The organism is Pseudomonas taeanensis MS-3 (assembly GCF_000498575.2).
Lineage (GTDB): Bacteria > Pseudomonadota > Gammaproteobacteria > Pseudomonadales > Pseudomonadaceae > Aquipseudomonas > Aquipseudomonas taeanensis.
This window is the reverse complement of the sequence record NZ_AWSQ01000007.1, coordinates 1-57671: the sequence shown is the minus strand read 5'-3', so window position 1 is coordinate 57671 and position 57671 is coordinate 1. Positions and strand designations below refer to the sequence as shown.

42 protein-coding genes and 4 pseudogenes (1 of these 46 running past the window's edge) are annotated in these 57671 nt (G+C 55.4%); 16 read left to right on the top strand and 30 right to left on the bottom strand.

From position 1 onward, the window contains the following. The 7 genes in view from dpdF to dpdD are tightly spaced (at most 13 nt apart) and all read left to right on the top strand, a layout consistent with a single transcriptional unit that may run on beyond the window. On the top strand, window positions 1-1729 hold the 3' portion of the coding sequence (dpdF, locus tag TMS3_RS19665) for a protein DpdF (RefSeq protein WP_152985532.1). The gene continues 776 nt to the left of window position 1, outside the view; only the last 1729 of its 2505 coding nucleotides appear in the window; its start codon lies beyond the left edge, outside the window; it ends in the stop codon at window positions 1727-1729. Continuing rightward, window positions 1729-2631 (top strand): protein DpdG, encoded by a 903-nt coding sequence (gene dpdG / locus TMS3_RS25130; protein ID WP_152985531.1) that lies wholly within the window; start codon window positions 1729-1731, stop codon window positions 2629-2631. The genes dpdF and dpdG overlap by 1 nt, the downstream gene beginning before the upstream one ends. Further along, window positions 2628-5708 carry a protein DpdH gene (dpdH, locus tag TMS3_RS19660; protein ID WP_268788225.1) on the top strand — a complete coding sequence of 1027 codons (3081 nt, stop codon included), beginning with the start codon at window positions 2628-2630 and terminating at the stop codon, window positions 5706-5708. Before dpdG ends, dpdH begins: the two co-directional genes overlap by 4 nt. After that, window positions 5695-6447 (top strand): hypothetical protein, encoded by a 753-nt coding sequence (locus tag TMS3_RS19655; RefSeq protein ID WP_025167007.1) that lies wholly within the window; start codon window positions 5695-5697, stop codon window positions 6445-6447. The genes dpdH and TMS3_RS19655 overlap by 14 nt, the downstream gene beginning before the upstream one ends. Next, complete coding sequence (gene dpdJ, locus TMS3_RS19650; RefSeq protein ID WP_029866501.1) at window positions 6447-10907, top strand: protein DpdJ; 4461 nt, start codon at window positions 6447-6449, stop codon at window positions 10905-10907. The genes TMS3_RS19655 and dpdJ overlap by 1 nt, the downstream gene beginning before the upstream one ends. A 13-nt stretch (window positions 10908-10920) precedes the next feature. Then, window positions 10921-11448 (top strand): phospholipase D-like domain-containing protein DpdK, encoded by a 528-nt coding sequence (gene dpdK / locus TMS3_RS24760; protein WP_083491800.1) that lies wholly within the window; start codon window positions 10921-10923, stop codon window positions 11446-11448. Further along, window positions 11445-13622, top strand: coding sequence for a protein DpdD (gene dpdD, locus TMS3_RS19645; RefSeq protein WP_025167005.1), 2178 nt, complete (start codon window positions 11445-11447; stop codon window positions 13620-13622). The genes dpdK and dpdD overlap by 4 nt, the downstream gene beginning before the upstream one ends. Window positions 13623-13670: 48 nt before the next feature. Here dpdD and queE read toward each other — a convergent pair whose 3' ends face one another. The 6 genes from queE to TMS3_RS19615 form a co-directional block, all read right to left on the bottom strand. Further along, on the bottom strand, window positions 13671-14306 hold the full coding sequence (gene queE / locus TMS3_RS19640) for a 7-carboxy-7-deazaguanine synthase (RefSeq protein WP_025167004.1): 636 nt from the start codon (window positions 14304-14306) through the stop codon (window positions 13671-13673). A gap of 63 nt (window positions 14307-14369) precedes the next feature. Further along, window positions 14370-15071, bottom strand: a complete 702-nt coding sequence (queC, locus tag TMS3_RS19635; RefSeq protein WP_029866500.1) for a 7-cyano-7-deazaguanine synthase QueC — start codon at window positions 15069-15071, stop codon at window positions 14370-14372. 30 nt (window positions 15072-15101) lie between these two features. Then, window positions 15102-16157: a DGQHR domain-containing protein DpdB gene (dbpB, locus tag TMS3_RS19630; protein ID WP_029866499.1), complete on the bottom strand. Its 1056-nt coding sequence runs from the start codon at window positions 16155-16157 to the stop codon at window positions 15102-15104. Further along, window positions 16154-17452, bottom strand: coding sequence for a tRNA-guanine transglycosylase DpdA (dpdA, locus tag TMS3_RS19625; protein WP_025167001.1), 1299 nt, complete (start codon window positions 17450-17452; stop codon window positions 16154-16156). The genes dbpB (TMS3_RS19630) and dpdA overlap by 4 nt, the downstream gene beginning before the upstream one ends. Next, complete coding sequence (gene dbpB, locus TMS3_RS19620) at window positions 17449-18570, bottom strand: DGQHR domain-containing protein DpdB (protein ID WP_025167000.1); 1122 nt, start codon at window positions 18568-18570, stop codon at window positions 17449-17451. The genes dpdA and dbpB (TMS3_RS19620) overlap by 4 nt, the downstream gene beginning before the upstream one ends. Then, window positions 18567-19502, bottom strand: coding sequence for a hypothetical protein (locus TMS3_RS19615; protein WP_025166999.1), 936 nt, complete (start codon window positions 19500-19502; stop codon window positions 18567-18569). The genes dbpB (TMS3_RS19620) and TMS3_RS19615 overlap by 4 nt, the downstream gene beginning before the upstream one ends. Window positions 19503-19684: 182 nt before the next feature. Between TMS3_RS19615 and dbpB (TMS3_RS19610) the strand changes: the two genes are divergently transcribed. From dbpB (TMS3_RS19610) to TMS3_RS19600, 4 genes are all read left to right on the top strand, one after another. Next, window positions 19685-20740, top strand: coding sequence for a DGQHR domain-containing protein DpdB (gene dbpB, locus TMS3_RS19610; protein WP_025166998.1), 1056 nt, complete (start codon window positions 19685-19687; stop codon window positions 20738-20740). A 33-nt stretch (window positions 20741-20773) separates the two neighbouring features. Continuing rightward, window positions 20774-21226: a hypothetical protein gene (locus tag TMS3_RS19605; protein WP_025166997.1), complete on the top strand. Its 453-nt coding sequence runs from the start codon at window positions 20774-20776 to the stop codon at window positions 21224-21226. 33 nt (window positions 21227-21259) lie between these two features. Then, window positions 21260-21622, top strand: coding sequence for a 6-carboxytetrahydropterin synthase QueD (queD, locus tag TMS3_RS24755; protein WP_083491798.1), 363 nt, complete (start codon window positions 21260-21262; stop codon window positions 21620-21622). Window positions 21623-22168: 546 nt separating this feature from the next. After that, window positions 22169-22978 (top strand): NYN domain-containing protein, encoded by an 810-nt coding sequence (locus tag TMS3_RS19600; protein WP_025166996.1) that lies wholly within the window; start codon window positions 22169-22171, stop codon window positions 22976-22978. A 52-nt stretch (window positions 22979-23030) separates the two neighbouring features. Here the strand turns inward: TMS3_RS19600 and radC are convergent, their stop codons facing one another. The 18 genes from radC to TMS3_RS19520 form a co-directional block, all read right to left on the bottom strand. After that, window positions 23031-23537, bottom strand: coding sequence for a RadC family protein (gene radC / locus TMS3_RS19595; RefSeq protein ID WP_025166995.1), 507 nt, complete (start codon window positions 23535-23537; stop codon window positions 23031-23033). Window positions 23538-24116: 579 nt separating this feature from the next. Continuing rightward, on the bottom strand, window positions 24117-27452 hold the full coding sequence (locus tag TMS3_RS19590; protein WP_025166994.1) for a DNA-binding protein: 3336 nt from the start codon (window positions 27450-27452) through the stop codon (window positions 24117-24119). Then, entirely contained in the window at window positions 27445-30006 is a 2562-nt protein-coding gene (locus TMS3_RS19585; protein ID WP_025166993.1) for a chromosome partitioning protein ParA, read from the bottom strand. Before TMS3_RS19585 ends, TMS3_RS19590 begins: the two co-directional genes overlap by 8 nt. 3 nt (window positions 30007-30009) lie before the next feature. Beyond that, window positions 30010-31950 (bottom strand): helix-turn-helix domain-containing protein, encoded by a 1941-nt coding sequence (locus TMS3_RS19580; RefSeq protein WP_029866498.1) that lies wholly within the window; start codon window positions 31948-31950, stop codon window positions 30010-30012. Continuing rightward, window positions 31944-35393, bottom strand: coding sequence for a DEAD/DEAH box helicase (locus TMS3_RS19575; RefSeq protein WP_025166991.1), 3450 nt, complete (start codon window positions 35391-35393; stop codon window positions 31944-31946). The genes TMS3_RS19580 and TMS3_RS19575 overlap by 7 nt, the downstream gene beginning before the upstream one ends. Continuing rightward, window positions 35390-36724: a protein kinase domain-containing protein gene (locus TMS3_RS19570; RefSeq protein ID WP_025166990.1), complete on the bottom strand. Its 1335-nt coding sequence runs from the start codon at window positions 36722-36724 to the stop codon at window positions 35390-35392. The genes TMS3_RS19575 and TMS3_RS19570 overlap by 4 nt, the downstream gene beginning before the upstream one ends. Beyond that, window positions 36717-37448: a PP2C family serine/threonine-protein phosphatase gene (locus TMS3_RS19565; protein ID WP_235576669.1), complete on the bottom strand. Its 732-nt coding sequence runs from the start codon at window positions 37446-37448 to the stop codon at window positions 36717-36719. Before TMS3_RS19565 ends, TMS3_RS19570 begins: the two co-directional genes overlap by 8 nt. After that, complete coding sequence (locus TMS3_RS19560; RefSeq protein WP_025166988.1) at window positions 37424-37891, bottom strand: hypothetical protein; 468 nt, start codon at window positions 37889-37891, stop codon at window positions 37424-37426. Before TMS3_RS19560 ends, TMS3_RS19565 begins: the two co-directional genes overlap by 25 nt. Continuing rightward, window positions 37888-39672 carry a Card1-like endonuclease domain-containing protein gene (locus TMS3_RS19555; RefSeq protein ID WP_025166987.1) on the bottom strand — a complete coding sequence of 595 codons (1785 nt, stop codon included), beginning with the start codon at window positions 39670-39672 and terminating at the stop codon, window positions 37888-37890. Before TMS3_RS19555 ends, TMS3_RS19560 begins: the two co-directional genes overlap by 4 nt. Further along, a complete protein-coding gene (locus tag TMS3_RS19550; RefSeq protein ID WP_025166986.1) occupies window positions 39669-42434 on the bottom strand; it encodes an FtsK/SpoIIIE domain-containing protein in 2766 nt (921 codons plus the stop codon). Before TMS3_RS19550 ends, TMS3_RS19555 begins: the two co-directional genes overlap by 4 nt. After that, window positions 42431-42667, bottom strand: a complete 237-nt coding sequence (locus TMS3_RS19545; protein ID WP_025166985.1) for a hypothetical protein — start codon at window positions 42665-42667, stop codon at window positions 42431-42433. Before TMS3_RS19545 ends, TMS3_RS19550 begins: the two co-directional genes overlap by 4 nt. Further along, window positions 42654-42989 (bottom strand): hypothetical protein, encoded by a 336-nt coding sequence (locus TMS3_RS19540; RefSeq protein WP_025166984.1) that lies wholly within the window; start codon window positions 42987-42989, stop codon window positions 42654-42656. Before TMS3_RS19540 ends, TMS3_RS19545 begins: the two co-directional genes overlap by 14 nt. Continuing rightward, window positions 42986-44296, bottom strand: a complete 1311-nt coding sequence (locus tag TMS3_RS19535) for an HlyD family secretion protein (protein WP_025166983.1) — start codon at window positions 44294-44296, stop codon at window positions 42986-42988. The genes TMS3_RS19540 and TMS3_RS19535 overlap by 4 nt, the downstream gene beginning before the upstream one ends. Window positions 44297-44312: 16 nt before the next feature. Beyond that, window positions 44313-44582, bottom strand: a complete 270-nt coding sequence (locus TMS3_RS19530; protein WP_025166982.1) for a WXG100 family type VII secretion target — start codon at window positions 44580-44582, stop codon at window positions 44313-44315. Beyond that, window positions 44582-45307, bottom strand: a complete 726-nt coding sequence (locus TMS3_RS19525) for a vWA domain-containing protein (RefSeq protein ID WP_025166981.1) — start codon at window positions 45305-45307, stop codon at window positions 44582-44584. The genes TMS3_RS19530 and TMS3_RS19525 overlap by 1 nt, the downstream gene beginning before the upstream one ends. 631 nt (window positions 45308-45938) lie before the next feature. Continuing rightward, a complete protein-coding gene (locus tag TMS3_RS25495; RefSeq protein ID WP_200929728.1) occupies window positions 45939-46397 on the bottom strand; it encodes an ADP-ribosylglycohydrolase family protein in 459 nt (152 codons plus the stop codon). Then, the gene (locus TMS3_RS26075; protein WP_152985530.1) at window positions 46304-46699 is read right to left on the bottom strand and encodes an ADP-ribosylglycohydrolase family protein; all 396 of its coding nucleotides are present in this window, start codon (window positions 46697-46699) and stop codon (window positions 46304-46306) included. Before TMS3_RS26075 ends, TMS3_RS25495 begins: the two co-directional genes overlap by 94 nt. A 46-nt stretch (window positions 46700-46745) precedes the next feature. Further along, the gene (locus TMS3_RS19520) at window positions 46746-46994 is read right to left on the bottom strand and encodes a hypothetical protein (RefSeq protein ID WP_025166980.1); all 249 of its coding nucleotides are present in this window, start codon (window positions 46992-46994) and stop codon (window positions 46746-46748) included. Window positions 46995-47109: 115 nt separating this feature from the next. On the opposite strand from TMS3_RS19520, the gene TMS3_RS19515 reads away from it, so the two are divergent. Further along, entirely contained in the window at window positions 47110-47982 is an 873-nt protein-coding gene (locus TMS3_RS19515; RefSeq protein WP_025166979.1) for a helix-turn-helix transcriptional regulator, read from the top strand. 505 nt (window positions 47983-48487) lie between these two features. Here TMS3_RS19515 and TMS3_RS19510 read toward each other — a convergent pair. Continuing rightward, window positions 48488-48661, bottom strand: a pseudogene (locus TMS3_RS19510) (tyrosine-type recombinase/integrase); the annotation flags it as partial. Between the two features lie 66 nt (window positions 48662-48727). Between TMS3_RS19510 and TMS3_RS26070 the strand changes: the two are divergent. Both TMS3_RS26070 and TMS3_RS19505 read left to right on the top strand, forming a co-directional pair. Further along, window positions 48728-48913: pseudogene (locus tag TMS3_RS26070) on the top strand (HAMP domain-containing protein); the annotation flags it as partial. 15 nt (window positions 48914-48928) lie between these two features. Continuing rightward, window positions 48929-49643, top strand: a pseudogene (locus TMS3_RS19505) (methyl-accepting chemotaxis protein); the annotation flags it as partial. Between the two features lie 494 nt (window positions 49644-50137). Here the strand turns inward: TMS3_RS19505 and TMS3_RS25120 are convergent. From TMS3_RS25120 to TMS3_RS19485, 5 genes and pseudogenes are all read right to left on the bottom strand, one after another. Then, window positions 50138-50326 (bottom strand): annotated as a pseudogene (locus TMS3_RS25120) (helicase C-terminal domain-containing protein); the annotation flags it as partial. A gap of 1 nt (window position 50327) precedes the next feature. Further along, window positions 50328-51023, bottom strand: coding sequence for an RES family NAD+ phosphorylase (locus TMS3_RS19500; RefSeq protein ID WP_029866494.1), 696 nt, complete (start codon window positions 51021-51023; stop codon window positions 50328-50330). Further along, entirely contained in the window at window positions 51023-51427 is a 405-nt protein-coding gene (locus TMS3_RS19495; RefSeq protein WP_025166975.1) for an antitoxin Xre-like helix-turn-helix domain-containing protein, read from the bottom strand. Before TMS3_RS19495 ends, TMS3_RS19500 begins: the two co-directional genes overlap by 1 nt. Before the next feature lie 325 nt (window positions 51428-51752). Continuing rightward, window positions 51753-54047: an ATP-dependent DNA helicase gene (locus TMS3_RS19490; protein ID WP_025166974.1), complete on the bottom strand. Its 2295-nt coding sequence runs from the start codon at window positions 54045-54047 to the stop codon at window positions 51753-51755. Continuing rightward, a complete protein-coding gene (locus tag TMS3_RS19485; RefSeq protein WP_025166973.1) occupies window positions 54044-55684 on the bottom strand; it encodes a VRR-NUC domain-containing protein in 1641 nt (546 codons plus the stop codon). The genes TMS3_RS19490 and TMS3_RS19485 overlap by 4 nt, the downstream gene beginning before the upstream one ends. A 179-nt stretch (window positions 55685-55863) precedes the next feature. Between TMS3_RS19485 and TMS3_RS19480 the strand changes: the two genes are divergently transcribed. Both TMS3_RS19480 and umuC read left to right on the top strand, forming a co-directional pair. After that, on the top strand, window positions 55864-56301 hold the full coding sequence (locus tag TMS3_RS19480) for a LexA family protein (RefSeq protein ID WP_025166972.1): 438 nt from the start codon (window positions 55864-55866) through the stop codon (window positions 56299-56301). Continuing rightward, window positions 56288-57568 carry a translesion error-prone DNA polymerase V subunit UmuC gene (gene umuC / locus TMS3_RS19475; protein WP_025166971.1) on the top strand — a complete coding sequence of 427 codons (1281 nt, stop codon included), beginning with the start codon at window positions 56288-56290 and terminating at the stop codon, window positions 57566-57568. The genes TMS3_RS19480 and umuC overlap by 14 nt, the downstream gene beginning before the upstream one ends. Window positions 57569-57671 lie beyond the last annotated feature (103 nt).

Below are 57671 nucleotides of genomic sequence, written 5' to 3'. Positions count from 1 at the left end.
TATCGGAAAGTTGCGCCCGGCACTGTTCCGCTTGGCACACCAAGGACAATTGGAGGCGCTAATTGTTGACGAGGCGCATATTATTGACCAGTGGGGGGCTGAGTTTCGTCCGGAATTCCAATTGCTGGCACCGCTGTTTCGTTCGCTGAAGGAACATTCACCGACAGGCATACGAACAGTTTTGATGTCGGCAACATTTAGTGAGTCGTCCCTGCTGTTATTGAAAGATTCGTTTCTTCTCGAAGACGAACAGGCTATTGAGATTCACGGCAGTTTTTTACGCCCAGAACTGAATTTCAATCTACTGAAAACTGTTGGTCCTGAAGAACATACAGTCGCTGTTCTAGATGCAATTAGGCGTTTGCCTCGCCCATTAATTTTGTACACCACTAAGAAAAAAGAGGCCGAGTTTTGGAGGGGTTTACTGCTGAAGCAAGGGTTCGCAAGGCTTGGTTTGTTCCATGGGGGAACCCCTGCGAATCAACGTGACGACTTGATCCGTCAGTGGGTGAATGACGAACTAGATATCATGGTTGCGACTTCCGCATTCGGTGTCGGCATGGATAAGGCTGATGTGCGGTCGGTATTGCATGCATCAGTACCGGAAAGTTTGGATAGGTTTTATCAAGAGGCTGGTCGCGGGGGGCGTGATGGTAATGCCTGCTGGTCTTGGCTGATTTATTATCCTGAGCAATTGCATCTTGCGAAAGGCCTCTCACAAGAGAAGCTGATTTCTACAGGTTTAGGTTTGGAACGTTGGAATACGTTGTTGAAAACCCGAAAAATCTGCGGTGATTTCTTGACGGTTTCATATTCGGCTCTGCGTCGAGGCGTGCATCGGCATAGTGAGAGTAATGAAAGTTGGAATGTCCAAACCCTGCTGTTAATGCAGCGTGCGGGGTTGATCCAGTTGTTTTTTCCTCCACCCGAACCACCACAGTTCGAAGGCGAGTTAACCCCAGAAAACGTGCAACAACGGGACATGTATTTTGATGAATATTACGATCGGATTGGCGTTCAAATTCAAGTTGATACCCATCGCACAGTTGGAGCGTGGCAACTAGTAGAGCAAAGACGTAATCAGGAAAAGCTAGCAAGGGCCGCAGGTTTTGCACGTTTAACCGGATGGCTAAAGGAGCCAAAGCAGCGATTATGCGCGCTGTTAGGCGATTTTTATCGACCAAGTGGCGTCGTGCCGGAGCAAAGTTGTGGTGGTTGTCCAGGTTGCCGTGATCTTGGGCGCCCGGTTTTCAAGCCGACGCTAGGAATCTCTTTCGAGTTACGCGGGGTTTCACTGCCTCAAGTGCCTAATTGGATGCCCACCTCACAGTTGTTGCGTGTTCGCTACAGACCTGAGTCTTACCTCCGAGTGACGGTCAAGGCGATGCTGCATGAGTGGCGTATTTGGTTGCAAACGCTACTGCGCACCAGGCATGTTCAGGCCGTGCGGGCCAGTCGAGTCGTGCTAGACGAGATGTATCAAAACGAAGCACTAAAGACGTTGCCGTTCTGGTGCTCACTAGAGCCACAAGACCACGCTGGGCCTTGGTTGGAGTTGGCCTTGTTAATGCCCGGAGAAACGCATTTACCTGCGACTGAGTTTGATCCGCCTCCCCGAGTGATAGTCGCCCCCGCGGGTACGCCGGATCCGCTGATGCCAAACCGCACTTGGTGGGAAAGTCGTCCGGACAGTCGGGAATTAGAAAGTTTTGCGAAGGAGTTTGCGTAATGTCGATGGTAAATAATGCGCATCCAGGCAGTAGTTTGAGTTTATTGCACCTGATTGATCGCGTGCTGCTGCGAAAAGGTAAGTCTGTAGCGCGTACTGAGATTTTAGAATTATTAAGACCGGAGTTTTTACCAAAGTCAGATAATGCTGAATGGCGTTTTGAAAAAAATTTAGATTTTTGGATAAAAGAAGGGCTGTGGTCGGAAGATGAGAGTGGAGTGCTTACTATACCTGTAGATGCGACAGAAAAAAATCTGCCGGAAAGAGTATTGGCACTAATAGTTGTTAATACAAAACAAGCTACAGATCAATCGATTTTAGATGATAAGCGCGTAGAACCATTTTTTCGGGCTATGACCTGTCTATTGGCACAGCAAGCCTACACATTTATGGGCGGCGAGGTAGTAGAACCTGGCAAGAATGGTAATGCGCAAGAAGCAGTCAATAAGTGGTTGCCAGGTGATCGAGGTCTAAATCTATCTAACGAATTGACAATATTTTTACAGTATGGTGAGTTTCTTGGGTTCCTCGAACCCTTTAAAGAAGGCTATATCCTTGATCCAACTCGTGCAATTGAACCTTATTTAGATCTCGTATTTGGCGGTGAGGAAAAATTATCGCTAAAAACCTTTCTTGGAAAACTGTCCGAGAAAATCCCATTGCTAGACGGTGGGCGCTTCCGTAATTTGCTCGAGCCTTTAATGCAAGAGTTAGGCTGGCATCCTCATGGGGCTAATCAGATTAGTCCGGCGCTAAGTCACGCTCTAGTGCGATTAGAGAATGCTTTCCGATTGCGCTTTGATAAGGCATCTGATGACGGAAATAGCATGCAGTTACAATTGCCTAATGGCGTTATTCGTCATGTAGGTGAGGTTTTTTACATCCCCGAGGTAACAGTATGAGTTTGATTAATTACTGGCCTCGGTCTGAGTGTATTAGACAATGTATACGTACTGAGGCAGAGGAACTTGCAGAGCATGTTCTGCTAGCAGTACATGAACCCATGCAGTTGCTACGAGTAGGGTCTGGTGAAGATGAACTGTGCAATGAAGAGGACTTGCTCAAGCACTTTCTGTCGGTGGAGAGACCGATCCCCGTAATCGGAAAGTCCGGAGTAGGCAAATCTCACCTTATTCGCTGGTTGGATGCCCAACTAAAACTGCACCCTGATTATGCGAATTGGCACGTTGTGCGGATTCCGAAAAATGCCAGTTTACGTCAGGCACTTGAAATATTATTGACCGGGCTTGAAGGCGATGACTTTGATCAAGCACGTAAGCGGATTAATTCCGTAGGTGAGCAGTTAAAAACGGAGGAAGTCGCAGATCTGTTGTTGACCTTTATGTCGCAGCAGTTGCAAAGGTTGCGTCAGAGTGCATCTTTAGAGATGCAAGCACTTCGTGAGCGACCAGAGGATCGTGAGAAATTAACTTGTTTGCAGAAACAACGGTTACAAGATATTCAAACGTATACGCTTCCGGGGCGAGGCCTCTCTGAGTTAATTACTGACCCTAATTTTAAGAGAGATTTACTCGCCCCCAAACATTGCATATACGAGTCAGCCAGTCGCCTGACGCAGGGGGCGAATGATGAGGAGTTAAGTGACAACGATTACGAGATCAAGGCCAAGGATCTTGATTTCAGTTTTAACTTGGATGACTTATCACTCAGTGCGCGTCAGTGTGTTAGTCAAACTCGGCTGAATACTGAGTCTGACGCTAGAGAGAGTGCTGCACGAGTTTTGAACGAGGTGCTTGGAGAGTCCACCCGTACTGCTTTCCAACAACTATTTCAGTTCAATAGCGGCAGTTTTCAAGATTTATTTAAGAGTATCCGTCGCTCATTAAAACTACAAAATCGTACGTTGGTGGTTTTAGTCGAGGACATGGCTGCCATTTCCGCTATCGAAGATGTATTGATTGACAGTCTGCTGGAAGAGTCTATGCGCGATGGCGAGCAGGAATTGTGCATGTTGCGCTCAGCTATTGCTGTGACTAACGGTTACCAGGGCTATTTACGCCGCCAGGATACGATTAAAACCCGTGCTCAATATGAGTGGAACATTCTCGAACATGGCCTAGACCGCGCGCAAACTTTAGAGCGAATTACCGATTTCTGTGGCCGTTATTTAAACGCCGCTCGATATGGCAGTTCGGCCTTGAAAGCCTCTTGGTCAGACCGGCATGAAGGTGTCTGGCCACCTACTTGGTCTGACCCAGATGATGATGGTGAGGAGTTAAAAGCGTTCGGCGTTTCGCCTTCTGGCACACCTTTGTTCCCCTTTAACCGAAATGCCATTGCAGCTCTTGCTGATAAATTTTGTCGTAAGGGCGATGAGGAGCTAAAGTTTAATCCTCGTCAAATCTTAAATGAAGTTCTATTGCGTACACTGCGTGATTATCGACACTTATGCCAGACTCAGGAATTTCCGCCGGCTGAATTTTCCGGGGTTAAGGTTAGAGCAGGTCTGTTGAGTAGTTTACAGAAAATTGAATACGCTGAGCGATGCAAAACTGTCGCGGCAATCTGGGGGTATGACAGTACCTCCATTGAAGATTTACAAGGTAAGTTAGATAGGCGAGTTGCCAGTGTTTTTGGTTTAGACGGACTAAGCGCGATACTTAAGAACGGAGAGTTTTCTCCGGTGATGGGTGTGAGTACCGCTTCTTCTGCTCAAATAGGTGAAGTCAAACAAAATGCTAAACCACTTGTATTCCCGGTCAAGACTGATCCAAACCAAGAGAAGCTATACCTATTGGAAGCGTCGGTCACCCACTGGTTTCAGGGTAAGCAAAAGCTAGGGCAGAATGAAGCGCGAGATTTACGATCTGGTCTTTTGCGTATGTATGACTTGTATTCCCATTCCGATTGGGTCGGTGTGAGGGTAGTTCCGACTCTAAAAATTAAAGGTGATATAGATATTCCTCTTGCTATGGGCAATATTTTAGGTAGCAGGGTTAATTTCTTTTTTGAAAAGGATTTAAAGAACCCACAGAAAGTAGCATTTCTGCAGAGCGTAGCACTTGCAATATTGCGTTATGAGGTTTTTAATCCGAAATTTGTTCGTGCCGTTGATTGGAACTACCCCAATGGATTTGAGGACTATTTGCTCTATCAGAGTTTTGCATCGCGATGGGTCCCTTATGTGGTGCAAACGTTGGTAGATGAATCACGGGGAACTCTGCCAAGCTTGATCGGCGAACAACTGCAGTCCGCGATGTTGCTTGGGTTAATGGCGGATAGTGCTAATGATCGTCAGCGTTTGAATGAACTGCTTAGAACGTCTGATGAAATTAAATCTCTAGCGGTTGCTATAGACTCTCCTGAGTTAAAGCAGGCGCGCGCTCAAGCGCTAGCGGTTTGGGATGACCAGCGCGATGCCTGGTTGAAATTAGTTTCGTATAATGATCATGGGATGGATGGCGATCTATCGCTCAAAGCGTTTAAGGCGGCAAAGAGAATCCCTAGTGCCTCGTTAATAAAGTTATCTGAGGCAGTTTATAAGTTTTTAGAGCCATCTATAAAGTGCGTTGAGGTGTTAGATGGTTGCACTCGGTACGAAGATTTTTGTGCCTTGCTGGAAAAAATGTCTTCTTTAGTTCGAGACGTCAGTACTGATGGAGATTTTTATCCTGTAGAAATTCCTAACGGTAAAAAAATGCAGGCTTTGCTTGTTGATTTAAATGCTTCTGAATACTGGTTTGTAGTTAAGGGGCTTGTTGGGTTTCGTGATGAAATTGATGTTGTTAAACGCTTTCAGAGTATTAATAAAATCAACAGTACACACCTTGAAAAGGTGGTGACGGTTTTCGGGTATTGGCGTGTTTTTTATAACTACGTAATGCCTAAGATAGAGAGTCTGAATAAGCAGGGGAATATCGATATTCTCAAGCAGTCTCAAAATAGTATTACTACCTTGGTCAATGATTTGTTGAAAACAGTAATTGATTTGCAGGAGGCGAATAATGAGTCCGCTTGAGCATCAGATCCAATCACTCCGAAGCGAGCAACAGTTACGTCAGTCATCAGAGCAATCTCATGAGGCTATTAAGGACTGTAAATTCATTCATGCGCGTTTCCAAGATATTGCAAATAGTCTAAAAGCGAAGAAGCACGTCACGGAGGTGCTTAAAGCTTTGCCGCAAGACGCGCCTGAGGCGATGCAGTTGAGTGCCGAGACGCAGCAGCAATGCAACAAGGCAATAACAACTTTAAATGTTTTTGCCGCTGTTTGGCAGCAGAAGAAATCTGCTGCCCTGCAGGATGATGCACTTGATAATGCTCACGCAGTGCTTGAGGATTTGGACTCACAATTAGAGAAGAAAGTGTGGTCTTGCTGGAAAGCCTGGACTACGCAACTGGACAATTCTTGCAGAGTCGAACAGGTTTTACTTGATACTCAGCGTGGTATTCCAGGTGTTGATCAGTTTTATACGGAGTATGTAGCTCTGCGTGCCAAGTTAATGGCGGGCACTAAGATACTTCCGGAAAACGTCTGGGTAATACAAGACCTTGCGAAACTTGCCGAAAATATGCGGCAAGTGCACGAGCAGATGGTTTTCGATCTTCCTGTAGATGTTAGTAATTTTTTTAAATATCTTAACCAGTCCGGTAATAGAGCCCAGGCACCCTTGTCGATGCTGACATTAGAGACTTTGCAGTGGCTTATGGAAAATGAGCAACTTGGTCAGTACACCGTTAATCGGAAGCTTTACTGATGAGCATTACGCTGGGGCAGTTGCACGCTTGCTTGGATAAACTAGAAGAGCAGGAAACACACTTGCTGGCTTGGGGTGATACCGGCGGCTTCTTTAGTGTCGATGAGGTGCTCACTATCTTAGAAGGAGTGCTTCCCGATTATGATCCTTACGATGTACTGATGGAATTAACCGAGCATGCGATGCTTATCCAAGCGCCGCACCCTGAGGGTCTGACCAATGTGTATCGCACGCGCATGAGCGAGGCCGCGCACCTATACCGCAATCTGCGTCAATGGTTCTTAGGTCAGTCGCTTGATCGGACTCGGACTCTGGTATCGGATTTTCGTTTTGTTCGGCGTCCACGCAGTTATCCCAAGCGGGATCAGGATGTAGCCAAACTGCTGCGGCATTGGTTACAAATACCAAAGCTACGAAATCCTCAGTATCTGAAATCAGCAATCGATCTGTTACTTGATCCAGACAGCAACCTGCGCTTGGCTGGCTTTCAGACTCGCGCAACAGTGCGAATCCTGCAGGCTTGCAGTGAGCAGCGTGAAGGTACTAGCCAGGCTTCTGGCACCATTGTTTGTGCCGGAACCGGTAGCGGTAAAACGCTGTCGTTTTATCTGCCAGGCCTTGCATCACTGGTAGCGAATTTGTTGAGTAACGCCACGCCGCGAGTAAGAATCCTTGCAATTTATCCGCGTAACGAACTGCTCAAAGACCAGTTTATGGAAGCTTGGGGTCAGTGCCGTAAACTTGATGGCCTTATGCAAGCCGAAATCGGGCGGAAAATACGTATTGGCGCTTTGTATGGTGACACGCCATACACCTGGAGTGTTGCCGGGAAGGATTACAAAACTGGGCAAGCAAAACCAGAATTTGACCTGCTGCGCTGCTCAACAAGTAGTTGCTCTGGGCAGATGCAGTGGCATGCAGAGCATGAAGAAGTAAAGTGCAGTCGTTGTGGGCATAGAGTTTCGAGTGAGGAGGTCGCGCTGACCCGCAGTTGTCAGATAACCGTGCCTCCGGACATTTTATTTACCACCACCGAGATGCTCAACCGCAAGCTTGGTGACTTCAGTTGTAACCATCTATTTGGGGTGGGTTCGCCGGCAGGTCCAATGTTGGTTTTACTTGATGAGGTACACACATACGGCGGTAGCAGCGGAGCTCAGGTCGCTTATTTGCTCAGGCGCTGGATGACGCGTGCTCAATGCCGCCCCCACTTTGTTGGCCTATCTGCAACCCTGACAGATGCCGCGCGTTTCTTCGCCGAGTTGGTCGGAGCACGCCAAGAACATGTTGAACTGGTCGAACCACTGCCTGATGAAATGGTTGATGAGGGCGCGGAGTACCTAATGGTGCTCCGCGGCGACCCCGTTTCCCAGACGGCATTGCTCTCGACCACCATTCAGGCTTGCATGCTCACTAGGCGTATTTTGGATGCGCGCAAGAGCCGCTCACGCGGTACCTGGGGTAGTAAAACCTTTGTCTTTACTGACGACTTGGATGCAAATAACCGCCTGTATCATCAATTGGCAGATGCCGAGGGTTGGCGCACCAGCAGGTGGGGACTTAAGGCTCATCATCCCTCGCTTGCTAGCCTGCGTGGCCCACTGGATGGCCAGGATGGTGAGCAAGTTGCAGTTCATCCTCATGAGCGTATTCGTCTGGGGCAAGACTGGCGAGTAGGAGTAGACGTAGGTCATTATTTGCCGGATGAGGCAGATCGTGCCGTAATCGGACGTACCTCGAGTCAGGATGCCGGGGTAGATACTGACGCGGAGATTGTTGTCGCCACGGCCTCACTCGAGGTGGGCTTCAATGACCCGGCAGTAGGGGCAGTTCTGCAGCACAAGGCACCGCGGGATGTTGCATCCTATTTGCAGCGTAAGGGCCGTGCAGGTCGCTCGCGTACCATGCGCCCTTGGATGTTGGTAGTCCTCTCCGAGTTCGGTCGTGATCGAGTTGCATTTCAACGCTACGAAGAGTTGCTTAGCCCAGAAATTAAGCGGCAGGGTCTACCGCTGCACAACAGCCATATTCAGAAAATGCAGGCGGCTATGGCACTGCTTGATTGGCTAAGCGCGCAGTTAGGCAGTGGGGCCGTGTGGACGATTCTACGTAAGCCACAAGAAAAGTTTAATAAGAGTGGATGCAAAAAATTACTGACAATGGTCGAACAGTTGCTACAGTCAAGTAGCCAACAAGATCAGTTTAAAACCTATTTAAAAGATGCATTGCAAGTTGATGATAATGTGCTGCAACGTATTCTCTGGGCCTCGCCGCGTTCGGTAATGCTTGAAGTGCTGCCTAGCTTGCAGCGCAAACTGGTTACCGATTGGAGCGCTAATGGCAAGGCCTGGGAAGATATGCCTAAAGGTAGTTCGCCGCTCTCGGAGTTTATTCCTGAGGCGTTGTTTGCCGAACTCAGTTTACCGAGTGTGTTTATTGCGCTGCTGCGCGGGGTAGAGGGGCGTATCGAATGGACGGATTTACCCATTTTTCAAGCTTTGCGCGAGTTTGCTCCAGGGCGGATTTCTAAGCGATATGCCATCGACAGTAACCTTGATGCTGACTGGCTAATCCCCGCAAATTTTGTTCCTGAACCTGACGCCACCCAGCAGTCCGGGTTTGAGGTCTGTGAGGCTTTTGGCGAGCAGTTACGCGATGAAGGCTCAGTTGGTAGTAGCGTTGCTCAGCCTTTGACAGTACTGCGTCCCAGTGAGGTCTATACCCGCCGTCTTGAACCGAAGTTAAATCTAACTGAGAAAAGCAACGCGCGACTGGTATGGCAGGCCGAGTTTCGTATTCCGTCAGAGACGGAGGTGCATGAGCCTCCTGTTGGCAGTTGGGGGAGGCATCTGACCGATGTGACTTTCTGTTTGCATCAGCAAATGACTCCTTTGGAGGTGGTGCGTTTTAGCACTGCGGCGGATGCCACTTTACGGTTTACTAACGGTGCAAGTACACGGGCTAGATTTGACTGGCAGCGTAGTGGTGAACCTGTTGCTATCGGTGCTCGGCAGTGGGTCGATGGTGTGCGTTTGCGATTTCGGATTAGCGATCAAGTGATTGCCGGTATGTTGGAAAACCAACAGGTTTTACGTGGACTCCGCCCGATATTCTTTCGGCATCTTGTTGATCAACTAGATATTTTTTGTGGTGATCCGTTCAAGGCAAATTGGATTGCAGAGTGTTATTTAGCCGCGTTGGCCGGAGAGTTGCTTAATCTGGATCCTACAGAACCTGAACGATTAACCAGTGCGCTTACTAGTTTGCACACGGATGCCGGTATTGAGCGTTTGCGCATAACTCCACAGAGTTTGTTCCAACCCGATGAGCAGTTGGACTCTGTGCAAGAGCAAAAATTGCAAGCGGATTTGCGTGAGTTGCTAGCGCGAGATGATCTGCTCATCGGCCTACAGGAGTGCGCCCGTGCACTGTGGTCGGATGTAGATGTGCTATCTGAACTGCCCCTATGGAGTCGTACATTGCTAGCCAATACCCTGGCTGCCGCTGCCCAGAGAGCAATGTGCGTGCTGTTGCCAGATGTTGATGAGCGGGTGGTATTGGCCGATGCGTTATGGCTGGAGGACTGCCTAGAGGTCTGGTTGAGTGAGGCGGAGGCTGGAGGAAACGGGATTATAAGTCGCTTGGAGCAAGCATATTTCGAGGATCCGCTTCGTGTTCTTAATACTCTCGCGCGTAGCCTACAACCAGGTGACTATGAGCAGATCGATTTTGATCTGTACCAATTGCTGGAGCAGGTCGTCCCAGGGGGCCGCCTGGCCGATGCACTAGCCGCGGTGCGAGGGGCCGGTGATTTGCAGCAACGCCGTGATGCCAATGCAGAGTTGCACAGGGTGCTGCTCTGCGAGGGCTTTACCCTGAGCCACAGTTTCTTGAGTGTGTTGCATTCGAGGGCTTTAAGGCCTGGCAGCAATGACTCCACTGACGCAGATTTGCTTGATTTGCTTAGCAACTGGCGAGCGTTGGAGGCCGATAGCGGCATTGAGTGGGGCCTGAATATCGCAGCCCATGCGATGGCGGCGAAAGAACTGGGTAGGCAGGCATCCCCTGTTGAGGTGTTCCAAGGGCTTTGCCGAAATCAGGGATTGTTGTGGCCCCGTGGCAATTCCATCCGTCAGTCTGAATTAAGTTACTACAACCCATTCCAAAACGGTGTTGCTACTACCGAGCGCTTGCTTGGCAGTTTGCTGTTTGCCGAGCAACAACCGCATGTTCAATTTTCTCCTGATTATTTGGCAGAGTTGCACAAGGCGTTATGCCGAGCAGGGCGTGCAGACCTGTTACTGCCGCGTGCGCAGATCACCAAAGTCTCGCAACTGATCGCAGAGATTCAGTTGCAGCCTGTTGATCACTCGGGGCTTTGGTTGTATCCGCGCATCGGGGCTATGACTCGGTTGCAGGATGGTTTGGTATTGCGCGTCGAACTGGCCGAGGCCATTTAATAAGAGTTTTAGTATGAATGATCAGCGGCAAATTTTTTTACATGGCCCACTGGGGCGTAGGCAATTTCGTGAAGTACTAGGTGGGCTAATGGCAGGTCTATTGCTCCGCCCAGAGCCTATGTGGCTGGTGTCGCCCTGGCTGAGTGACTTTCCTGTTCTGGACAACTGTTCTGGACAGTGGGATGCACTTGAGCCTGGCTGGGGCAGTAGAGAGGTTAGCTTTAATGAAGTGCTGGCGAGGGCTGTTAACGGCGGGTGCCGGTTGCGGGTGGTGACTCGTGACGACGCGTACAGTCGTCGATTTGTCCAGCAGTTGAACGGTCGCTTAGTCGCCGGTCACGATTTTTGTTACCAGTTCAGTGAGCAGGTTCATACCAAAGGTCTACTTACCCACAGTTGTTTTTTGAAGGGTTCAATGAACTACACCTGGAGTGGAACAAATCGAAATGATGAGCATGTCATGCTGACCAGTAACCCTCAGATAATTTCTGAAGCGTTACTGGAGTTTGAAGATCATTACCGCTTTGAGGGGTGTTCATGAGCACCATGCCGGCATGGTTGCAGCCGTTTTTCGCGGTCGATAACCAGATCGATCCAGACAAAGTGTTTGCCGGAAAATATCCGCAGCCGTATCAGAGTTTGTTGGAGCCTTTGGTGCAAAGTGCCTGTACGGGGCAGTGGCCGTTACTGTTGCCGTACAGTCGCCCGCCGGAATTATGCTTCTACGCAGCAGCTGAGGATGGCCGTGCGCTGGAGGAGTTACGTCAAGTGCTGTCGGCGTTTTTAGGAACAGCGAGTACCTCTCCAGATTATGGTCTGATCAGCACTCCAAGTAACCAGGGACAGAGTGCATTGCTAGCCCGTGCCCCCGCAGGTTTGTTGCGTATTGACTTACTCGACGGGGTAGGCGAGCAGCAGAAGCATCGGATCTTTACAGTACTGGCTAATGTACTGAAGTTGTATCGTCAACGTCCCGCGCTTACGTCGTTGGCCAAACGGCCACTAGGTCGGGTGTTACGTGATTTCATGCTGGCCTACCGATTACATGATGGCGAAAATGCTTGGCGTTTTTACGGCGAGCTTAAGAACTCGGGAGGTTTCAGTCCACCTAATCTGCTGTCGTTGGAGTTGCAGGCTTTGGCTTCAGCAGATCGTTGGCAGGATATCGTTAACCATCCACGGTTGCCTAGTCTGCTAGGCGGCCGTATTCCGTTACGACTAGTTCGCCTATTGCTTCGAGCGCTGGGGCAGTTAGGGCTTAATCGGCTACTAATTATTGAGGAGATAAGTGAGGAGAGCAGGGAGAAGTTGGCCGATTTGTGCCACCCGCTAAGCCCGCTATTTATGACTGTTCCGTTGTTTGAGACTCGCGAAAGTTTTAAACGAGATTGGCAGTTGTGGGTTGCTGGTGCTGCTGCTTTAAGGAGTGTACAAATTCAGCAGCAGGTGCCCGAATTTATCGATTCGGACTGGTTGCGAAAACTACTGTATTGGGCAGGCTTAGCTCAGGTAACTCAACCTGAGATTGATATAGAACCGATTGTTGGTGTGTCGGAAGATCAGACGGAGGGACCCGGGGCAGTGCAAGCGTTACTGCAGCGTTCGCTGGATGTATCATTGGTTGAGTTGCAGCAATTGTGGCAGCAATTGCAGGCCATGCCTGCGTCTTGGTTTGAGCCACTACAATCATTGCCTGTGATGAATGCAATTCTACAAGATATGCAGAAACGCTTTTCTAGTGAACAGTTGGGCGGTTGGGATAGTTGGTTTCAGCGCTTGACTGATGCCGAATTACTTACTGACGGACTGGAGCGTGAGGCACTAGAGTACTGCGAAAATTGGACAGTTGAATCCTTTAACTCGAACAAATTTCTTAAATGCATTCAGACCGGATCTCCTACGGGGCAGACGATTCTTCGTAACACGCTACCGTTACTGCTGGATTGGCTGGAAGAGCGCGATGTGGTTTGCCAAGGTGTTGTCTGGCTCGAGTTGTTGGAGTTGCTAGCCCTTGACTCTATAGTCAATCCAGCATTGCTGTCGCTGGCAGCACAATTGACGCAGTTGATGTTGGAACAACCGTTCACAGTCGATGAGTATACGCGGTTGATCGACGCGATGCTGATGTTGTGGGAGGTCAATAAAGGGCCTGAAGCATATACCAGCATGCTGGAGTTGATGGATGTGCTGTTGGACGCGCCCTGCCCAGCAGAGCCATTGCGTCGTCAAGTCTGGCAGTCGCTACGGGATTTTGCGGCAAAGCATTGGAGGCAAATTAAAGATCCGGCAATACGTCAGTTGACCGTTGTGCTAATGCAAGAAATTCTTGAGTCCGGTGAGCAAGTTCCAGACTTTAGCAATATCAAAGACTCTGACTCAGAGATCAATTCAGCGATAGTATCATCCCCCGATTTACAAGGAAAGTTGTTGGCTATCTACACCCTTACAGAGGGTGCTGCGCGCCGCGCTCGGGATGTACTGGAAATGATTTTTACAGGGCTTAGGGTTGAGATCAACAGTGACCATACAGCTACGCCAGCCTTGTGTCATCTTGCTAAAACAGCTGATTATTTTGTGTTCTCTTCTCGTAGTTCAAAGCATCAGGCATTCTATCCGGTGACCAGTATAAGAAGGGATGTTATCTATCCGTATGGTAAAGGTGCTTCTAGCATTATTCGTGAGTTTACAGAGTGGTTAAAACGGACGGATATTTAGGTGTTGGCAAATTAGGGAGAATTGATATTATAGTCCGATGTGCTTGCTCTATGGAATCATCAGTGCTTTGTGCATTTGCAAGCCGAGTTTCCACTTTGGGTGAGCCTTGCAGTATTCGATAGTCAGTTTTGTGTTTCGATGGGCCTTTGGTCCATCCATAGGTTGGAGGTAGAAATGGTTGAAAGTAAGATGCTCAAATTTTTCTGGTAGGGCTTCAGTTTGTGGAAAGACTAATTTTAATTCGTCACCTTGAGTGATTTTTAATTCGGCCGTAGATTTAGGGCTGACGCAAACCCAGTCAATCCCGTTTGGCGGTATTATCGTGCCATTGGTTTCCACTGCCACGATAAAGCCATGCTCATGCAGTGCTTCTACTAAAGAATCATCTACTTGCAGCAACGGTTCTCCTCCGGTCAATACCACGTATTTATGGTCTTGATGGGAAATTGGCCATAACGAATCTATTGCGAGGGCAAGAATATTGGCGGTTGTAAATTTTCCTCCACCCATCCCGTCCATTCCCACAAAGTCGGTGTCGCAGAATGTACAGATGGCGCTAGCCCTGTCCTGCTCCCTACCTGACCAGAGGTTACATCCAGAGAATCGGCAGAATACCGCGGGTCGACCCGCTTGGTTGCCTTCCCCTTGAAGGGTGTAAAACATTTCTTTGATGCTGTAAGTCATCTGGTTTACTCATCTGATTCAAATGGGTGGCGAGTGCGCTGATCCGCCACCGCTGAACCACTATCAATCTCGTTCTTGAATGTACTGCTCATATCCAGTTTTGCGCAGTTCGCAAGCTGGGCACGTACCACACCCGTAGCCCCAGTCATGTTTCTGTTGTCGAGTCCCGAGGTAGCAGGTGTGGGACTCTTCTTGAATCAGGCTGACAAAATCCCGATTGCCAAGATCTTCAGCCAAGCGCCAGGTCTGAGCTTTGTTGAGCCACATTAAGGGTGTTTCAATGATTACTGGAGCATCCATCCCTAGGCTCAAGGCCACCTGGGTGGCTTTGAGGGTGTTATCCCGGCAGTCTGGGTAGCCTGAGTAGTCGGTTTCGCACATTCCCCCGACTATCACTGTGAGACCCCGTCGGTAGGCAATCGTGGCTGCGAACGTCAAAAACAGCAGATTCCTCCCGGGTACGAACGTATTGGGAAGTCCGTTCTTTTCAAATTCTATGGTTTTCTCAGCGGTCATCGCCGTATCGCTGATCTGGCCGAGTAATTTGAGGTCAAGCACGTGATCCTCACCGAGGCGCTGTGCCCAGTTCGGAAATCTATTCCGTATTTCTCTCAAAACGTTCAGCCGACATTCGAGTTCGATCCGATGCCGCTGGCCGTAATCAAAGCCAATGGTCTCTACGTGCTCATAGTGCTCAAGCGCCCAGGCTAGGCAGGTAGTTGAGTCTTGTCCGCCTGAGAATAAGACTAAGGCTTTGGTGTGCATGCTGGCTCTCCTGGGCATTTGCGTCTGGATTTATCGTTGCTTCAGCTCTTGCTTGAGTTTCTGGGTCAGATACTGAGTCAAGAGTGCGATATCGCTGGGAGTGTTCTGAATACCGTTCCAAGGGCGTCGGTCGATTTCCGAAATTCGCCATTCTCCGCTAGTCCATGCTGTGTGGGGTTTCAGCAGTCGTAGGCCTGCAGTAAAGCCCTCCTTGCTGGTCGTGCCTTGGTTGGCGTACAGCAATTCCATTACGAAGCTTAAGGAGACCAGACCCGCGCCATGCTTCAAGCGTGAACTTCTGGGGGCTAACCCTTCCCATTCCGATTTGAAAACAGTTCGCACTGCGTGGAAAAAATTGTTAATGAGCTCGATGCTGCGCCCTTCAAAGTCATCAAACTTCATGAAGCTACGAATTGCACCGTCATTGGCAGAGTTCATCACGAATTTCTGCATTGCGGTGTCGCTCAGTACACCATGAGGGTTGGTATGTTGCTTAATTTCGCCGAATAACGAAGAGTTCGGCAAGAAATTCAGCAGGTCAATAATGCGAGCAGCAAATTTACGACTGGTGAATCGCTCCGGTAGTCCGTCAACGGTTGGGAGCAATTCATAAATCAGCGATTTTGGCAGTGGTCGTGTATTGTTGACGAGCACAAATTGCTGCCGCAGTTCGTTGTAGTCTTTACAAATCAATGCAGATACGAATACCTGGAACCGAGGCTTCTCCATGGTCGCAAGGGCGCTGAGTCGTTGCTGTCCATCGACTACGAAGCCTGGTTTGGTTTTGCTAGCATCAATAACGATTTCTACAATACCTTCACCGAGGTCTTTGATCGTGACCCCATCCAGAAAGGCCAAGATAATTGCGTTAGGAAGCAGTGCATCGTCGCGCTGAAGATAGTCGCGTATATCTCTAATGTGCGATGCGACTTGATGGCGCTGAAAGCCTTTAAGATGCCCTTCTTCATCGCGGCCGACTCTCTCAATCTCAGAAAACTCTAAAATTTCATTTGGGGTGGCCGCAAACGAAAATACATCATGCCCGGAGGCCTGCTGGGCGCGCACACCCTTAAATCGATAGATCATTGTTTTGAAAGTTCCAGAGTTTTCTGAAGGTGGCGGTGGTACACGCCTAAATTGTGAAATCCGCGCCTTTTGTTTCGATTGCTGGCTCGAAAAATAATAGTTTCGATACCTGCTGACTGACAAATCGAACATTGGCATTTTTGCCAAGGTTTATCTCTCAGCGTGGGTGAGATTAGTCGGACATGCTTGGTGATTTCTTTTTCCATTTCTATTGATGATAATATCGATCCGGAAAGAGTCAGTCGGAGATAGTCTACTAGCACGGCTAAGGTAGAATCAAAGTCGAGAAGGTTTTTATCGTAGTTACGGATTGCTAGCAACGCCGCTTTTTCTTTGATTTGCAACTCTTCCGCGCTCAGAGTGCCTTTTTTTATTCCTTGCATCAGGCGTGGATTTTCAATTGCCTGTGGGATTCGAATGGCGGTGTAATAGTCCAGTTTGTTCGTGTTGTTGCCCATGTAATAATTACACTTCGCATCTTTAAATGCGCGTATAAGTGGTGAGGTTGAGTCAAAGCTGGTAATGCCATATCCAGTGAATTCATGGATGTTCTCAGCTTTGGCGAAACCCAGCAGATGGATATTTGTCTCGGGCTTGAGGATCGCTCTAAGTTCTTTCAGAACCTCATGGATTTGATCGACTTTTAAAGGTACTAGACCTCCGATCGCCAAGTAGCGATAACCCATGTCTTCGAGTTGTTTTGCAGCGTTCGCCATGCTTTGGGGAGACCAACCCTGTACCGCTCCAAGAGGTTCGAAAGGCCATTCCGCCTCCTTCACTAAACGCAGAAATTCCTGCGCATTTTTGAGCGTGATTTCGTATCGAAACAGCACATCCTCCGATTGGCTCAGTGCTGGAGGATTGCTGGAGTCGCAGTTGAATATAATGTGGTCCGGCGAGCAGCCATGGGTGAATCCCGCATCCGAGTAAAACTCTACGACTTCGCTTGGGCTATACGCAGGAGTAGGGTGCTCTACATAGGCGAAAGCCCCGCAGTCACCTAGGACCATCGTATCTTTGAACTGAATACTATCCAGTCGTAGAAATTTGCGCACTCCTTCTCTCAGGAAGCGCTGCTGCTCGGAGGTCGAGTACCGAACCTTTGAATTAGCGACGCCATTTGCAGGACGCACTGCGCTCATCGAGACCAAGAGCCCGTCATAAGGGACGGGGGTCATCATTTCGTGCGCATACTGGTCATCCCAGTATCTCTTCCGACCCGGCGCATTTCGATCGTTGATGAAGTCGTAGTCCGGGTCTACGTAGTCTTGGGTGTCGGCGTATAAAAACTTCATTGGTGAGCGCTGGTCATATAGAGGCGGATCAAGGTTTCTTGCAGCGCCTTGATATCTTGAGGGGTGCTTTGGATTTCGTTCCACTGGACATTGATCATCGGCCACTGCCCGGATGTCCATGCGCAGTAAGGGGCAACTTTGGCCAGTTCTTGTAAAACTGCTTCATAGGTTTCGTGCTGACCACCGATTTTGGCGTAGATCCGATCCATAAGCACTCCCATGGCGATGATCCCCGCTGAATGCATAAGTCGACTGCTCTTGGATTCAAGTGCCCACGCCTCTGGAAACGTTTCACGCACTGCCCGCCAGAAGGTCATCAGTAGGTTGTACATGGACTCAACGTTCGCCGCTCCGTCGGTGCTGGAGGTATAGGGGGCCAGCGCCCCCAACGGATTACTGATGCTGTTGCGGATCATCGTTATTACGGCGGTGTCAGTGATCACTGCTTTGCTATTTTGCTCGGACGACCGCTTTATGAGTTTGTGGAAAGGGGAGTTGGGATCACGGCTAAGAAGCCCGCACAACTCAGCTGGTGCTTTGCGAGCACTCAGTTCGCGGGGCAGAAGGATGCTGCCTGTCTCCGGCAGTAGTTCGTTGATCAGTCGAGTGGGCAAGGGTTTGGCCTTGTTGACCAAAATGAATTGCTCGCGCTGGGTGGTCAGGCTGTCGGACACAAAACCGATCACCGGCACAGGAAGATCCGAATTGGCCGCTTTCGCCAACGCCAATGAGCGCTGTTGTCCGTCCACGATCCAGGCAGACCTCATTCCTTCCTCCCTGATAGGGATCGTCAGCGTACCCGCTTGCGAAAGCCCCGCGTCGCCTGTCGGCTTGCTCCCGCGTGCTGCAACAAAACGCAGATCAGGGGACAGGGCTAAGATAATTGCATTGGGAAAAAGTACATTTCCCTGATTGAGGTACTCGGTGATCCCTTTAACATGACTCTTAATCTCGGGGCGCTGAAAGCCTTTGAGCGGGCTGCTGTCTTCGCGCGATAGGCGGCTGATGTCAGCAATTTGGACCAGATCAGATCCCCTGATAAATAATGCATACACATCAAGGTTGTCGCCTTGCGTGGTACGTAGAGCGCGCACCACGATTTCATCGCTGCTCGTCATACTCTGCTCTCCGCATTGTCTTGGTGTTTGATGTCGAGCCAAAGCCTCCGGAAGCGCGATTGCTCGCATGAGACAAGAGCGTCATCTCTCAAATAGCGCAGCAAGCGGGTGGAACTGCCCTGGTGGCGTGCCCAGGCGCACTCAAGCATGAATGTAATTTCGCTGTCCGAAGCGCGCCGGCGGATGGTGGTTCTCGCAACCGACAATTGGTCCATCGCTGTACAGACCATTGCTCGGGCGGCCTCTGCAGGCTCGTCCGACAAGCCGAGAACCTCAACAAAATGACGTAATGCCCTTTGAGGAAAATCACTTCGAGTGCCTGGTAAAATCGAAGTTTCAAGGCGTTCGTCGTACGGCATAGCTGAGCTTTTCAGACTATTTGGAAGCATTTCAATGCCGGGTCGGGAAGTGAATATCCTGAGCTTGCCGATCTTCGCATCACTGATTCCACCAAGATCATTAGCTATTAGCTGGACATAGCTTGAGGGAAGGGCAATTAGTACTAAGCCGACCTCGCGGTGGTTCACCACGTTGGCTATAGGCGTTGCTTTCGATTGAACTGCGTTCATGGCATCCCACCAATCAGAAGCCCGTGCGCCCAGACTTTCGAGCCTTGGACTGATAGAATTCGGGTCTTGAGACACTGTCAGGTTGTACGGAGGGCACTTTTGATCGCCTTCAACTAGACCCAGGCCTGTTGATGCGAACATCAGATTTGCATCCAGCTTGGCTGCTGCGTGCCTAGCGTCAGTGACGCTCCTTCCTACGTAAAGCGAAGAGGCCTTCAGGGTGGCCGGATGTTCGTTTATCTGGTCAGCCCAGGTCTGCGCCATGGCCTCGATCGACAGATAAGGCTCATCCTTCAGGCCCAAGGGGGGGGAGCCGTCAAGACGTTTTCGATTGGTGCAGTTTGTGATGATGACGGTTTTCATGATGAAACTGCTGGCCTGGCTTGTAGGGCTCTGCATTTATTTAAGGCCGATAATTTACCATCGAATAACTGTGAGGGCCAATTCGCTGGACTGGTTTTTGTGCGGTGGGGTTGGTATAAAAGTTCCGAAACTGCTGCAACCCCCTCCATCTGGGGGTGCCGTTCGATGAAGGAAGAGATTCATTGCTTAAGTTCAGCGCAATCAAGGCGTTACAGAGCCCAACCCAACAAGTTGTATCGTTTGCGGCTACCGTTGAGCAGATTTTGGCGATCGCGAGCATCGACCGAGTCAAGCGTGATGATCGTGGCACCCTTCATGGCTTTCAGCGACCACAGGTGTCCAAGCACATACGAGAGATCCGTGACTACCTCTCCCGTCCCGATGCCGTAATGCCCAATGCTGTGGTGTTAGCGTTTACCAGTGGGGTCCGGATTGTGGATGGGAATGGAGCCTATTCAGAAATAGAGGTCGACATTTCATCTGGCCCCCCCGGGTTCGTTGTTGATGGTCAGCAACGTCTATCGGCCTTAGCCGGACTGGAGGGGAGCTCTTTCCAACTACTGGTGTCTGCTCTCGTGTGTGAGAATCAGGAGGAGCTTCGCAGGCAATTCATTCTCGTCAACAACACCAGTCCGCTGCCGAAATCGCTGATATATGAACTGCTCCCGTCTGTCAGCGGCCTTCCGTTCAGAATGACTTCCCGTGCCCGCGCAGCGCGCATCGTTGAGATGCTGAATTATGATGATCGATCTTCTTTGCAAGGACAGATTAAGCAACATACCAATCCCATAGGGGTCATCGGCGATACGTCTCTCCAGAAACTGGTAATGAATTCCCTTTCCGACGGTTATTGTCGCGAGGTGATTGAGTTATCGGGAGGCGAGGATCGGTGTTTCTTGGCCATCAGCGAGTTTTTCCAGGCAGTCCAGGAGGTGTTTGGAAATGCTTGGCATGGTCATACACCCAAAAGCTCTCGTCTCGTCCATAGCGCGGGAATTATTTCCATGGGGTTCGTCATGGAGCAGTTGTGTGCTACCGGCGCACCACTGGCCCCAGTATTCAAGATAGGTCTTAGAAAGCTGCAAGGATATACGGCTTGGACACTGGGTTCAGGAGAGTGGTCGTTTAAAACTGGACGCCGGCCATGGAATGGGATTCAAAATTTACATGGCGATATTCATCTTTTGACTGATCATCTGACTAGGGTGGTTCGAAGTTCAGAGTTCGTACCTAGCTAACTGGTGCTCGTTACAAATTATTTAGGGGGTAATATGACCACTTTGATTTCCTCGGATCTGCCTCCGGCGCTGGCCAGTGATGCCAGTGTCAGAGAGTTCTCAGAAGTCATTCTTAAGCTGTCTATGGCTTTTCAGGAGGCATTGAGAAGGCTTGCAGAGCATGACGAAGATTTCCCTTCGGAGGGGTATGGCATGTTAACTGAGGTGTATGGTTTGCGGGCGCGCGCGAATATCCTTTATCTAACACCATCCACGCATGTCGTACAGTCATTGAATTTTTCCCAGGCTGCTGTGTTGGGGAGGCTGGAAGAGGTTTTGAAGTGTCTAAATGATGTAACGGATTTGCATGCGGTCAGTTCAATGCTGGTTTCTGTGATTACCATCGCATCAGCGCTGGGTGTGGGGCGGGCTAAGGTTGTAGAGTTTTTATTTGAAACGCTATGTGTCGATCTTGAATCTTGGAAAAAATTGAGCCTGTCTAATTGATTGCGTTCCATGATCTGATATTGGGAGGATTTGTTGGAGATCTTTAAAGAGTTTGTTTTTGAAGCTGCTCATCGGTTGCCTCATGTCCCTGAAGGGCATAAGTGTGGGCGCCTGCATGGTCACTCCTTCCGTATTGCAATATATATTGAAGGGCCTGTCGATAAAGGAACAGGTTGGATTAGGGACTTTTCTGAAATAAAGGAAGTCTTTTCTCCTCTGTATGATCTCCTAGATCACAATTATCTTAATGAAATTCCCGGTTTGGAAAACCCGACGAGCGAGGTTTTAGCTATGTGGGTTTGGAAGGAGTTGAAACCATTGCTTCCTGATCTTTCCGCTATTCGTATTCACGAAACTTGTACCAGTGGATGCATTTATAGAGGGCCCGCAGGCTAAGCGCGCCTTGTGCGGAGGCGGCGGTGCCACGTGCAGTGTTTTATTGACGGGTGTAAGTGGCCTCTTACACATCCCGCCAAGTTGCGGCCCATTGACTATGATGGGTTTAGTCTCCTCGGGGATCAATGAGTTGCGTCATTCCACTGATTCGATGCCATCGGCAGAATGACCGACCATTGCTGTGACCTGAACTAGAAAGTTTGCAATTAGCCTAGGCCGGTTCATGCGACCTGTTCGCTTCGCCACCAAGCCCGCGCAGCCAGGAATTGATGGTCATCGTAGACTGAATTAACCCGGTATTGGGCGTAGCACCGATCGCCTGCGCCTGGATGGTGCCAGCGCTAAAGATGCTGGACGATGACACAGGAGCTTTTCTGGTCGTGTTACACCAGTCGCTAGAGGGCCACGATGCGTTGACGCGTTCAGTCAACCTCGCGCATTGTGAGGCTATCGAGTGGCTAGGAGTTACAATTCAAGCATCTCTAAGCCGTTGAAGAATAACGATAAGCCGTGCAAGGTGAACAGGGCAACTCGCAAGGAGCAGGAATGAGCGTATATACACCCGCAGGTGAAACACGCGTAGCGGTTCTGGTTGATTGCGACAATGTCTTCCCTGAAGTGCTGGAGCATGCCCTGCGCGTTGTGGCTCAGTTTGGGCGTGTAGTATTGCGTAGGGGATATGGCAACCACGGGACGCTGGCGAACAAGTGGCAGGAGGCACTGGTTCGCCTAGCGTTCACGCCATGCCTTCAGTACCAATATGCAGCCGGAAAGAACACCTCCGATATCGCCTTGGCGCTCGATGCTTTAGAGGCATTATTCGATCAGCGAGCAGATACTTTCTGCCTGGTCACCAGCGACTCCGACTTTGCATACCTTTGTCGCAAGCTTCGTGAACGCGGTGCCACGGTTTGTATCGTGGGGGAAGCTAAAACTCCTGATGCACTGCGCAATGCCAGCGATCAGTTCTTTGAGTGGAACCGAGCGGACCACTCACTCGAGCCTGCGACCGAACAGATTGCAAGGCCTGCTGGCAAATCTGATATCGGCGTGAAACCAGAGACTGTGAAGGCCGAGCTAACAGGGCCAATCGTTAAGCGCCGTCCGAGATTTGTTGTCGATGCCGTTTCTTTGCTGGCCGGTGGAACCAGCGAAGGCAAGGTGAGTTTGAGTGCTCTGGGCCAGTACCTGAAGCGCACCGATCCCGCATTTTCTCCTAGCACCTATGGACATTCAGGCCTGCTCGACATGATCAAGACATACGATCTGCTGCATCTTAGCCAGGAGAGCGGAGGTCATTGGTCTGTAGGCTTGGCGGTAGAGGAGGATTTACCTGAGGCAGCAGCCGAGGCTTGATCTACCATCGCAACCTTATTGACACAGAAAAGGGGGCCGAAGCCCCCGGTGATCAGAGCAACCCACGCTCGGCAAATGACACTGTGTGCTGACCTGCCACGATGATGTGATCCAGCGAGCGCACTTCGACGAGTGCCAACGCCTCCTTGAGACGTTGCGTCAGGGTTTTGTCCGCCTGGCTAGGTTCAGGATGTCCGCTTGGATGGTTGTGCGAGAAGATCACTGCAGCCGCATTCAGGCGCAGTGCTTCCTTGACCACCTCGCGAGGGTAGACCGATGCACTGTCGATGGTGCCGCGGAACATCTCCACGTACTGGATCAGGTGATGCTTGGCATCCAGAAACAGCGCCGCGAAAACCTCGTGTTCGAAACCTGCCAGCTTGGCGACCAGGTACTCCTTGACCAGTTCTGGCGAAGTGAAGGCCGCACCGCGTTGGACCTTCAGATCGATGACCTTGCGAGCAGCCGCCAGGATCTGATCGCCAGTGGCCGGCAGGTAGCGACCTTGCTCGTCGCGAATCAGCAGGGAAGAGTCAAAAGAAAAAGATAGCTGCGACATGATCGTGCTCCGGTTACTCGGGCGAAATTGCCCGATTCCCGGCCAGCACGGCGCAGCGCAGCAGTCAGGGGGCGACAGCCGGCCCGCCGCAAGCGCGCCCTGCGCGCGCAGCCCTTGACGGCGAGAACGCCGTGATAGGGTGAAGGGAAACAGCAAGACCGCCATTCCACCTCTCTAATGGGCACCGACAGCAAGCGGAGCGCGCAGACCCTCAAGGGCCGAAGGCGTCAGGGATCAAAGCCGGATGGCCGCGATTCGGTACGAAGCGCGGAGCGCAGCCCACGAGCCCGACGGCGGATACGCCGGGACGCTATTGCTTAGACGTACTCGGTCGTCGGTAAGCGCAAGCAAACCCGCATAGAGTTGTTGCTGTGCGAGAGATGGCTCAAGTGCCCCGTGGAAGGGAATTGTTATTTTCTGCCTGCCTGCTAGCCAACTGAGCCGACAATTTGGGCGCGCGCAATCGCAACCCACCCCTCAGTTGTTCGTGTTCACTACCGTTGCACGAGGGTGGATTCGGGCCCAATCTATCGAAGATCACTTGGAAACCGACATGCACTGAGCTAAAGCATCCGCAGATCACTCGTCCTGACTATCAGAAATTCGACTGATGTGGATTGCGTTCGCGCCATCGTCACCGGTCAGATACAGGCGTAGGGCAAAAAGCAGGTCCGGTGTATGGTCACCGTCGGGCTTTTCGATATTGATCTGTACCCTGCAAGACAAAATGGCAGTCGATTTTGCAACGAGTTCGCTGACCCGTTCGACGCTGCGGGCCAAAGTCTTGGTTATCTGTTGATGAGGCTGGAGCAGCATCCTCAGTTGCACATCCGCTGCTTCACGCGTGCGAAGCACACCAAGCAGGAGTTCAAGCAACTCGGTGGTTGCGCGCATCCAGTTGACAGCAGCCCTGTCGTCATTGGCACTTTTCTTCCCAGGGCATGGATTGACTTGGCCCAACGCCAGGTTGAGGGACGTCAACACCATTGTCATTTGAGCAGAATCGAACTGTTCAACGAAGTGCCGGTCTCGCCAGATCGCGCAAGCAAAAGTGCGCAGAACGCTTTCCGTTATGTCTCGCATGAGGCCTGAGAAAAGGGATCGCTGCCAGGGTTCATCCAGGCGTCCCAGCGCGAAGCCAATTGCTTGTGGGTTGCGAATGCTGCCCTTCTCGAGTTCCCCGGCTAGGCGCTGGATGAAGGCACTTGGGGCGTCTTTGTGCATGCAACACATCAACACGAGAATCGCGTTTTTCACCGATGCTGGAAGGTAGTCCTCCTCCAGCAGCGAGACAAGATAGTCAATATGGGTGCGAGCTGCTTCGGCAAACACGCTGGGGCAGTCCACATCGTCGATGGAGCGACCATCGCGCCATGTCTGGATGACGGGGTAATACAGTGTTTTGCGGATCTGGGTAATGAGGTTTCTGCTGGTCGTTTCGTCGAGCCGCTCCAATTGTTCCATTTCCTCGTGATGCTCGCCAGCGACTCTTCGGCCAGAGTACTTACCATCCTGTTCGTCGCGTACGAATGAAATGTTGTCGCCGACGCTGAAGTCCGTGTACTCATATCCGTTGAGGAAATTTTTTTGATGAACAAACACTCGTTCTTGAGTGGTGTTGGTGGTGGCGAAAGTGAAATAGCCCCCGTTCTTGTCAGGGCGCCATTCCATGCTGATCACGCCCTTCGTCCTGGCTTTGGGGCGGATGTAGATTTCTTGGTCCAGTCGCGCGATCGCGCGGGTTATCCAGTTGAGCAGGTCATTGGTTTCACTGCTGCCAGTTTTTGGCACATGGCGCAGATCGGCCCAGGCCATCGGAGCGGGATACTCCGGAGCCGGGGCGTCGGTGACCCTGGTTCGCTGCCAGGTAGCACGCAAGTGCGCGAAGGTGCCATTGCGCGGGATGAACGTCAGTTGATAGGGATCGTCGGCCCCGTATTCGAAGGTCAGGTGGAGCGCGCAGTCGACATTTTCCTCCAATGGAAACGCGGACGAATCCAGGCGGGCCGAGTAGCCAAGGTCTTCGCTGTTGTCGCCAAGGAAGAGCGGGAACTGGTAGAACGGCCTCTTCGCCCGGAGGGTGAAGTCTTCCTTTACCTCGATCCTGACCGGTCTGCCACGGATCGGAGTGACCGTCGTGCCGCGGGCTACAAGCTGGAAGCGCTGCTGACGTCCTTCCTTGTATGCCTTGATCGACAGTTCAGGTATCTGGTCGCGCCACAGGGGGATCTCTCCTGCACGCTGTTGCAGCGCATGGAAATGAAGGCCTCCCGATACCGGGCTGTCCGTCACGGTGATGGAGAAGGCGAAGCCGCCTATGCGTGGATCCTGTTTCAGTATCGAAGTATCGAGGGCTGCTGGCCTTGCCTGGCTGGCCGGTGGGTGCCATTGATCCTGGTCGTCTATAGAGGCGATGGCGCAACCGGGTTCCAAATCCTGCGCAAGGGTGTCCGAAAGGATCACCGGAGGATGCCGCTCCCAGTAGAAACCTCTCGTTTCTGGGAGCTTGTCCTTGAGCGTCGGATCGAACCTGGCGACCAGTCTCGTGACGCAGGTCGTGCCGCCGACGTTGTCGATCACGACTATCGGAAAGCCAGCGTTCACTTTCGAGTAGTCCACGCGTTGAACCGCGGCAGCAATACTGCGGGGCAGGGGCACCGCGTCCCGGAAGCGAGCGTTGAGATTACGTCGAGTGACGTCGATTTCGAAATCATTGAGGGCATCGGGCACGAGCCAGATTAGCGTGTCGTTCCTGAACAACTCGTGCAGCCTGCAGGTAAAGGCGCGTGCAGCGCGCTCAAGGTGCTCGGACGCGGCTCGGGAGAAGAACAGATCTGCCGAGAACAGGGTCGTCACCTGTGGGTGTCGATAGATCGCGTCGGAGGTAAACAGGTCGAGTGCAAGCTCGGTATCCTCGCCTTGCCATTGTTGCCATGCAAAAGAACCAGGTAGGTACCTGGCCGTTTTGCCCGCAGCATAGCGTGGGAGTGAGGTCGCAAGATCGACGCACACTGGTGTATAGATTTCGATCCTGGTGTCGCGCTTGATCTTTTCCGGTACCGATTGTATCGCGACGCTGTTGAACCAGGGGCGGACCCCGAAGGTATCGAGGTCGAAAAAAACCGGCATGTCCGCCAGACAGTGACGGCCCTCGCTCCATATCCGGCTGAAGGTGACCCAGCGATGCCGGGTCTGGCGACGCGCGTGTACCTCGGACAGGTCGCGAGCAGTGTCATCCTCCAGTGTCTGCAGCCAACGCCATGCATCCCATACCCGTCGGTAATCGCGATGTGACAAAAGCGTGTTGTTGGGCGGTAGGTTCTCCCAGCGCCCGATGTCCTGCGCTTCGCCGGAGTGCAGCCAGGACAGGATTGTCAACAGCAGCTCATCCTGCCGTTCATGGCGCTCGCCGCACAGTTCCAGGAGTTGCGCGAGACGTACCATGCAGGCCTTGAACAGGCGGTTCTCCGGCAGGTCGACGGACTGGAACCGCCGAACACCTTGCAAATAGGGGTTGCCTGCGAGCTTTTCCCGCAGGTTGCGTCCGGGGCGATTGCTCAGCTTGATGAAACTGGTGACATCGAGTTCGCGCACGGCATGGACGGGCAGTAAAGCTTGCTCCCTACGAGGTGCTTCGTTGAGGCCGCGGGCAAGTCGATCCACCGCCGGGCGGCAATGTTCGGTGATGCGCCAGAGGCGGTCGCGGCACGGGGATCCTGCCTCGGGCGGTGAGTATCCGGCGATCCTGGCCAGAAACACCGACAGTGATTGCGGCAGCGCCTGCCCGCTCCTGGGATCGAAGTCGACGACATGACAGAACCAGTCCGACTGCTCGAGAACCTCGCAGCTGGCGGTGTTATCTTGCGCCACGCTACTGCGTGCGGAGTCAAGGCTCGGCAGGCGTTCACTAGTCATGGCCGTCGATTCTCCCTTTCCTGGCGTTTTCCTCCAACGCCTTGCGCAATTCGTTTCGTTTCTCCAGAGACTTCAGGTTCCAGACCTTGAGGCGCTCTTCCGGATCCGTCAGGCCTATGTTGAACAGGGAAGGCGGTTCTTCCAGGGTGTTCGAGGCTGGGAGGGGCGGGTGGTCAGTCTGTGTTGGCGCTGTTGGCGCTGTTGGCGAACCTGGCGCGTTGAGATAGTTCGCCGATTGCCAGATGAACTGGCCGTAACCCAGTTCGCAGGCGATATCGAAGTCCTCGGTGAGGTTGAAAGGACGGCCAGCGATGCCCGTGCCCAACTGGTGGCGTATCTTGTCGAGGCAGTCCGTCTTGCTTTTGCCGCGGGTGTCGATGCCACGCAACTTGGGCATGACTTTCTGCACTAGTTGGTCTTCGAAGGCGGTATGCATGGCGTCGGCAAGCCGGGACGGGGACTTGTCACTCTTAGCCGACCGGACCTCAGGGTAGTTGGCCATGTAGTACTCGATGGATTGCCATATCCGATGGCCAAGTGCCCGACCAGAAACGGAGAGTGCTCCATTCAACGCCTCGATGAAGGCCATGTATGGCCTGATTTCGTCTTCCGAGAAGTTGCTTCCTTCTGCGAGCCAGCTTTGCCAGGAGGTTTTGTGCAGCGCCGGGCCGCGATTACGGTCATCGAGCGGCAACAATTTCAAGCGGCGTTTCAATTCGGTCGGCCGCGGGAAATTGACGATGATGGAGCGGTCCAGAACCTTGTCGGAAAGTGACTTGGTGGTTTCATCCTGGTTCATCGTTCCTGTCCACAGCACATTCCGGCCCAGCGGCAGCTTGTAGGCTGGCATGCCAGCGCCGACCTTCACCGGCAGACAGGGCACGTCCTTCCCCGTCTTGCCACGGCGCAGTTCGAGCTTGCTCAGGAACTCTGCAAAGTACAGTTCAGGATGGGCAAGGTTCATCTCGTCGAGCAGGACCATGCACATGGCGTCGGACAAGCCGGGGTAGTCCTCGCTCCAAGGCTTCTGGCTCTGCGCGAGGAAGTTTAGTAACGGTTGGGCGTCGAACTTGTTGTCGATCGAGTTGAAGAAGCCAAGCATGGACTCCTGAGAGTCCCAGTTCGGCTGGACCGACAGCGGCTCGAAGAAAATGCCGCCGAAATGGGCATAGAGGCGCGGCAGTTCGGACTTACCGGTGCCGGAGACGCCCGAGAGCACGGTCAGGGGCGACCACTCGGCGGTCTTGAGTGCAGTGTGGAAGGCATAGAGAATCCGTGGGTTGAAACTCAGGCCGTAGCGGCTGCAGGCATTGCCGATCCCCTTGAGCCAGGTCAACTCGTCGATCTCGGCCCTCACCGGCAGACTGGCCCGATCCACGGTGGAATGCGGCCGTTCGATTTCCTTGTGCCGCGCCTCGACCTCGGCAGGGCGTTCATAGGCGGCACGCAAACGGTTGAGTTCGAATTGTGCCTCGTTTGCGGCACCTTCGAAGATCGCGGCCTTCTGCGTCAAAGACTGGTTGTCTGCAGTGAGTTCGGAGTTCTTCCGGCGTAGCTGGCCAATCTCCGCAACAGCGCTTTCATTGCTCGCGATCTGTCGGGCAAGATCATCCGCCCGGGCCTTGTGGGACCTTGTTTCGGATTCGAGTTCGAGGATTCTCTGTCGCATGTCCTCGGTGGGCCGGGTGGCAAGCTCTTCGCGCAGGCGCTTGAGTTCATCGGTCTGACTATTAAGGTCTCGCAGGATCTCGGACGGGTCCTCATCCCCGAGTTGGCGCTTCAACTGCTCGAAGACGCCCAGCAGCTCGGCCTGAGTTTTAAGGGTTTCACGCAGGCGTCGGTTGTCCTCAATGCAGGACTGCTTCTGTATTTCCAGTGACTGGCGTGCTTCCTCCAGATTGCTCTCGAGTTCGTCGGCGAATTGTTCGCTACGTCTTCTCGCTTGCTCATTGAGTCGCTGTTCCTTGCGTTCCAGGTTGCGCTCGGCGGTTTCCAACTCCATCGCTCGTTCTTGCAATTCGCCCTGCAGGGCGGTCAACGCACCCTTCTGCTTTGCCAGTTCGGAAACTTCTGCATCCAGTCGCGCGCGGGCCTCGTACTGTTGCTGGGTCCATGCCTCACGCTGTCTATTGAGTTCGTTGCGGATGCGCTCGCGTTCGGCGTCACCGGCTGCGGATACTTCCGAAAGGCGCCTGGCCCGCAAACTGGCAAGCTCCTCTTCTAAAGCCGACAACTGCTGCTCCCGGATTTCCGAAATTCGGCGCTCGCCCTCGGCACGCTTCTGGCGCAATTCCGCATTCAAGGCGACGCGCTCTTCGTCATGACTCGCTGCACGTTGCTGCTCGGCGACCTTGAACTGTTCTACCCGCTGGTTGAAGTCGGCGGCTTTTATGGTGAGGGCCTCGCGCAGGGAGGCCAGTTGCTGCTTTTCTTCCTCCAGGGTGAGCTCGCTCTTGGCAATGGCTGCTTCGCGGAGCGCGATGTCGGTGTCGCGCAGAAACTGCGCGGCAGTATCCTGCTTCGCGACGTCTTCCCTATTGTCGGAGTGCTCCATTTCCTATACCTCGATCAGTGCTTTGATGATTTTGTACGATGCCTTGCGCAACTCCGCGACTTCCGTACATGCCAGTGGCAGTGGTTCATTACCGTGCCCGCGTCTGGCGATGAGCGTGCCTACATCGTCTACAAAAGTCGGACGGGTCGCCGCAATCGACTTGAGCGTCTGCTCGTCAGCCATCAGTAGTAGGGCGATCATGCAGGCTCCGAGCGACTGGCCGCTGCCCTGCAGCGTCATGCGTACAACCGAAGCCCTCACTGTGTGCAGGCTCTTCGGCAGCAGATGGCACAGGCCGAACTCCGTAGCTCTGTCTTGCGCTGCCTCGATCAGCTCTTCGTCTGCCATGTTCGGTGGCAGCCAACGGTTCAGCGACAGCTCGAGGACGGACTGCACTGCCGCATAGAGGTCGCGGACGAATGCCAGGGCATCGTCTCCCTCCCGCCAGGAGAGAAAGACCCGTTCGGCATGGACGAGCCGTTCTTTTACGTTCGTCCCGAGGCGGTTGAATGCGCCGAAGCCGAACTCGTCCTGGATGCTCGCGCGGGCATCCAGCAACACGTCCGCGTAGGCGTCAGTGTTGCTACTGGCGGTAGGTTCGCGGGTGAAGGTCACTTCTGGCAGCATGATCTCGATGATCTCGCGCGCCAGCAGTTCGGCCAGCAACTCCGATTCCGGGGCGTCGGCACTGCCTTTTCCATGCCCCTTTTCGTCGCGCGCCTTCTTGATTTCGAGCAGGTGACTGATCAGTGCGGGATCGTGCGCGGCCAGGCGTCGCAAGGGATGAGAACCATCGTTCTGTGCGCGAAGGATGCTCAGGGCGAGCAGCGTTTCCAGCTCTGCCTTCCCCTCCTGGAAATCCCGCAGCTTGCCCTCCCGAACAGGCCTGAAACCGGCCCCTGGTGGTAGCAGTCCGACCTCACTGGCCGCCCGGTCGAGCAGTTGTGCACGCTCCGCCTGCGGGGTGAATCTCAAGCGCTCGATCTCAACTTCGAAGGGACGATTGGCGCAGGCGTAGAACAATGACCACTCCACGGCGGCGTAGAGTTGGGCGATCGAGCGGAATGCTGCGTTCGGGGGCAGCCGCAAGTTGCTGATGAGCTTGGGGTATCGCTGCTGGTTGGCAGGCGTGTCGAACGGTTCTTTATTACGGGAATCCTGTGATGGCGAGCGCGGCTGGCTCAGTGAGGCTTTCCACTTACCTAGCCACTGCGCCGCGTATTCATCTTGTTCGAGCAATTGTTCGAATGCCCGTTCGAGCACCAGTGAAAACCCGTTGCCGAAGGGGTCTGCGATACGGAATTCGCCGTCGCTTTTCTGAATGGCGATAGGGCAGTCTAGGTAATATCGTTCTGGCCGGTCGATGATCATGATCTTGTGGAGAGTAGGCGTTCGCTCCGCTTTCCCAAACTCAGCGGCCCTTCTTTGCATCGCTCGCATCACCTTGATCACATCCCGCTGGGTGGGTGGCATTTGCCCAGCAGCGAGAGCGCGGATCTTGTAGGCAGCCTGCTTCTGCTCCTGTTTACGCAACGGCTGCTGTTCCAACAACTGCATGAAGGGCAGGACCTGCCCGCTGACGAGTTCGCGAAACAGCAGCGCGGTCACGAACGCCGGAGTGTCGGTCTCGCTTGCCGCGTTGCTGTCAGACGATTCGAGGACGTTGTTGAAGTCGTCGATCAACCCTCTGTCCCGGAGGCGTAACAGGATGCTTTCGACTAGGTCGCGTGGAATGCACGTTTCCTCGGCCAATGCCTGTGATGTCATATTTCCCAGGGCGAGCAGGCTGAGGATGACCTGCTCGAACGGGTTGAGACTCAGGCCGTCTTGGTCGGGCTTAGGCAGGGTGATCCGGTAGGCGTCGACGGGCCAGGACAGATTGCGGCGTCGGCCGACGGTTGCCCCGAAGGGATCAGGTTTGCCGTAATCCAGAAGTTTCAACATTCCAGCACGACTCCTTGTTCGCAGCAGAGCTTATGGAAGTCGACTAGCCCGGGAATGAACTCGGCTGCAAGATCGCCCTCCAGCAGGCTCGGGTCGCCTACCACCACGAGCAGTTTCTTCTGGCGGCTCATCGAGACATTCAATCGGTTGTAGAGGCAAAGGTGGCCGAACAGTGATTGCGCCTGTTCCTCGCGGTCATAGGTAGCGGGTTTCCAATGCTGCGGCACGGTTCTCACCGTCGACAGGAAGACCACGTCGAACTCCATGCCCTGGAACGAGTCCACCGTGCCGATACGCAGTCGCTTGTCATTTTCACCGAGTGTGCCCAGTTGCTGCCGGATGTATTCGGCCTGCGCCTTGTAGAAGGAAATCACCCCGAATGTGAGGTCTTTGCCAGCCTCGCAATTCATCCATGCGAGTAGCTGGCGGACGATCAAAGTGGCCTCGATCGGGCGAATCCAACTGGTTCCGCTGCGTCGGTGCTTGCCTTTCTCCACGGGTACTGCCAGCCACGCGGCGGGTTTGCCGCCGGTGTCGGGGAGGGCGTGGACAAAATCTTCTGCAGGCCTTCCGGAGCCGAACTTCTCGGAGGGGTCGAAGCGCTCGTAGAAGTTGCGGCTAATGAATTCACCCAGCAGTTCATGCATGCGGTACTGCTTGTCCAGCGTGACCCGGCGAGTGATCTTGTCGCCCTCTTCGAGGGTCTTCAGTCGCTCCGAGAACAGATAGTGGAACATCGACTTTTCCAGCCATTCGGTTTCCGACGCGCTGTTTTCACCGTCTTCCATCCGACGCGCAACCTCGTCATCAATGATATGCGGTAGTTGGCGATGGTCGCCGACCAGGATGATGCGCTTGCCCTGTGCCATCGGCACCATCAGGTCACGTGGCGAGACGCGTGCGGCTTCGTCGACGATCACATACTCGTACTCCAATTGCTGCTGGTTCAGGTTGGTGTCGCCCCCCCGAATGCCCTTCTGGTACTGCATGCTTCGGTTGACGCTTTGCTGGCACGTCGCGGCGAAAGCGAAGCTGTAGTCGGATACAGCCTCCAGCATGGCGCGAGGATTGTTATCGAGTTGGGCGAGAAACTCGGCCAGCGCGGCGGATTTCCTGTCGCGGCCCGAGTATCCTTTGAGCTTGATCTGTTCGATCGCGAGGCCTGCCAGGGCGACGATCTCGTCGTTGGCTTTTTCGATGCGGAATACCGGGGGGGCGCTGAAGCGGGCGAGCAGCGTCCTCTTCAGCGTCGCCAACCGCTGCAGGAACGGGGGAAGGCCATTTTCATTGCGCCACAGGCTGGCATCGTCGAGCAACGCAAGGTCCTCGCTGTCCAGCACATCGGAGAGATCGGCCAGCGCGTCGGCGGCGCGTTCGGGACCGTCGTCGGCAAAGCTTTCAGGCCGGCAGCGAAGACGACGGACGACGTCGAGCCACTGGGGGTTGGCGTCATTGAGCTTTTCTTCCAGGCACAATTTCTTCTGCAGATTCTCGGCCTGGCGTACCCGCTCCTCGCCGAGGACCGCAATGCCGAGCGCGGCGATCCGGGAGGCAAGGCGGGCACCGAGCACCCGTGTCGGCGTCTGAAGGTATTGCAGGTACAGGTGCCTCATCTCCGTTTCCTGCTCGATTTCGGCGATCTGCGGGTTTCGTTCACGCAATTGGGAGGAGAGTTTTCCACACCACCCATCGAGGCGTTCCTCGAAGAGGCTGGCGTCATCCGTGGTTGCGTTGGCGCGCTTACCGAATTTCGGAACTGGGAGGCTGTTGAGCGACAGACGCTCGATCATATTTTCGACCGCGTCGTGCTGGAACCCTGTCAGCAGCACCTGGCCCTTTATGGTGGTGCCACGCTTGTCCGCCATTTCGTTCAAGCGCTCGAGAATGGCAGCGATGACCGTGGTCTTGCCGGTTCCGGGAGGTCCCTGGATAAGGGCAATGTCCGGCGTTTCCAAGGCACATCTGATGGCATCTAGCTGTTTTGGCGTGGGCGTGCTCTTGAAGACCTTGTTCAGGACGAACGCCGTCAGCGGCTCCACAGGTGAAGGCCTACGAGTCTGGGTAATGACGCCTTTTTCCTCGATCAGCGGTCCGAGTTGGGGATTGGCTGCCCGGCCTTCTAGAATCAACCGGCGCGCCACAAGGCGGCGTTTGATCTGGGCAACTTCGCCTGCGAGTGAAAGGATGAGCATGCCCGACTTTTCTGGAAACCGTTCAGTCTTCAGCTTGAGCGTGTTCGATGCCTTGTCGAACTCGACCACCTCGTAATGCTTGGGGTTGGCTTGTGGTTCATCCTGGGGTGAAGAGGGGGGATTTTCCGCAGAGCGCTCGATGCCGCTGGCGAAGTCCTTAAAGAGCAGGGCAGGGTCGAGCAGATAGTCCGGGAGTTCCTCAACCGATCGGAGTTCGCTGACCTGGCCTTTATCCAGGGCTTTGAGTGCCGCCTCGGAGGCCTGGATCACGCGTACGGTCACGGTTCCGTCTCTGTTCTCGACGGCACCGGCAACGTGCAAGACCCCCACCTGGCGAGCCTTCTCCAGAAGCAGTTCGCCTTCCAGGTCGCCGAACTCGTCCCATTTCCTCAAGTAACTGACGTGGTCCTGCGTCAAGGCTGTCATCTGGGCTTTGGCAAGGAGCCGGATATGTCCTGTCCGGCTCCAGTCAGCGAAGTGAAGCTTTCCTTTGGCCAGGCGTAGCGCTCGGTCTGGGTGCTTGCGAGCCTTGGTCAAGCGCGTGGTGAGGAAAATCGACTTGCCCTGGGGTAACGGCGTTTCTGTCGCAACGAAGCGCAAACCATCCCCGCTGATGCAGAACGAGTTGCTGCGGGTTGGTTGCTCGCTTCGAGCGGGCTGTACGTCGCCGGGCGTTGCTTCCAGGCCGGCTTGCAACTCCGGGTCCGACGCCAGGTCGGTGTCGTCACCGCCTGCTGCTTCCTCTTCCTGGACGGGGGGGGGCTTGAGCATTTCGTCGATGGCCGGACCTGCGGTCAGGAAAAAGAAGTCATAGTCGCCTTGTCGAAAGCAGAAATGGCGCTCCAGAAGCTTGTAGAGTTGGTCACCTTTGGGGCCGTTCCTTCTACGCTCGAGGCTTGCCATTGCCTGTTCGACATAGTCGTCCACGCCGATTTCCAGTTCACCCATCTCCAGGCACGGGCCGGAGAAAAAGACTATCTGCAGTTCCATGCTGCCGTCGGCAGCACGATTGGCCAGTTGCGCGAGCAACGCCCGACCAATGGCGAGTTCGGCGTTCAGCCGCCTGTTATCGATCGGTGTGACGGTCTGCACCGCGACCATTGCGGCCTTTAAACGCAGGTCGAACTCATTGGGGCGCGAGGGATCGTTCTCGATCGAGTAGACGGCTTGGTCGCGCCAGTCTGCCGAACCATGGTCAGCCGGTCGAACGCGGAGGGTAAGGATATCGGCCGGTATGTCCTGGAATTTCATTGCACGCTCGCCTCGAAGGTAAAGGTCAAGCTATCGGGGAAAGCAGGGGTGCCTCGTACAGGGCGCGCCGTCCTGGAGTTGAAGTCGAGGTCGACTTCGTACGCCTGCGTCTCGTTATGCTCGAACGAGAAAGGATAGAAAAGTCGGTGCGGCAGGGCGAAATTCCGGGTGCTGGCAGGAATCACGATCTCGCCCCGCGATGTCCGGGCGCAGGCGAACGGTGAACGGGGTGCTTGGCAATAAGGGCAGTCGGTGTGTTCGTCGAACAGGTAGCTCATCGTGCAGGCATCGCAGTGCAGCGAGCGGTCGAATGCCTTTTTCAGCTCCAGTGCCCACAACGCCATGGCCGGACGGCGATGCGGCTGTAGTCTTCCGGCCCCGAAGGTTTCCTGGAAGAGTTGGCGAAGTCCGTGCGTTACGACCAACTCACGCGGGAGTCCTCCAACTCCGGCGTTAGAATCGTCCTCCGCGTCATCGATAAAGGGCAGATAACCCGCGTACGCCTGTTCATCCAGATCGGCAGTCTGGCCATCGGCCTCTGGCACGGAGTCCCAGCCGCTGTCATCTTCCTCGGGTTCGAGCACTGCCTTGCCGATGAACGGATGGCAGAGTGCAAGGGTCTTGAAGGCCATGACCGCGAACGCCCAGCAATCCGAGCATGGGCGCGAGGCATCGGTGCCGCGCACCACTTCCGGCGCGCCGTAGGCTGGGGTGTAGACTGAGACACCTCCCCGAGCCATTTCGAACCGCAGGTTGTCGGCATCGATGAGCCAGACATCGTTCGATTGCGCACCGATGAAGGCGTTGTTGCTGGAGATATCGCCGTAGACCATTCCCGAGCAGTGCAGGCGGGCGAGTATGGCAGCGCACTCCGACAGCGCGAACAGGCGGCGGCGGGTCGAGCCCGTTCGAGCGTAATGGACGAGACGCAACGCCAGGTCTCTGTCAGGGACCTTTGTCAGCCATTCAGGAAGGTTGAACTGCTGCTCTTCGAGGTCCTTTTTCGTCTTGCCGTCGAGATCGAAGACACTGAAGGGCGTCATGTCGTTAAGCAGGCGCATCACGTACCCCGGGTGATCCCGCAGGATGGCCAGCGGCAACGACAGTGGAATGCGCGGCGGCAGGGGCAGCAGGCGGATGTTCTGGAAGCGCTGACGCAGGTCGCTGCTTGTGTCCGGCTCACCCTGGGGGGTGAGCGGTTGCTTGATGGCCAGGTCCGCGTCCTTGGTGCGGAACACGACGCCTTGACCACCCCTGGCGAGTTCATCGGCAAGCGTATGGTGATTACCGTATTCGTCGCACAGCGGCGGTGTCCCTTCAGTCTTATCCATCGGTACTCTCCTCGCGACAGAGACAGGCGACGGTCTTGTCGTCGCTGTGCTTTGGGGTGGGCCATTTTTCGAGCATCGCTTGAAGACGCCGGTTAGCGGTGACCGCGGCCAGCGAACGGTGCGCATCGATCACGCCGGTCACGAAGCCGGGAATGTCCTCCAGGTCGTCGGCCACGCCGTCGGAGCAGAGCAGGATGGCCAGGCAATCCCGCTCCGGCAGCGAGGCGACCTGCCAGTCCCGCTCGGACACTCGCTGGGAAAGTGCTGCCGTGATGTTGGAAAAGCCTTGCGACTTGTCGTCCGCCAGGGACATCACCGAACCATCCGACCTGATTGCGGCGATCAGGCCATCGCCCAGCATTCCCAAGTGGATCACGCCGTTTCCCGCCCGGAAGGCGAACAGGCACGTGGCGGCGCAATCACGGGGTTCGAGTGGTGCGACGAGAGACAGCCAGTTCGACGTGATGCGTTGCAGCAGGGACGCCGGGTCGGCTTCGGTGCGGGAGCGGCAAGCCTGTGCTACAGCCTGGCAGGCCGCCTTGCTGCCGAAACTGGAAAACGGCTTCGAGCCGAGGCCGTCGGAAACCACGATGCCGTCTCCCCGGTCGCGGTGGAAGGCTGCCCACGCGTCTTGGTTGGGGAGGCCGGCAGCCAAGTGCGCGGGGCCTGGAACGCTGGCACCGAAGCTCTTCCACAATGTCATGCCGAGGGCGCTGCCAGCCATTCGTCGAGCGCTGCGAACAGGTCTTCGGCAAGGAAAACGTCCAGACCCTTGAGCTGCGGATTGGCGTCCGCACCGATCTTGATAATGCGTACCCAGTCGTCGGGAAGCCGCGCCCGCCACTGTTTCAGGTGCCGGGCCTCGGTGCTGGACCAGAAACCGTCGGTCAGCAGCAGTATTTTTCCGTCCGGTGAATCACCCAGCAGACGGGTCAGGGCGATCGCGCTGGAGGTACCGCGGCACACTAGCATGTGTTCCGGGTAGTCTTCGGTCACGGTCCAGTCGTTGAAGACCGCTTCGGTCCCCCAGGCGCACAACCTGATTTGTTCCTTTCTACCCGCCAGATGCATCCACTGGGCGATGGTCGTGACCACCGTCCTCGTAATGAATGGCTTGGCTCCCTCGCTCATGCTGCCGGAGGTGTCGCACACCAGAAAGAGAGTCATGCCTGCTCCCTGGCCAGCCTGGCGCGTGCGGCGATCCCGCTCATCAAGCTATCGAGTTGTTCCAGCAAGGAGCCACCGCAACACAGTGCCAGCTTCGCGTCGCTGATTTTCTTGCGCACCGAGTCCGACCTTGGGGGGAAGCAGCATGCGACGATGCCGCGACCTTCGACGCCACCATAGAAGCGGACGAGGTTCTGCAGTTTCATCACTTGCTCCTGCGTGACCTTGCCCGCCTTGCATTCGACGATGTAGAGCGAATGCCCGTCGGTGAAGGTGACGTCGAGCTCGTTGTGTTGCACATCGCGATGGAATGAGCCGTCCTGGTTGAGTTGCAGGGTGAGGTTGATTCGCAGGTCCCGGATGACGCCGCGCTCCTCGTAGGGTTTGCATTGCAGATAGACGAACTCTTCGAACCAGCCACCGGACATGTATTTTGTGAAGCCCGCCCAGTGCTTGAAGTGCAGGTTCAGGCCGTTGCCGACAACCGATGCCTCGGCTTCCGGAGTGAAGGCGAATACGAACCCGTGGCATTCGATGCGAAACGGTGTCAGTGGCTCACCTCTCAGCAGGCTTCTATCGTGTTCGTTGTTGTATCTGCACAAGGCGGGGTAGGCGTCAGCGATCTTGCTCCGGTATTTCCACAGTGTCTTGGTCAGGCGGTGCCGGTCCGCCGATAGTTCGTCCTGGAGCCCGACGTTCGACACTTTCAGTCCATCACCATTGAGCAGCAGGAAGGTTTCGATCGAGTCGATGGGCCGGATGGTCTCCCGACGCAGACTATCGACATAGGTCACGCGCTGGTTGCGGCTGTCGAAGTAGAAGGGTACGGCACCCAGTGCGCGGGCTGCGGAGAGCGCGCCTGCGAACATCAGCTTGGTGCCGCCGGTAAGGTTCACTCCGATACGCGCGCCAGGCGGCAAGGTCCTGGCGTGGGCGATGATTCTTTCCTGTACGTCCTTGGCGTCCCACGGGTCGACCGGGAGTTCGTCGAACTCTGCTTCTTGGATGAACGCGCCCATGCAGGTCGCCGGGAAGTCCTGGGAGTTCACGAACACATGTCGGTCGGAGGCGAACTGGCGGATGCCCAGCAGCGATGGCATGCGTTGCTCACCGAACAGGTGATAGGTCACGGCGAACCCTTCGTGGACATTGGCGATCGCCGCTTGACTGGTGCCGTGGCGCTCCAGCCATTCGGCAGGCAGGACAATAGCTTCTGGCGGTTTGCCGACAACGGGCGAGACGATGAGGCGTTTCTTCAGGTGAGGATGGGCGAGGGCTGCCAGTGCCCACATGAACGCCATGACCGGCGTGCCAGGGCTCAGGTACAGCGTCACGAGTTTCTCGCCGGCGGTCTTGGCGACGAAATCCAGGGCGCGCATGGCACAGGCGTAGATGCCTTCGGAGTCGTTCAGTTCGCGGAGCGTCTCGCTCTTCAGCGAGATGCGCGCCTGCCTGCCGAACCTTGGCAACTGCGCCTCCAGCCAGAGGGTGAAGTGAGCATGGGCGGCAGGCGTATTGGCGAAAATGGAGACGAAATCGTTGGTCACGCCGCGATCCTGTTGCTGATTGGCAGCATGAATCGCCGCCAACTGTGTCGCCAGATCCGCGCAGGTGGGTGTCGACACGTGATCCTGGAGGTCGTTTCGTGTGTAGCCAAGAATGACGATTTCGCTATAGTCCTCTGCCGCCAGCGCTGCGGCGATCGGACCTTCCGTGCTTTCGAATCCCAGCGATGCGCGAAAGTCCGTTATGCCATACCAGGTGAGTAGAAACTTCTTCATAGGGAACTCTTGGCGACGTAGGGGCGGAACCAGATAGTTTCACTGGTCATTCGGTTCACCAGAACGGCCCGGTTGGGCTTTTCGAGACCCTTGAACTTACCAATGCCGGTGGAGACCAGCGAGCCGGCGTCGTCTTCACTCATGCAATATCCCAGGCGCAGTTCGAAGCACGAAAGAAGGTCCTTGCAGGTCGATGCGCAGCGCTGCCAGCGCTCGACGAAGGCGAATACGAACACCCCATGGCGCGGGCCATCCTCGGCAATGCGCTTTAGCAGATCGCCGGGGGAGGGTGGCTCGCCTGGCTTGGGGGGCCTGAACGCGGTCGGCGGGTGCAACAGTTTCTCCGAATCGAGACCGTCGATGATCAAGGCGACGCGGTGACTACCGATGGAATCGGCTATCGCTTGCAACGGGAGTGCCGCGATGTCGTCGAACACTTGCACGGGACCGCCGGGCTCGCGCGTCCCTGAGGTGAAGTCGCCTTTCGCGGTGACGCCGCGGGCGTTGAAGTAGATGATCTCGTCGAAACGGCTGGATGCCACCAGGCTGGACAGCGTTGCGTTGAGCAAGCCATCGTGGATGGCATCGTTGTAGCCACTGAACAGGACATTGAAGGCCGGGCGCTGGATGAGCGGAACCGTGAGCATGTCGGCGTCGAACGTCAGTTGTTGCCCGAGGAGCAGGGCACCGTCCCCTGAACAGACGTTCTGGTAGGTAGTGGCGCAAGGCGGCTCAGGCAGGCGGGTGCCATCGAAGATCCGGGTCTTGTCCGCCATGCCCTGGCGCGCGGCGTTCTGCGCCAGCGTGCTGATGTGTTCGCGGCAAGTGTCGCTGTCTGCCAGGGGTATCAGGAACTTGACGTTGCCGGACCTGGCCCCGTTGGCATTATTGATGATGCCCTCGGGCGGGCTCTGCAGTTCCGCCGCAGCCCAGTTGTTCGCGCCGAGGATCATCGCCGAGTCTTCCTGGCCGCAGGCCAGGGCGATGCGGCAGCCCAACTGGGTGATGATGCTGCCCAGGGACATGGCGTTGATGCCCTTGAGGGTCTGCGTCGCGAGCAGTACATGAATGCCGAATGAGCGCCCCTGCTTCAATAGTTGCGACAGGAGTTGTTCTGCCGCCTCCGCTACCGCGCGTGTGCCGGCGAAGAGTACCTGGAACTCGTCGATGACCAGGAGGATCCTGGGTAGCTGGTCACCTGTGCTGGCGCGGAATTTGGCGAAGTCGGAGACCTTGTTTTCCTTGAACGCGTGTCCGCGCCTCTGCAGTTGACCCACCAGGTGGCGGAGGACCGTGACGCCGTATTCAGGATCGCTTTCCGTGGCGACCAGCCGTGCATGGGGAAGGGGCGGGTCGGCATAGATGTTGAATTCTGTCGATTCCTTGTAATCCAGCAGGTAAAGGTCGACTTCCGCCGGTGAATAGCGCTGGCACAGGGAGTGGATCAGGACGTGCAGCAGGTTCGACTTGCCTGATCCGGTCTTGCCGGCGAGCAGTGCATGGTGTTCGGACGTTGTGGCACCGAGGACGAAGGAAGTGGGCGCGCCGGCGGCCGTCCAGCCTATCGGGATGTTGAAGCCTGCGCAGGTCGTGGCACCCTTGGAGAAACTGGACCAGAGGTCCCTCAACGACCGGCTGAAGCGCGCCTGCCGGGCGTACTCTTCGGCGAGCGCTGAAAGGTAGGGGCCAAGTTGTTCCTGCCTGGGCCATTGCTCGGACTTGCATCTCGATGAAAGGCCGTTGCGCGCAACGGATGGGGTCGCGAACAGGTCATCGAACGCTGCGGCCGCCTGTGCTGCTGTGGCGCGGAATTTCTCGTAGCGCTGGTCCTGCAAGCGGTGCTCGTCGATCGCGATGATCGGCAGGACGCCACAGCGCGGGCCGTTCTCGCACAATCGCTGGAGGAACCACAGGCTTTTCTCGGACAGTTGCTCCGGCGCATCGAACAGCACCAGCACCTTGTATGCAAGACGGCTGTCAGGGTTCTTCGCATTGTACGCCGACCAGTTCGCGGACTCGTCATTGAAGCGATGCTGGAGCAGTTCTTCGATGTCGTCCGTCAGCCGGCCGAGCGCAGACTCGATTTCGTCCGCGCGCGTCAGCACCCGCTGTGCCGGTACCAGTTGCTCGACCTTAAGCAGGGGCAGGAACGGCTCGACCGATTGTCCCAGTCGCAGCGGATCGATGATCGTCAACTCCAACTGCGCTGGGGGCAGGGCAGAGAGCAAGCGCAGCAGCAGGCCGAATACCCACTGCGTGTGGCTCGTGTGGCCTCGGGAAAACGCCAGGGCGCTGGAGAGTGGAAAGGGGATGGCGTTTGGCGTCGAACAGCAGAGATCCTCGAAGCCCAGTTGCCGGGAGCCGAGAATTAGGCGCGCAGGCATTTCCGTGACCGCCCATGGTGTCGTAGGGACCAGATCCGTCAACGCCAACTGTTCGCGGCGAAGCCGCTCACCCGAGCGCATCGCGTCCGTGGCGATACCTTCCCATTGCTGCACGAACGCCGATCGCCAGGCCCTTGTCCGCTGGGCGCGGCTGGCGTTCGTCTGTCTTTCTTCATCTGCCAGCCGTCGCAAGGCCTCTTCCGTCGAGGCAGCCAGGGGCGTTTGCATGTCTTTGCGCAGCCCCTGAAGGGTTTGCTCCCTTCTGGTCGCGACGGCATCGAACTCACGGTCGATGCGGGCCTGGCCTTCCTGATAGTCGGCGATGGCTTGCATGGCCCTGGAGACGATCTGGCCCGGATGCTCGCAAGATCCCTTCATACATCAAGCTCCCCACGTGAAGTTCCGACGTCTTGCGCTTCCTCGAGGATGCCGTCGATGACGGTGACCTGACGCTGGTAGTCTTCGCTGAAACTGCGCAGACGGGTGATGTTCTCCTGGATCGGGGAGAGCACTTCGTTGGCGATGGATGTGCCGAATCCATCCCGCACCCCAGCGTTGAACCTGTTTGCGCAGGCCGCCATCAGTCCCATGACATCGTCAAACATCGACATCCCCCGACTCATCGTCCATGGGGATTTCTAGCACATGCGCATCGGTGGAGATGCCTGGAAGCAGCGAAGCACAACGCTTGCCCGGCAGCAGGTAACGGGATTCGAAGTCCGGATCCTCGCGTCTGATTTCGCTCAGGAATCTATGCCACCGCTCCTCGGACAGGTCGATCGAGCGGCAGCCTGCGGTCAGATCCAGCAAGTGCGCCGTGGCCTCGTCCAAGTCATCCATGTCGCCGGTATCGACCGCGCGCTGCAACTGCTCCACTCCTGCCCGGACCTGTTCAAGGATGGCAGGCTCCACTACGGCGAATCGCACTTTCATGGCTGTTCCTCCTGGCTCTGGCGGATGAAATCAAGACAGGACAGGTCTATCTCGTTCTTGCTCGGCAGCATGCCTATCAGAGGCGAGCCCGCCTCGCGCAAGGCATCGCGCAGTTCTTTCTCTTTCTCCGGAGAAAGGTCCTTGATGTCTCGCGAGCAGAGCGTGCATTGCGCATCCGCTTGCTTGTGTCCTTCGGACTGGAACACCATGTGGTCCTTCTGCGCGTAGAGGTACTGGGCCTTGCCGCACTTCACCTCCAGCGCCAGCGAACCGCCCACCGGTGCCCCCATGCCCGGACCACGCCCCAGTACGACCGGAACGCGCAGGTCGGTTATCAGCAGGTCGGTCTTGGTGTACCGGCCGTTGTCGCCAACGAGCGTCCGCCCTTGTGTTTCGATGCGACCACCCAGTGGCACCAGGGCGTGGCGAGCCAGTTGCTCACCGAATTCGCCGCACAGTTCGATGCGGACCTTGCGCACGACCCTGTTGCGCTCGACATCGCCTTTCGCGGCAACCCATTGCTCGCGGAACCTGTCGACCTTCGCCCGATACTCGGGATTTCGTTCGTACAGATATTCCTGGAGCATCTGCCGATGCTCCGCGGACAGATTCATTCGGTCCCGCAGTACATCCGGTGTGACGACGCCACCCTGTTTCACCGGGTCCCACTTCAGCCAGGAACGGAAGTCCGCAGCTACGGGATGGGTTGCGAGGTAGGCTTCCAGCGCTTGTTGGGCCGCAGAAAGGCGTGCAACACCGAGATCGATGGCTTGGCCGACGCCGAGAAGCCGTGCATTGCACTCATGCTGCGCTTGCGCCAGTGCTTGCGCAGCCATCGAGACCGCCAGCCTGGTCATTTCCAGACGACGTTCCATGGCCATTCGGTCCTTCATGGTCCGTTCGAGGTCGGCCCGTGCCTGCTCCAGCGCGTTGCAGGCCTGGTCTACCTCCGCCCTGGCCTGGTCAGCGCAGTCGTGTTCCCAGGAGCAATCAGGACTCGACCCGTCTACGTCGAGCGGTTGGGCGATACAACTGGACAGCGAACTCTCGGCGGCGTCGAGACTGGCGTATGCGGTGTCCAAGGCCTGCTGGGCGATCTCGGACGCCTGGCCGGCGTCCAGTTCCTGCTGCATGGCTTCATCCAGCAAGCCCTCGCTATGCTGTGAGGCGTTTTGAGCGTCTTCGTACTTGTGCTCAGCCAGGGCAACCTGTGCACGGCAGGATGCCTCCAGGGCCTCATGAACGGCCTGCAGGTCGCGCACGAGATCTTCGAGATTTTCCACCTGACCTATGGATACGAGTGCCATTGCCCTTGCGACGTCCTCAGCTCTGAAGGTAATCGCGCAGGCGTGACGCCAGGGCGATCAAGTAGGGCACCTGGTCTGCCGCGTTCGCATTGAACTGATGGAGTTGCTGGGCGAGCATGTTGAACTCCTCTTCGAACTGTGAGCGTTTCTCGTCCTGCCAGGTGTCACCAAGCGACAGGAATGCGCCATTCAGGGCACCAACACTGTCGTTGAGCGAGTCGGTGAATTGCTGCAGTGCATATGCAAAGCGCTCTAGCTCTTCCGGATCCCCGATAGCCTGTGCCATTACCAGTAGCCTCCATCGTCCGCATCGGGTGCCGTCGGCACCGATGACTTCTGTCGAGCGCCGATGGTCGCTGGCTGGACATCGATCGAGTTCGCTGGCGGTATGGTATTAGGTGTCTGTGATCTGGTGCGGATGGTCACCGACATGGTCACGAACTTGAAGAAGTCCTTCATTTGCCGGGCATTCTCCGCGTAGAACAGCGGGTTATGCGTGCCCTCGATGAATGTTCCAAGAACCATCTCGTCGGCGTCGGCACCGATGGCCATGGCCATGCGATCACATTTCGCGGAGCGCCCTTCGTTTACGAACTCCCGCAACGCGCCTTCCCAGCCATTGTCCGGTTGTCCGTCCGAGACCAGCACCACGGTCGGACGATAAGCGCGCGATGGCACGACGCCCTTGTCTTCAATCATTGCCTTGGCCATTTCAAGCGCGACACCCAGTGGTGTCCTGCCGCTTGCTGCAAGTGCGTGCCAATGAATGTCGTTGGCACTGGCCAGGGGTTGATGCAGCCTTACCTCCGAGCCGAACGTGATGATCGAGGCCCAGATTTCGGTCTCGCTGGTCTCGTTGCCACGGAACACGTCGAGCATGTCGCTGACTGCGTCATTGAGGTTTTGAATCTTTTCCCCGCCCATGCTACCGCTGACATCGAGCAAAAGAATGACCGGTAGTGGCTTGGCCTTGGGCGCTGTAAACTTTGATGGGTCAAAGGGAGTGCTCACAGGCAATACTCCTTAATCAAAAAAGATGGATAGGCCGCGTTGCATGTTGCGATGATTGCGTCAGAGGGTTGAAATATAACGATATGCGTTGCAGAGGATCCTCCGTGGAGGTACCTCAGTCTGCTTGCGTATGGCGCTACCAGTGATGTGAGGGAAAACAGTGGTCTGGCTGAGCGCGCGTATCCTGATCTGGCAGAATATTGTCGCTTGTTGCATGAGACTTCCTTGTTCTGAATCGCCAACTGGTGAACAGCTGTTTGACGCCGAGAAGGCTGATGTTACTCAACTGGGTGGCAATGTGCTATTTGTTTGTTGGGGCTGACCTGGCCTGTTTCATGCGTCGAGAAAGGGCTGACGCTAGGCCCTAATGGAGCTCTAACTGTCAGCGCTGTGCGTAACGGTTTACTGTCCCTTGGGTGCAAGAATACCCACTCTGACTGGCGTTCCTAACCCGCTGTCCGCTCCTCCCGCTCGCGCTTCAATTCGCTGTACTCGCGATACAACTCGTAGCCCTTCTTGGCGACAACAATGAAACCGATAACCGCAAAAAGATTCTTCATGCGCCTGTCCTCCAGGTCCAGAAATGCTCAATGTCAATCAAGCCGTAGAAAGTACTCGAGGTGGCTCTTCATTACTTCGACCGGTGCTGCCGTGAGCTGCTCCAGTGTTTCCTCGGCTGTCCATCCTGCGTCGAGCAATGCGATGGTTTTTTGGGGGGCAGAACTCCCTTCTGATAAAGCGTCAACATTAAATCGATGAGCCCGCGTGTCTCACCAATATCTTCTCGGTTGCCGTGCTGCTGGAGGCTACCCGGAATTGCTTCTTTCAGCGAATAGGAACGCACCAGAAGGCGAGCGAGGATGTCCGCAAGCAGCCCGACTGCCAGATACCCAGTTGGTGTGATGCGCTGACTCAGCCGCCAGTTCGAAGGGGCAGGGAATAGAGCATGCGGCGCTACCCTTATGACGCCTCCGCAGCCCTTGCTGTCGTTGCACGCTAGTTCGCCAAAGGACTTGCAATGACGAAGTGCCGATAGATAAGTCTTGCCGGTGCGCGACGTGACCAGAGCGAATTCTCCTGAATCAGCCATCCGTCTTTCCCCACATCAGTCGCTGGCTCGCCGTCCTGAGTGAGATGCCAGCGTAACAATGCGTGATGAATTACTGGCGGTGGATTGTAGAGAACGCGCGCTGATTGTCTGACCTGGGCGCGAAGCAGCCCCTCGGCCGTGATCAGCATCATCTGTGTGTCATCGGTAATCGCTCTTGTCATGCCGTAGACCTGACTGAAACCCCGGATACCTGACGAGCCAAACTGCTGCTTAACTTCCGTCCGATTGAGAGGCTCGACTGGGCCCCAAGGGCATCCCCGGTTGCACCACCCAAAAGGCACCCCTTGATTCTATCCAGACGATTCATCTTCCACTCCTTTGAGATCTTCAGTCGTGTTGACGAAGCATCAGTTGGCGCTGCAACTGCTGCGCGTGAGCCCGTTCGGCGCGCAAGGCGGCACTCAACTCGCGGTTATGCACTACCAGAGCGTTATGTGCACTCAGTACACCCTCGAACTGCGCTTCGAGTTGCTGACGCAGTTGAACGGGCTGTGCCAATTTCCATGCGCCCCACACCAGCAACATGATGAGCGCGACCGGTACCAGCACAATCACCAACGCTGCCTTCAGTTCCATTTGAGCACGCTCCTTGCCAAAGTCATTGAATGACGGAGTAAGGGTATGTAGCTTTGAGCGACATATCTATGATGTTTACCTGTACAGGTAAAGTTTTCGAACACAAGGGGACACAATGAAACGGAAGCAGTCGATCATATCTGTCCGTTGGGATCTGGCGCTGCGTTATCGGCTGATCGAGACTGTCGCCTGGTGGGAAGGGCGGCTAACCACGGGGCACCTGATGCAGAGCTTCGGCATCAGCCGACAGCAAGCATCTAAGGACATCAACACCTACATCACCGAGCACGCGCCTAAAAACCTGACATATGACAGGCATTTGAAAGGCTATGTCCCCAATCTGAAGTTCGCGCCAAAATTCATCGACAATAGTGCCAGCGCTTACCTGCACCTGCTGAGCGAGAACAAGGAGCGGGCACCACACATCGAGGGGCTTGCCCTGGCTTATGCGCATACCGAAGTGCTGAAGGTCCCGGATCGCTCCGTGCGGCCCGACGTGCTCCGCCCCCTGCTGAAGGCCTGCCGCGAAGGACTGCGGTTGGAGTGTGAATACGTTTCACTTGCCAATCCGGTGCCGGAGACACGCCTCATCGCGCCGCATACCCTCATTTATACCGGGATGCGCTGGCATGTCCGAGCCTTCTGCGAGAAGAATCGGGACTACCGAGACTTTGTCCTTAGTCGTTTCCGTGGCGAGCCAGATGTACTGGACGTCTCCGAGCACGTGCGAGAACGGGACGCAGGTTGGTGCACTGAGGTGACGGTGATCATCGAGCCCGACCCTCGGTTGAAGCCGGAACAGAAGGCTATCGTCGCGCAGGATTACGGCATGCAGCGGGAGCAGTTACTAATTCCCAGTCGTGGTGCTCTGGTGCAGTACGTGCTGCAGCGATACCAAATAGACCCGAATAAGATCCAGGCCAAGGCTGCTGCTCAGCAGATTGTGGTAGCGAACCTGGAGGATCTTCAGCAGTGGATCTATCAATGACGGACCAATGTTAGGTTCTACCGTGTTAGCACGGAAGCTCTCGAGTAAGCTCACATTGATCAGAGGGGGGGGCGTTTCACGCGAGCGAAGGTCGGTCCCGCGATACGTTGCTGGAGTTGGCGGACTGGTGTCCTGGGCATCTGAGTCGGGCTTGGGTGGCTTAGCGGACTCCTTTAGAGGGTGTCGCCAGTTGTGTGGCGCGGTGAGTCCTGACGAAAAGATGTATCTGTAGTGGCTATCAGCGATTTCGTAGTCAGAATACGGCAACTCGGCCAGGGACTTTTGCGGGGAACCGTTGAAAACCGTCAGGTTGCGCGGAGCACTGGTTGCAGCGAGCGCTCGAAATTATCACTTTAAAGTCAATGACTTATAGGGTCGACCTCCGGCATGGGGTGCTAGGGGTCGAGTGTTCGAATCACTCCGTCCCGACCATATATTTCAAGCATTTGAGCCTGGTCAGTGATGACCAGGCTTTTTTGTGTCAGGGACTTTTGCGGGACTTTTTTCATCCTGCCTTCCTCCTCAGTATTGTCAGCACCGGCCCGCGAGAGTCGGTAGCCGAAATCTTGTTGGCTTCATCCATCAGCTTGCCCAGTTCTGCGCCCGAGTAGTGACTAGTGATGCTGCCGTTCTTGTGGCCTAAAAGAGCCTTCCTGTCTTCCTCTGTAACTTTATAGGCTTCAAGCAGACCGCCGAAATCTACGCCAGCGCCCATGAGCTGACCTGGTTGACCCCGTTCGTCTGCGTGGTGCTGGTGCTGTTGTTTGGCATCGCCGGAGTGATCATCGCCAACCGTATCGTCACCCCGATCAACCTGGTCAAGGAGGGGCTGCGCACCATCGCCCAGGGTGAGGGCGACCTGACCAACCGCCTGACCCTGCTCGGCAAGGATGAAACCTGTGAGCTGGCTAGATGGTTCAATCAGTTTATCGAGTCGACCCAGGCCATGATCAAGGTGATCAAGGACAACGCCATCAGCATGCATGGCGACTCCAGCCACACCAATGAACGCACCACGGCCATGTCGGCCAGCCTGCAGCGCCAGCTGAGTGCGGTGGAGCAGATCGTCACGGCGGTGACCGAGATGTCCTCGGCTGCCAACGAAGTGGCGCAGACCTGTGTCAGAACCGCCGAGGTCTCGGAACAGGGCCTGGCGGCGACTCGCAGCGGCAAGGAAGTGATCAGCCGCAGTGCGGCCGGAGTCAACAACCTGGGTGCCAGCATCCAGGATTCCAGCAAGGTGATCCAGGAACTGGAGCGGGAGACGGTCAACATCAACAACATCCTCTCGACCATCCAGCAGATCGCCGAGCAGACCAACCTGCTGGCCTTGAACGCCGCCATCGAGGCCGCCCGTGCGGGCGAGCAGGGGCGAGGGTTCGCGGTGGTGGCGGACGAGGTGCGCAACCTGGCCAAGCGCACCCAGGACTCCACCGGGCAGATCAACCATATCCTCAATCTACTGGTCAGCCGTATCAAGGAAGTGACGGTGACCATGGATCACAGCCTGTCTGAGTCCAGCAAGGCCATTGAGCTGTCCGGCGAGGTCATGGGCGCTTTCGAGAATATTGAAAGCGCGGTACAGATGATCCGCGACATGACCATGCAGATCGCCACCGCCACCGAAGAGCAACACCTGGTCGCTGAAGATATCAACCAGAATGTCGTCGCCATCAACGAGGCGGCGAATCAGGTCTCCAGCCAGGCTATGGAGGTGGAGCAGTACTCCCGCGAACAGAGCGACCTGAGCAGCGAGCTGAAACAACTGGTGGCGCGCTTTCGCACCGAATAGTGCGTGGCTGCCGGCGGCAGGGGTTCCACGCCAGTCGCTCGCACGCAGAACTGCAGGCCCACAGAGCGGCGGCGTCGCCGCCCGACTCTGCGGCAGGTTATTCCGCCAATATCGTGTGACTGACGGCCCGAGCCCTCGGTTTCCCGGCTAGTTTGCCAAACGTAGTGCGCGAGCTTCGCATGGGTTGCTATGTTGAGATCTGGGTTCGGATCCAGTTGCGCAGTGGTGATCGTGCATCCCGTTCGTGGTGTTCGGCATAGGGTATGACCTGCCGCAAGCGGTTGTATATCACTGCTGCCCAAGCCGTTCGTACTCAGAACGTGCCCGTGGGTTTCTTAGCGGCTAACAGACTGCTTCGCGTTGCTAGAGTGTTCGATCTTGACTCAGCGGTAACCGGCAGCGCTCGTCTTTCCACCACGTAGGCAGCAGCTTGCGGATAGCCAATTGATTGAAGCGATCATCAATCAGGTAGACCACGCCTTTGTCTCTGACCGTGAGGATGACTCGGCCGGCGGCCTGTACGACCTTCTGTAGGCCCGGGTAGAGGTAGGAATTATTCGGCTATCAGCGTTGTAATCCGGTTGACGCTGATAATTTGTCCGCTCCAGATCATCTCGAAATGAGCGGCCTGGATGATTGACGCAACAGTCCTTGGTGTCATCAGCGCCCAACAGATGTTGCCTGGGGAGCGTACCGAGTTGTAGCGCAGGCCCGTGCATGCCGCGCGCTTCGTTTCGCCTCCCAATTGATGAGAAAGCGTGTAGTCGTCAGGTGCATATATGGGGGCTGACAGCGGCACTACTGTAGCGTCTCTCATCCCCGCATCAGTGAAGCTGCGGGCCAGCCCTCTGAAGACAAAACGCTCGTAATTGAGGTCCGGTACGTTCGACCAGTAGCGCTCCTGATGATGGCGCACCTCTGCAATCGCAGTGTCCATCTTGTCGGCCAGGTAGAGCACGCCAAAGCTGCCATTGCTGAAGCGTGAGCCGGCCGGGTTCACATGGGTAAAGGGCGCTGTGGCGTAGGAGCATCCAGGAATACCGAACGGGATCTGGTCGCGAGGAATCAGCTCCAGCCGGCCAAGTTCGTTCTGCAATCGTGGGTTCGTCATTGCCTGTAGCTGATAAATGGCTTCGAAGTCTGCTGCGTCAGCGACGTCATCGAACAAGGCAATGGGCGGAAACTTGGAGTTGACCAAGCGATAGGCTTGCAGGCTCTCGCCTTCCAAGGGAGGAAGACCGCTTAGCATTACCACTGGGCGCCCCGCAGTGCGTCGATCCGTCGGAATGTCTCGTACAGCGAGATCATGTCGCCCTGCGCCATGATGTCTAGCGGCGCGCGCCCGTTGAAGAATTCGTTGCGATTCTCCATCGAGGGGAAGCCATAGACGTTTTCGGGATTGTCGAACACCAGGCGCAGTGCCGCGTGGATATTCAGCACGAGGCTGATGCGCTGCATCTGGTCAAAGTCCAGGCCTACCGCCCACTCGGAGTCACGTTGCTTGGCTCGGGTATAGGTGCTGCGCGAAATACGCAAAATCTGGCAGGCCTGTTCGGAGGAAGCCTTCCACTTGTCCAGGATGTTCAGCGCTGTACGCAGGCCGGCTGCACATTGGCTTTTCGAAAAGTCCTGGGCTTGGATAGCTACAGGCATGGCTAGCACCTCGAGTGGATCTGCAGAGTCAAATTTATCAATATTTAATCTGTAGATCAATCGTTGTTCTGGCAGCCTCTCGATGCCAAAGGGGCGGTTTCCGCTCCTAACACCGGAGAAATGCGGCTAGAACCCTTTGACGGGATAAGGGGTGTAGGGCGTGCCCTTGCCCATGAAGCGTATTCGCATGGCGTCGGCGACGGGTTCTACCCCATTTCCACGGACGGTTTTAAAAGGGCTGAAAACTCCAGATCTTGCCGGGCGACTCTACGGACTTGGCATCTCACGTACTCAACGCATCCGCTAATCCACCTGCGCCCTATGCTTAGTTGATAAGGGCGATGTGAGTTGGCAGCCGGCAGCGCTCGACTCTCCACCAGGTTGGCAGCAGCTTGCGAACAGCAAGCTGGTTGAAGCGATCATCGATCAGGTAGACCACGCCTTGGTCTGTGAGGGTGCGAATGACACGCCCTGCAGCCTGCACGACCTTTTGCAGGCCGGGGTAGAGGTAGGTGTAGTCGTAGCCGTTGTTGCTGCCGAACATCACTTCCATGCGATGCTTGATTTCTTCATTGACCGGGTTGATCTGCGGCAGGCCTAAGGTGGCGATAAAGGCGCCGATCAGTCTATCACCAGGTAGGTCGATCCCTTCGCCGAATGCGCCGCCGAGAACGGCGAAGCCAATACCGCAGCTATTGCTGCTAAAACGGTCGAGAAAGGCTTGGCGATCGTCTTCATCCATCTTCCGCGATTGCTCCCAGGCAGGGATCTGTGGATGAGCAGTACGAAACTCATTCAGTACTGCTTGCAGGTAGGCATAGCTACTGAAGAAGGCCAGGTAATTGCCGGTCTTTTCAGCGAACTGGCGAGCCATCAATGTCGCAATCGGGGCCAGTGAAGAGTCACGATGGGCAAAGCGAGTGGAGAGGTTGCTGACGGCCCGCACCTGCAGTTGCTCGGCACTGAACGGCGATTCCACGTCTATCCACGGTGTTTCTTCCGGCAGCCCCAGCAGGTCGGCATAAAAGTGCGCCGGGCTCAGCGTGGCGGAAAACAATGTGCAGCTGTGGGCATCCTCGAAGCGTGGGGCCAGGAACGGGGCAGGTACGATGTTGCGGATACACAGGGTGGAGACTGACTGCCCGTTGTTGTCGTCGCGGCTGATATCGAACAGCGAGTGCACTCCAAAAGCCTCGGCCAGCCGGCAGAACAACATGGCATCCAGGTAGAAATGCAGCAGCTCGGCGGCATTGCCGGCCGGTTGTTCGCTCAGGTGGTCGGTGAGGGTGCTGACGGCTTTTTGCAGGGCCATGATGAACAGGTCAGGAGTGGTGGAGTAAACCTGATAGGCCACCTCCTGATCACGTTCCAACTGTCGCCAGTGCCGACTGATGCGCTCCAGCGGTGCCTTCATGACGCTTGGCGCAATCCGCCGTACGGCTTCAAAGCGCAGTTGATTGAGTTCGGCGGTATACATGCTGCGGGCGCGTTCGATCAGGTTGTGGGCTTCGTCCACCAGGAGGGTGACACGCCATTCGTTGAGTAGGGTCAGGCCATAGAGCAGGCCGCCCATGTCGAAGTAGTAGTTGTAATCACAGACCACCACATCCGCCCAGCGACACAGTTCCTGGCTCAGGTAGTAGGGGCAGATCTGATGGTCCAAGGCGGTTTCGCGCACACTCTCGTGGCTCAGCCATTGGCCTTCGAGCGCTGCTTTGCGGGCGGCGGGCAAACGATCATAAAAACCTTTGGCCAGCGGACAGGAGTCGCCATGACAGGCTTTGTCCGGATGCTCGCAGGCTTTATCTCGGGCGACATGCTCCAGCACTCGCAGCGACATCGCGGTTTCCTGGCTGCGCAGGATGGCCAGGGCATCCAGGGCTAGGCGCCGGCCGGGGGTTTTTGCGGTGAGGAAGAACAGTCGGTCGAGCTCTTGTTCGGGAAACGCCTTGAGTTGTGGAAACAGGGTGCCGAGGGTTTTGCCGATGCCAGTAGTGGCCTGGGTCATCAGGCAGTGTCCGTCGCGAGCAGCCCTATAGACCGACTCGGCCAACTGGCGCTGGCCGCTGCGAAATTCAGCATGGGGAAAACGCAGCTGTGTCAGTGCCAGATTGCGCAGGCGCCGATGCTCGCGTTCGTACTCCGCCCAGCGGATATAGCGGCTGCATTGCAGTTCAAAGAACTCACGCAGCTCATCGGCAGTGGCGGTCAGGTGAAAGGCCGTTTCATGCTGGGTGATGACGTTGAAGTAGACCACCGCCAGATTGATCTCCGACATGTCGCGCTCGCAGCAGAGCAGCCAGCCATAAACCTTGGCCTGTGCCCAATGCAGCAACCGGTGATTCTCAGGGATGCGGTTGATATCGCCCCGGTGGGTTTTGATCTCTTCCAGTAGGTTTTCATCCGGGTCGTAACCATCCGCCCGGCCTCGTACCTGGAGGCCCTGGTATTCGCCACTCAATGGCAGTTCGGCGTAGTAATTCGGTCCTCGTCTGGACATGACGATGGCGTGGCCAGTCATGCCTTCCTGGGCAGTGGGCGAGGGGGTAAAGCGTAAATCCAGATCGCCGACTTTGGCGGTGAACTCGCACAGTGCACGCACGGCCACCTGATAGTTCACGCATTCACCCATTGCACGTAACAGACATCCACCGGCATGCCGTGTTCGGCACAGAAGGCCAGCCAGCGACGCTGGTTATCCTGCAGACGGTCGCCCGGGCCTTTGACCTCTATCATCCGGTAGCGCTGTTCGGCCGGCCAAAACTGGATCAGATCGGGCATGCCGGAGCGGTTGGCCTTGATGTCCTGCAGCAGTCGCAGGAACCAGGCTTTTAAGTGTGCCGCTGGCATGCAGTCGAGCGCTTGCTCCAGCAGCGGTGGGGCGAGCGCACTCCAGAATACGAACGGCGATTGGATGCCAAATTTGTCTACATAGTTGTTCCGGATCACTTGCTGGTAGGTCCCCGAATCAAGGTGCGCCAGGCATGCTGCAAATAGCTCGGCGCGCCGTGGATGAAAGTCGGAGCTGAATAGATCAGCCGGGCCGCTATGGAACGGATGAAAGAAGGCGCCCGGTATAGGGGCGAATATAGCCTCCCAGCACAGCAGTCCAAACAGGCTGCAGATCAGGCTATTCTCGACATAGTGCACCGGCCCATCAGGTTCGCTTAGATGGTTTTTTACGGCATGTTCGACGGTCTGTCCCTTGGGCTTGGGCAGGCAAAGTTCTATCTGCGCTGGCGCTACTGGCTTGGCTTTGCTCGGTTGCGCATGCCCGAGCTGGCGGCCCAGGCGAGCCAGGGCGCGCTCGACGGCTTGAGCCTCGGCATCGTTCTCGGGGGCTTGTGCAGCTTGGTTGGCCAATCTATAGGCTGGTTCTTGACGGCCCAGTCGCTCCAGCACACGGATCTGCCGTAGACGGGCACCTGTATATAGGCAGTCGGCATAAAAGGCCAATGCCCCCTCCAGATCAGCCGTGCGTTCCAGTTGCTGGCCCATGCGAAACAACAGCTTGTTACGCCGTGCGGCCAGGAAGGGTGTATCGCAGGCCAAGGCACCGATCTGTTGCAGGACGCTGACAATAGGCTTACCTGCCTCAAACAGCTCGAGGCTGCGCTGCAGCTGCAAATAGCAATCTACATCTGCACGGTGACGAAAGGCGCGCGAGTCGGGTGTCAGTTTTATACGCTCATAACGGAAGATGCCGAGTTCGGCGAGGGCGAACTCCGACCAGTCCTGACGCAGGTTGCCGAAAAACATCAGGCGCAAGCGCTCGCATAGGGCGTCGATGGTCAGAGTGAAGACTTGATCATCTGCGCCTGGGCACCAAGCTGCGAAATGACGTGGCTCAGCGTACTGCTCGGCCAGTTGTTCCAGCAGTTCGCTTTTCTTTAGCGACTTTTGCAGTGGACGGTTACCCAGGTGTTCGAGGGCTTCATCCTTGCGCAGCAGATTAAACAGCTCCGCCAGCGATAGTTCAGCGTCATGACGAATCCAGCCAGCGTCGAGCAATGGCTGTGCCGCTATGCGGGTGCAGCCGATCTCGACATAGTCCAGCTTGCTGAGGCGAAAATTCGAGCCCCTACGCATGATCATACGTACCAATAAGGCTTGCGACGTCGTCTCCATGGCCAGGAACTGCTGCAAAAAAACATGCTCGGACTCGCTCAGAAAATCGCCATAGCGCTCCTGCAGCCAGCTGAGGGCTTGATGAAAGTTCGACAGGTAGTAGAAGCAGGGAGCGAGCTGAGGCTGCATGGGAATGCCGGATTCTGTTGGCAGAGTCAGATATCAGCCTTACGGCATCTGACAACGCAAAGTGGATGGGGTGCAAAGATCGTTGTCGGGAGTTCTGTTGCCGTTCAGCGCATCGAATTGACTGGGCAGAGTTTAGTTTATACTGTTTATATATACAGTAATTTACAGGCATTCCTTCCATGACCACCGCAACCATTCTCGGTTCCATGGGCAGCTCCACGACTGAGCTACCCTTTTTTTCCGCTCGTGTTCCAGCAGGCTTTCCGAGCCCCGCACAGGATCACCTGGAGCAAAAACTATCCCTGGACCAGTTGTTCGACGTCGATGCGCCGCATACCTTTCTGGTGCGGGCGGATGGCGAAAGCATGATAGGCGTCGGAATTTTTGATGGAGACGTGATGGTGGTTAATCGTGCCATGCCGGCGCGCCACCGAGACATTGTGATTGCCACGATCAATGGCGATACCTTCGTCAAGCGACTGACCCAGGCCGGCGAGCAGATCGTACTGTACTCGGAGAATCCCAAGTTCTCACCGCGTTACATCCTTGAGGGCGATGAGCTGCTGATCTGGGGTGTGGTCATGGGTAGTATCCGCCGTCACCATAGCCATGCATGAACCTGCCATAGCGCTGATTGACTGCAACAGTTTCTATGCCAGTTGCGAGCGAGTGTTTCGTCCCGATCTGTTACGTACGCCGATTGTGGTGCTGTCGAACAACGACGGCTGCGTGATCGCCCGCTCTGCAGATGCCAAGCCTCATGTGAAAATGGGGGCGCCGTATTTTCAGATCAAACAAGACCTCAAGCGCAGGGGCATTGTCCCGTTCAGTAGCAATTATGCCCTGTACGGCGACATGAGCGAGCGGGTGATGAGTGTGCTCGAGAGTTTGGTGCCGGCAGTGGAGGTGTACAGCATCGATGAGGCCTTTGCCGATTTGACCGCTATGCCGGGTTCACTGGAGCAGCTTGGGCGAGAGATTCGGGCGCAGGTACTAATGCATACGGGTATCCCTACCTGTGTGGGTATTGCCGCCACTAAGACGCTGGCCAAGCTTGCCAATCATGCGGCCAAGCGCTGGCAGCGTCAGACCGGTGGCGTGGTGGATCTGCGTGACCCAGGCAAACGCGACAAGCTGTTGAGAGTGACGTCGGTTGGCGAAATATGGGGCGTTGGTCGCAAGCTCAGTGCCCGTCTGCAGGGTATTAACATCACCACGGCCTGGGAGCTGGCACAGGCCGATGCTGCATTGATTCGTTCACAGTTCAGCGTGGTGGTCGAGAAAACCGCCCGCGAACTGCGCGGCACCGCATGTCTTGGCCTGGATGAGGCTGTTTCGACCAAGCAGGAGATCTGCTGCAGCAGGATGTTTGGGCAGCGCCTGAGAGAGATAGCACCTATCAGGGAAGCGGTGGCCACTTATACGGCCAGGGCCTGCGAGAAACTACGTAAACAGGGTTCATTGTGCAAGCAGGTGAGGGTGAGTATCCGTACCGGCATGTTCAACCCGGACGAAGCCAGGTATGCGAAAGGCATCCTCTGCGAACTGCCATACCCTACTGATGACACCCGTCTCATTATTAAGGCGACTATAAAAGGCTTGGAGCATGTATTCAGAGAGGGTTTCGCCTATAGCAAGGCTGAGGTCATGCTGCTCGACCTGCGTCAGCGTGATGAGTTTACCGAGGACCTGTTTGCAAATATCCAACCTGCAACGGCAGAGCAGGTAATGCTCGTGCTCGATCAGATCAACAGCAAATGGGGTGGGGGGACGTTGCGAACGGCAGGCGTACCTGCCGCGCCGGAGTGGGGAATGCGACGGGAGATGATGAGCCCAAGTTACACCACTAAGTTCAGTGAACTGTGGTCGGTGCGGGCTCGGTAATAACCCTTACTGTTTGGTCCTGATATTGAGTCGGAGGTTGAGGGCTTTTGCGCGCATTGCGTTGAATTCGGAATAACTCCTCAAATAAGCGTTGACGTGGATT

What these genes read in the sequence shown, in the direction of transcription:
- dpdG (WP_152985531.1), top strand. Translation starts at nt 1,729, where the DNA reads ATGTCGATGGTAAATAATGCGCATCCAGGCAGTAGTTTGAGTTTATTG.
- dpdH (WP_268788225.1), top strand. Translation starts at nt 2,628, where the DNA reads ATGAGTTTGATTAATTACTGGCCTCGGTCTGAGTGTATTAGACAATGT.
- TMS3_RS19655 (WP_025167007.1), top strand. Translation starts at nt 5,695, where the DNA reads ATGAGTCCGCTTGAGCATCAGATCCAATCACTCCGAAGCGAGCAACAG.
- dpdJ (WP_029866501.1), top strand. Translation starts at nt 6,447, where the DNA reads ATGAGCATTACGCTGGGGCAGTTGCACGCTTGCTTGGATAAACTAGAA.
- dpdK (WP_083491800.1), top strand. Translation starts at nt 10,921, where the DNA reads ATGAATGATCAGCGGCAAATTTTTTTACATGGCCCACTGGGGCGTAGG.
- dpdD (WP_025167005.1), top strand. Translation starts at nt 11,445, where the DNA reads ATGAGCACCATGCCGGCATGGTTGCAGCCGTTTTTCGCGGTCGATAAC.
- queE (WP_025167004.1), bottom strand. Translation starts at nt 14,306, where the DNA reads ATGACTTACAGCATCAAAGAAATGTTTTACACCCTTCAAGGGGAAGGC.
- queC (WP_029866500.1), bottom strand. Translation starts at nt 15,071, where the DNA reads ATGCACACCAAAGCCTTAGTCTTATTCTCAGGCGGACAAGACTCAACT.
- dbpB (WP_029866499.1), bottom strand. Translation starts at nt 16,157, where the DNA reads ATGATCTATCGATTTAAGGGTGTGCGCGCCCAGCAGGCCTCCGGGCAT.
- dpdA (WP_025167001.1), bottom strand. Translation starts at nt 17,452, where the DNA reads ATGAAGTTTTTATACGCCGACACCCAAGACTACGTAGACCCGGACTAC.
- dbpB (WP_025167000.1), bottom strand. Translation starts at nt 18,570, where the DNA reads ATGACGAGCAGCGATGAAATCGTGGTGCGCGCTCTACGTACCACGCAA.
- TMS3_RS19615 (WP_025166999.1), bottom strand. Translation starts at nt 19,502, where the DNA reads ATGAAAACCGTCATCATCACAAACTGCACCAATCGAAAACGTCTTGAC.
- TMS3_RS19605 (WP_025166997.1), top strand. Translation starts at nt 20,774, where the DNA reads ATGACCACTTTGATTTCCTCGGATCTGCCTCCGGCGCTGGCCAGTGAT.
- TMS3_RS19600 (WP_025166996.1), top strand. Translation starts at nt 22,169, where the DNA reads ATGAGCGTATATACACCCGCAGGTGAAACACGCGTAGCGGTTCTGGTT.
- radC (WP_025166995.1), bottom strand. Translation starts at nt 23,537, where the DNA reads ATGTCGCAGCTATCTTTTTCTTTTGACTCTTCCCTGCTGATTCGCGAC.
- TMS3_RS19590 (WP_025166994.1), bottom strand. Translation starts at nt 27,452, where the DNA reads ATGACTAGTGAACGCCTGCCGAGCCTTGACTCCGCACGCAGTAGCGTG.
- TMS3_RS19585 (WP_025166993.1), bottom strand. Translation starts at nt 30,006, where the DNA reads ATGGAGCACTCCGACAATAGGGAAGACGTCGCGAAGCAGGATACTGCC.
- TMS3_RS19580 (WP_029866498.1), bottom strand. Translation starts at nt 31,950, where the DNA reads ATGTTGAAACTTCTGGATTACGGCAAACCTGATCCCTTCGGGGCAACC.
- TMS3_RS19575 (WP_025166991.1), bottom strand. Translation starts at nt 35,393, where the DNA reads ATGAAATTCCAGGACATACCGGCCGATATCCTTACCCTCCGCGTTCGA.
- TMS3_RS19570 (WP_025166990.1), bottom strand. Translation starts at nt 36,724, where the DNA reads ATGGATAAGACTGAAGGGACACCGCCGCTGTGCGACGAATACGGTAAT.
- TMS3_RS19565 (WP_235576669.1), bottom strand. Translation starts at nt 37,448, where the DNA reads ATGGCTGGCAGCGCCCTCGGCATGACATTGTGGAAGAGCTTCGGTGCC.
- TMS3_RS19560 (WP_025166988.1), bottom strand. Translation starts at nt 37,891, where the DNA reads ATGACTCTCTTTCTGGTGTGCGACACCTCCGGCAGCATGAGCGAGGGA.
- TMS3_RS19555 (WP_025166987.1), bottom strand. Translation starts at nt 39,672, where the DNA reads ATGAAGAAGTTTCTACTCACCTGGTATGGCATAACGGACTTTCGCGCA.
- TMS3_RS19550 (WP_025166986.1), bottom strand. Translation starts at nt 42,434, where the DNA reads ATGAAGGGATCTTGCGAGCATCCGGGCCAGATCGTCTCCAGGGCCATG.
- TMS3_RS19545 (WP_025166985.1), bottom strand. Translation starts at nt 42,667, where the DNA reads ATGTCGATGTTTGACGATGTCATGGGACTGATGGCGGCCTGCGCAAAC.
- TMS3_RS19540 (WP_025166984.1), bottom strand. Translation starts at nt 42,989, where the DNA reads ATGAAAGTGCGATTCGCCGTAGTGGAGCCTGCCATCCTTGAACAGGTC.
- TMS3_RS19535 (WP_025166983.1), bottom strand. Translation starts at nt 44,296, where the DNA reads ATGGCACTCGTATCCATAGGTCAGGTGGAAAATCTCGAAGATCTCGTG.
- TMS3_RS19530 (WP_025166982.1), bottom strand. Translation starts at nt 44,582, where the DNA reads ATGGCACAGGCTATCGGGGATCCGGAAGAGCTAGAGCGCTTTGCATAT.
- TMS3_RS25495 (WP_200929728.1), bottom strand. Translation starts at nt 46,397, where the DNA reads ATGGCTGATTCAGGAGAATTCGCTCTGGTCACGTCGCGCACCGGCAAG.
- TMS3_RS19520 (WP_025166980.1), bottom strand. Translation starts at nt 46,994, where the DNA reads ATGGAACTGAAGGCAGCGTTGGTGATTGTGCTGGTACCGGTCGCGCTC.
- TMS3_RS19515 (WP_025166979.1), top strand. Translation starts at nt 47,110, where the DNA reads ATGAAACGGAAGCAGTCGATCATATCTGTCCGTTGGGATCTGGCGCTG.
- TMS3_RS19500 (WP_029866494.1), bottom strand. Translation starts at nt 51,023, where the DNA reads ATGCTAAGCGGTCTTCCTCCCTTGGAAGGCGAGAGCCTGCAAGCCTAT.
- TMS3_RS19495 (WP_025166975.1), bottom strand. Translation starts at nt 51,427, where the DNA reads ATGCCTGTAGCTATCCAAGCCCAGGACTTTTCGAAAAGCCAATGTGCA.
- TMS3_RS19485 (WP_025166973.1), bottom strand. Translation starts at nt 55,684, where the DNA reads ATGCAGCCTCAGCTCGCTCCCTGCTTCTACTACCTGTCGAACTTTCAT.
- TMS3_RS19480 (WP_025166972.1), top strand. Translation starts at nt 55,864, where the DNA reads ATGACCACCGCAACCATTCTCGGTTCCATGGGCAGCTCCACGACTGAG.